At 71.6% G+C, this 56,623-nt stretch carries 49 protein-coding genes and 2 pseudogenes (1 of these 51 running past the window's edge); 20 read left to right on the forward strand and 31 right to left on the reverse strand.

From position 1 onward, the window contains the following. Positions 1 to 185 (forward strand): annotated as a pseudogene (locus ACFULQ_RS10365) (TetR/AcrR family transcriptional regulator); the annotation flags it as partial. A 74-nt stretch (positions 186 to 259) separates the two neighbouring features. Here the strand turns inward: ACFULQ_RS10365 and treY are convergent. Continuing rightward, positions 260 to 2,617: a malto-oligosyltrehalose synthase gene (treY, locus tag ACFULQ_RS10370; RefSeq protein WP_383540899.1), complete on the reverse strand. Its 2,358-nt coding sequence runs from the start codon at positions 2,615 to 2,617 to the stop codon at positions 260 to 262. Positions 2,618 to 2,687: 70 nt separating this feature from the next. Continuing rightward, on the reverse strand, positions 2,688 to 4,814 hold the full coding sequence (gene glgX / locus ACFULQ_RS10375; RefSeq protein ID WP_383540902.1) for a glycogen debranching protein GlgX: 2,127 nt from the start codon (positions 4,812 to 4,814) through the stop codon (positions 2,688 to 2,690). Between the two features lie 196 nt (positions 4,815 to 5,010). On the opposite strand from glgX, the gene ACFULQ_RS10380 reads away from it, so the two are divergent. From ACFULQ_RS10380 to ACFULQ_RS10395, 4 genes are all read left to right on the forward strand, one after another. Next, entirely contained in the window at positions 5,011 to 5,832 is an 822-nt protein-coding gene (locus ACFULQ_RS10380) for a Tat pathway signal sequence domain protein (RefSeq protein WP_383540905.1), read from the forward strand. A 63-nt stretch (positions 5,833 to 5,895) separates the two neighbouring features. After that, on the forward strand, positions 5,896 to 7,215 hold the full coding sequence (locus ACFULQ_RS10385) for a copper amine oxidase (RefSeq protein ID WP_383540907.1): 1,320 nt from the start codon (positions 5,896 to 5,898) through the stop codon (positions 7,213 to 7,215). A gap of 84 nt (positions 7,216 to 7,299) precedes the next feature. Further along, on the forward strand, positions 7,300 to 8,574 hold the full coding sequence (locus ACFULQ_RS10390; RefSeq protein ID WP_383540910.1) for an SAV2148 family HEPN domain-containing protein: 1,275 nt from the start codon (positions 7,300 to 7,302) through the stop codon (positions 8,572 to 8,574). A gap of 111 nt (positions 8,575 to 8,685) precedes the next feature. Continuing rightward, complete coding sequence (locus ACFULQ_RS10395) at positions 8,686 to 9,405, forward strand: 3'-5' exonuclease (RefSeq protein WP_383540912.1); 720 nt, start codon at positions 8,686 to 8,688, stop codon at positions 9,403 to 9,405. A gap of 7 nt (positions 9,406 to 9,412) precedes the next feature. Here the strand turns inward: ACFULQ_RS10395 and ACFULQ_RS10400 are convergent, their stop codons facing one another. Continuing rightward, the gene (locus tag ACFULQ_RS10400) at positions 9,413 to 10,378 is read right to left on the reverse strand and encodes a DMT family transporter (RefSeq protein WP_383540915.1); all 966 of its coding nucleotides are present in this window, start codon (positions 10,376 to 10,378) and stop codon (positions 9,413 to 9,415) included. Between the two features lie 81 nt (positions 10,379 to 10,459). On the opposite strand from ACFULQ_RS10400, the gene ACFULQ_RS10405 reads away from it, so the two are divergent. Then, positions 10,460 to 11,365 (forward strand): LysR family transcriptional regulator, encoded by a 906-nt coding sequence (locus tag ACFULQ_RS10405; RefSeq protein WP_383540918.1) that lies wholly within the window; start codon positions 10,460 to 10,462, stop codon positions 11,363 to 11,365. 75 nt (positions 11,366 to 11,440) lie between these two features. Here the strand turns inward: ACFULQ_RS10405 and ACFULQ_RS10410 are convergent, their stop codons facing one another. Then, complete coding sequence (locus tag ACFULQ_RS10410; protein WP_383540921.1) at positions 11,441 to 12,295, reverse strand: phosphotransferase enzyme family protein; 855 nt, start codon at positions 12,293 to 12,295, stop codon at positions 11,441 to 11,443. Positions 12,296 to 12,496: 201 nt separating this feature from the next. Between ACFULQ_RS10410 and ACFULQ_RS10415 the strand changes: the two genes are divergently transcribed. From ACFULQ_RS10415 to mgt, 5 genes and pseudogenes are all read left to right on the forward strand, one after another. Further along, complete coding sequence (locus ACFULQ_RS10415) at positions 12,497 to 13,429, forward strand: carbohydrate ABC transporter permease (RefSeq protein ID WP_383540924.1); 933 nt, start codon at positions 12,497 to 12,499, stop codon at positions 13,427 to 13,429. Next, positions 13,426 to 14,259: a carbohydrate ABC transporter permease gene (locus ACFULQ_RS10420; RefSeq protein WP_383540927.1), complete on the forward strand. Its 834-nt coding sequence runs from the start codon at positions 13,426 to 13,428 to the stop codon at positions 14,257 to 14,259. The genes ACFULQ_RS10415 and ACFULQ_RS10420 overlap by 4 nt, the downstream gene beginning before the upstream one ends. Continuing rightward, positions 14,259 to 15,530, forward strand: a complete 1,272-nt coding sequence (locus ACFULQ_RS10425; protein WP_383540930.1) for an ABC transporter substrate-binding protein — start codon at positions 14,259 to 14,261, stop codon at positions 15,528 to 15,530. Before ACFULQ_RS10420 ends, ACFULQ_RS10425 begins: the two co-directional genes overlap by 1 nt. Before the next feature lie 263 nt (positions 15,531 to 15,793). Continuing rightward, entirely contained in the window at positions 15,794 to 16,567 is a 774-nt protein-coding gene (erm, locus tag ACFULQ_RS10430; protein ID WP_383540933.1) for an ErmE/ErmH/ErmO/ErmR family 23S rRNA (adenine(2058)-N(6))-methyltransferase, read from the forward strand. A gap of 10 nt (positions 16,568 to 16,577) precedes the next feature. After that, positions 16,578 to 17,817 (forward strand): annotated as a pseudogene (gene mgt, locus ACFULQ_RS10435) (macrolide-inactivating glycosyltransferase). A 72-nt stretch (positions 17,818 to 17,889) separates the two neighbouring features. Here mgt and ACFULQ_RS10440 read toward each other — a convergent pair. Further along, positions 17,890 to 20,154: an MMPL family transporter gene (locus ACFULQ_RS10440; protein WP_383540936.1), complete on the reverse strand. Its 2,265-nt coding sequence runs from the start codon at positions 20,152 to 20,154 to the stop codon at positions 17,890 to 17,892. A gap of 234 nt (positions 20,155 to 20,388) precedes the next feature. Between ACFULQ_RS10440 and ACFULQ_RS10445 the strand changes: the two genes are divergently transcribed. From ACFULQ_RS10445 to ACFULQ_RS10455, 3 genes are all read left to right on the forward strand, one after another. Further along, positions 20,389 to 20,937 carry a DUF1697 domain-containing protein gene (locus tag ACFULQ_RS10445; RefSeq protein ID WP_383540939.1) on the forward strand — a complete coding sequence of 183 codons (549 nt, stop codon included), beginning with the start codon at positions 20,389 to 20,391 and terminating at the stop codon, positions 20,935 to 20,937. Further along, a complete protein-coding gene (locus ACFULQ_RS10450; RefSeq protein WP_383540941.1) occupies positions 20,930 to 21,295 on the forward strand; it encodes a DUF4440 domain-containing protein in 366 nt (121 codons plus the stop codon). The genes ACFULQ_RS10445 and ACFULQ_RS10450 overlap by 8 nt, the downstream gene beginning before the upstream one ends. A gap of 67 nt (positions 21,296 to 21,362) precedes the next feature. Beyond that, complete coding sequence (locus tag ACFULQ_RS10455) at positions 21,363 to 22,382, forward strand: ketopantoate reductase family protein (protein WP_383540944.1); 1,020 nt, start codon at positions 21,363 to 21,365, stop codon at positions 22,380 to 22,382. 7 nt (positions 22,383 to 22,389) lie between these two features. On the opposite strand, the gene ACFULQ_RS10460 is transcribed toward ACFULQ_RS10455, so the two are convergent. From ACFULQ_RS10460 to ACFULQ_RS10560, 21 genes are all read right to left on the reverse strand, one after another. Next, entirely contained in the window at positions 22,390 to 23,127 is a 738-nt protein-coding gene (locus ACFULQ_RS10460) for a sirohydrochlorin chelatase (protein ID WP_383540946.1), read from the reverse strand. A 4-nt stretch (positions 23,128 to 23,131) separates the two neighbouring features. Further along, on the reverse strand, positions 23,132 to 24,010 hold the full coding sequence (locus ACFULQ_RS10465) for an ABC transporter permease (RefSeq protein ID WP_383540949.1): 879 nt from the start codon (positions 24,008 to 24,010) through the stop codon (positions 23,132 to 23,134). Continuing rightward, a complete protein-coding gene (locus tag ACFULQ_RS10470; RefSeq protein WP_383540952.1) occupies positions 23,997 to 24,782 on the reverse strand; it encodes an ABC transporter ATP-binding protein in 786 nt (261 codons plus the stop codon). Before ACFULQ_RS10470 ends, ACFULQ_RS10465 begins: the two co-directional genes overlap by 14 nt. A gap of 36 nt (positions 24,783 to 24,818) precedes the next feature. Then, positions 24,819 to 25,922 carry an aliphatic sulfonate ABC transporter substrate-binding protein gene (locus ACFULQ_RS10475; RefSeq protein WP_383540955.1) on the reverse strand — a complete coding sequence of 368 codons (1,104 nt, stop codon included), beginning with the start codon at positions 25,920 to 25,922 and terminating at the stop codon, positions 24,819 to 24,821. Positions 25,923 to 26,144: 222 nt separating this feature from the next. Beyond that, a complete protein-coding gene (locus ACFULQ_RS10480) occupies positions 26,145 to 27,479 on the reverse strand; it encodes a sulfate adenylyltransferase subunit 1 (RefSeq protein ID WP_383540958.1) in 1,335 nt (444 codons plus the stop codon). Positions 27,480 to 27,481: 2 nt separating this feature from the next. After that, the gene (gene cysD, locus ACFULQ_RS10485) at positions 27,482 to 28,420 is read right to left on the reverse strand and encodes a sulfate adenylyltransferase subunit CysD (protein WP_383540961.1); all 939 of its coding nucleotides are present in this window, start codon (positions 28,418 to 28,420) and stop codon (positions 27,482 to 27,484) included. Beyond that, on the reverse strand, positions 28,417 to 28,953 hold the full coding sequence (gene cysC, locus ACFULQ_RS10490; RefSeq protein WP_383540965.1) for an adenylyl-sulfate kinase: 537 nt from the start codon (positions 28,951 to 28,953) through the stop codon (positions 28,417 to 28,419). The genes cysD and cysC overlap by 4 nt, the downstream gene beginning before the upstream one ends. Positions 28,954 to 28,976: 23 nt before the next feature. Then, positions 28,977 to 29,687: a phosphoadenylyl-sulfate reductase gene (locus ACFULQ_RS10495; protein ID WP_383540968.1), complete on the reverse strand. Its 711-nt coding sequence runs from the start codon at positions 29,685 to 29,687 to the stop codon at positions 28,977 to 28,979. Then, entirely contained in the window at positions 29,684 to 29,863 is a 180-nt protein-coding gene (locus ACFULQ_RS10500; protein ID WP_381336399.1) for a hypothetical protein, read from the reverse strand. The genes ACFULQ_RS10495 and ACFULQ_RS10500 overlap by 4 nt, the downstream gene beginning before the upstream one ends. Next, the gene (locus ACFULQ_RS10505) at positions 29,860 to 31,557 is read right to left on the reverse strand and encodes a nitrite/sulfite reductase (RefSeq protein WP_383540972.1); all 1,698 of its coding nucleotides are present in this window, start codon (positions 31,555 to 31,557) and stop codon (positions 29,860 to 29,862) included. Before ACFULQ_RS10505 ends, ACFULQ_RS10500 begins: the two co-directional genes overlap by 4 nt. Positions 31,558 to 31,683: 126 nt before the next feature. Continuing rightward, positions 31,684 to 31,767 (reverse strand): putative leader peptide, encoded by an 84-nt coding sequence (locus ACFULQ_RS10510; protein WP_349817346.1) that lies wholly within the window; start codon positions 31,765 to 31,767, stop codon positions 31,684 to 31,686. Between the two features lie 127 nt (positions 31,768 to 31,894). Further along, positions 31,895 to 32,467: a GNAT family N-acetyltransferase gene (locus tag ACFULQ_RS10515; RefSeq protein WP_383540974.1), complete on the reverse strand. Its 573-nt coding sequence runs from the start codon at positions 32,465 to 32,467 to the stop codon at positions 31,895 to 31,897. A gap of 17 nt (positions 32,468 to 32,484) precedes the next feature. Beyond that, on the reverse strand, positions 32,485 to 33,780 hold the full coding sequence (locus tag ACFULQ_RS10520) for a hypothetical protein (RefSeq protein WP_383540977.1): 1,296 nt from the start codon (positions 33,778 to 33,780) through the stop codon (positions 32,485 to 32,487). A gap of 153 nt (positions 33,781 to 33,933) precedes the next feature. Then, the gene (locus tag ACFULQ_RS10525) at positions 33,934 to 35,223 is read right to left on the reverse strand and encodes a GAF domain-containing protein (protein ID WP_383540979.1); all 1,290 of its coding nucleotides are present in this window, start codon (positions 35,221 to 35,223) and stop codon (positions 33,934 to 33,936) included. A 363-nt stretch (positions 35,224 to 35,586) separates the two neighbouring features. Next, positions 35,587 to 37,221, reverse strand: a complete 1,635-nt coding sequence (locus ACFULQ_RS10530; protein WP_383540982.1) for an acyl-CoA dehydrogenase family protein — start codon at positions 37,219 to 37,221, stop codon at positions 35,587 to 35,589. Between the two features lie 152 nt (positions 37,222 to 37,373). Continuing rightward, positions 37,374 to 38,357 carry a 2,3-diaminopropionate biosynthesis protein SbnA gene (sbnA, locus tag ACFULQ_RS10535; RefSeq protein ID WP_383540985.1) on the reverse strand — a complete coding sequence of 328 codons (984 nt, stop codon included), beginning with the start codon at positions 38,355 to 38,357 and terminating at the stop codon, positions 37,374 to 37,376. 30 nt (positions 38,358 to 38,387) lie between these two features. Beyond that, the gene (sbnB, locus tag ACFULQ_RS10540; RefSeq protein WP_383540988.1) at positions 38,388 to 39,419 is read right to left on the reverse strand and encodes a 2,3-diaminopropionate biosynthesis protein SbnB; all 1,032 of its coding nucleotides are present in this window, start codon (positions 39,417 to 39,419) and stop codon (positions 38,388 to 38,390) included. Further along, entirely contained in the window at positions 39,416 to 40,402 is a 987-nt protein-coding gene (locus ACFULQ_RS10545) for a TauD/TfdA family dioxygenase (RefSeq protein WP_383540991.1), read from the reverse strand. Before ACFULQ_RS10545 ends, sbnB begins: the two co-directional genes overlap by 4 nt. Before the next feature lie 12 nt (positions 40,403 to 40,414). Further along, on the reverse strand, positions 40,415 to 42,523 hold the full coding sequence (locus ACFULQ_RS10550) for an amino acid adenylation domain-containing protein (protein ID WP_383540992.1): 2,109 nt from the start codon (positions 42,521 to 42,523) through the stop codon (positions 40,415 to 40,417). Between the two features lie 34 nt (positions 42,524 to 42,557). Then, the gene (locus ACFULQ_RS10555; RefSeq protein ID WP_383540995.1) at positions 42,558 to 45,056 is read right to left on the reverse strand and encodes a Pls/PosA family non-ribosomal peptide synthetase; all 2,499 of its coding nucleotides are present in this window, start codon (positions 45,054 to 45,056) and stop codon (positions 42,558 to 42,560) included. 35 nt (positions 45,057 to 45,091) lie between these two features. Beyond that, positions 45,092 to 46,300, reverse strand: coding sequence for a heparan-alpha-glucosaminide N-acetyltransferase domain-containing protein (locus ACFULQ_RS10560; protein ID WP_383540998.1), 1,209 nt, complete (start codon positions 46,298 to 46,300; stop codon positions 45,092 to 45,094). 585 nt (positions 46,301 to 46,885) lie between these two features. On the opposite strand from ACFULQ_RS10560, the gene ACFULQ_RS10565 reads away from it, so the two are divergent. Then, positions 46,886 to 48,031, forward strand: coding sequence for a YihY/virulence factor BrkB family protein (locus tag ACFULQ_RS10565; protein WP_383541001.1), 1,146 nt, complete (start codon positions 46,886 to 46,888; stop codon positions 48,029 to 48,031). 85 nt (positions 48,032 to 48,116) lie between these two features. On the opposite strand, the gene ACFULQ_RS10570 is transcribed toward ACFULQ_RS10565, so the two are convergent. Next, positions 48,117 to 48,953, reverse strand: a complete 837-nt coding sequence (locus ACFULQ_RS10570; RefSeq protein WP_383541004.1) for an NmrA family NAD(P)-binding protein — start codon at positions 48,951 to 48,953, stop codon at positions 48,117 to 48,119. 81 nt (positions 48,954 to 49,034) lie between these two features. Between ACFULQ_RS10570 and ACFULQ_RS10575 the strand changes: the two genes are divergently transcribed. Both ACFULQ_RS10575 and ACFULQ_RS10580 read left to right on the forward strand, forming a co-directional pair. Further along, the gene (locus ACFULQ_RS10575; RefSeq protein WP_383541006.1) at positions 49,035 to 49,973 is read left to right on the forward strand and encodes an AraC family transcriptional regulator; all 939 of its coding nucleotides are present in this window, start codon (positions 49,035 to 49,037) and stop codon (positions 49,971 to 49,973) included. A gap of 17 nt (positions 49,974 to 49,990) precedes the next feature. Further along, positions 49,991 to 50,656, forward strand: a complete 666-nt coding sequence (locus ACFULQ_RS10580; protein WP_383541009.1) for a DUF6597 domain-containing transcriptional factor — start codon at positions 49,991 to 49,993, stop codon at positions 50,654 to 50,656. Here the strand turns inward: ACFULQ_RS10580 and ACFULQ_RS10585 are convergent. Both ACFULQ_RS10585 and ACFULQ_RS10590 read right to left on the reverse strand, forming a co-directional pair. After that, positions 50,639 to 51,040 (reverse strand): VOC family protein, encoded by a 402-nt coding sequence (locus tag ACFULQ_RS10585; RefSeq protein ID WP_383541011.1) that lies wholly within the window; start codon positions 51,038 to 51,040, stop codon positions 50,639 to 50,641. The genes ACFULQ_RS10580 and ACFULQ_RS10585 overlap by 18 nt on opposite strands. A 52-nt stretch (positions 51,041 to 51,092) precedes the next feature. Beyond that, positions 51,093 to 51,725 (reverse strand): VOC family protein, encoded by a 633-nt coding sequence (locus ACFULQ_RS10590; RefSeq protein WP_383541014.1) that lies wholly within the window; start codon positions 51,723 to 51,725, stop codon positions 51,093 to 51,095. Positions 51,726 to 51,877: 152 nt separating this feature from the next. On the opposite strand from ACFULQ_RS10590, the gene ACFULQ_RS10595 reads away from it, so the two are divergent. Both ACFULQ_RS10595 and ACFULQ_RS10600 read left to right on the forward strand, forming a co-directional pair. Further along, positions 51,878 to 52,552, forward strand: coding sequence for a ThuA domain-containing protein (locus ACFULQ_RS10595; protein WP_383541017.1), 675 nt, complete (start codon positions 51,878 to 51,880; stop codon positions 52,550 to 52,552). A 215-nt stretch (positions 52,553 to 52,767) separates the two neighbouring features. After that, the gene (locus ACFULQ_RS10600; protein ID WP_383541019.1) at positions 52,768 to 53,307 is read left to right on the forward strand and encodes a peptidoglycan-binding protein; all 540 of its coding nucleotides are present in this window, start codon (positions 52,768 to 52,770) and stop codon (positions 53,305 to 53,307) included. A 34-nt stretch (positions 53,308 to 53,341) separates the two neighbouring features. On the opposite strand, the gene ACFULQ_RS10605 is transcribed toward ACFULQ_RS10600, so the two are convergent. Both ACFULQ_RS10605 and ACFULQ_RS10610 read right to left on the reverse strand, forming a co-directional pair. Next, positions 53,342 to 53,938, reverse strand: coding sequence for a helix-turn-helix domain-containing protein (locus ACFULQ_RS10605; protein WP_383541022.1), 597 nt, complete (start codon positions 53,936 to 53,938; stop codon positions 53,342 to 53,344). Between the two features lie 188 nt (positions 53,939 to 54,126). After that, positions 54,127 to 55,170 carry a LacI family DNA-binding transcriptional regulator gene (locus ACFULQ_RS10610; RefSeq protein ID WP_383541024.1) on the reverse strand — a complete coding sequence of 348 codons (1,044 nt, stop codon included), beginning with the start codon at positions 55,168 to 55,170 and terminating at the stop codon, positions 54,127 to 54,129. Between the two features lie 844 nt (positions 55,171 to 56,014). Here ACFULQ_RS10610 and ACFULQ_RS10615 point away from each other — a divergent pair. Continuing rightward, a protein-coding gene (locus tag ACFULQ_RS10615; protein WP_383541027.1) for a carboxylesterase/lipase family protein crosses the window boundary here: on the forward strand, positions 56,015 to 56,623 show its 5' end (the start). 1,005 nt of this gene lie beyond the right edge of the window; only the first 609 of its 1,614 coding nucleotides appear in the window; the start codon lies at positions 56,015 to 56,017; the stop codon falls past the right edge of the window.

Raw genomic sequence — 56,623 nt, forward strand, 5'->3', positions numbered from 1 at the left:
CCCTTTTGCTCGTGGCCCAGGGTGACGGTGACTTTGACGAGGTCTTCTCCGTCGGCGACATCTACCTGCTCTTCTCCACAGCTCCCACCGACCAGCCCCCCGCCGCCCGCGCCCGCTGGCTCGACCTGGTCCTGACCGGCCTGACCACGCACACCCGAACGGGAGACACGGGGAGCGCCTCATAGCCGACCGCCTTCCGGTGGGGGCAGGCAACCCATGTCGTACGGCCGTACGAACACCGCCGTCCCCACACCCCCGCTCACCCAGCCGCACCCACCCGCTCCAGCAGCGCCACCGGTGACTCCCCGAGCAGCTCCGCCAGCCGTACCCGGCCCGAGAACTGCCGCTCCGGCGTCAGCGCGTCGCTCCAGACCCCGGGCGGCAGCGGCAGCACCGTCTCCCGCCAGCCGCCCGCCTCCGTCAGCCGCAGCGACAGCCGGGTCACCGCGGTGATCACCTCCCCGGAGCGGACGAAGGCCACGCAGTGCGCCGCGGCGGGCCCCTCGGCGGCCAGCGGCTCATAGGTCGCCGTCTCCCCGAAGACCTCCGGCCGCCGCCGGCGCAGCCGCAGCGCCGCCGCGGTGAGCGCGCCCTTGTCGCCGGCGTCCTCGGGCGGGAACCGCACGGCCCGCCGGTTGTCCGGGTCCACCAGCGCCAGGTACTCGCCCTCGGTGCCCTGGTACACGTCGGGCACCCCGGGCATGGTCAGCTGCACCAGAGCCGCCCCCAGCACGTTGGCCTGGATGTGCGGCCGCAGCCGGCTGCGCAGCTCGGCCACCCGCTCGCCCTGCGGCCCGCACGGCCCGGCCGCGACGAACGCCGCCACCGCCTCCTCGTACGCCGGCTCCTGCTCCGTCCAGCTCGTGTACAGGCCCGCCTCGCGCACATGCTTCAGCAGCGCCTCCCGCACCCGCGCGGGGTCCGCCGGGCCGAGCCCGAACACCGTCTGCCAGGCCGCCCACGCCAGCTGCGCGTCCGGCACCCCCTCTCCGGCGCGCGTCACCTCCGCCAGCGTGTCCGCCCACCACTCGGGGCACTCGGTGAGCACGGCCAGCGCGGCCCGTACGTCGGCGCTGCGCTTGGTGTCGTGCGTGGAGGCGACGGTCCCGGTCAGCGGCCAGTCGCGCTGCACGCGCGCGCAGTACGCGTGGAACTCCTCCGGCGAGACCGCCGGGCGCCCCGGGTTCCCGCCCACCTCGGTCGCCGACAGCAGCGGCACGTACCGGTAGAACGCCGTGTCCTCCACGGACTTGGCCCGCAGCGCCGAGGACGTCTGCGCGAACCGGGTCCGGAACTCCACGTGCTCCGGCCCGTCACCGGCCCGCCCCAGCACCAGATCCCGTACGACGTCCACGGCCTCCGCCTCCTCGGGGACCACGAAGGCGAGCCGGGCCTCGGCCGCGGCCTCCTCGGTGACGACGGAGGCGGCGTCCGTGGAGGCGTAGGGCCGGTAGACCTCCATCCGCACCAGGAGCTCCTGGAGCGCGGTGCGCAGCGCCCAGGGCGCCCGGTCGCGCAGCGCGGGCTCCGGGGACGTGGCGCACACGCGGACCGTCACCCGCGTCAGCCGCTCGGTCTCCGCCGCCAGCTCGTGGGTGATCACCTTGTACGCCGCCCGCCGTACCGTCGCCGCCCAGTCGCCGCCGCGGTCCGTCTGCGGGGCCGCGAACCGCCTGTACCGGCCGAGGAGTTCCCCGAACCCCGCCGGGTCCGTGAAGAGCCCGTCGAGGTGCCTCAGGGCGTCGTAGCCGGTCGTCCCGGCCACCGGCCAGGAGGCGGGCAGCTGTTCGCCGTCCGCGAGGATCTTCTCCACGACCGTCCAGCGGCCGCCGGTCGCCTCGTGGAGCCGCAGCAGATAGCCGTCGGGGTCGGCGAGCCCGTCCGGGTGGTCGATCCGCAGCCCGTCCACCACGCCCTCGTGCAGCAGCTGGAGCACCTTGGCGTGGGTGGCCTCGAACACCTCCGGGTCCTCCACCCGCACCCCGATCAGCTCCGAGATGCTGAAGAAACGCCGGTAGTTGAGTTCGGTGCGGGCCAGCCGCCACCATCCGAGGCGGTACCACTGCGCGTCCAGGAGCTGCGGCAACGGCAGCTCCCCGGTGCCCTCGCGGAGCGGGAACTCGTGGTCGAAGTAGCGCAGCACATCGCCGTCCACCGTGAGGTTCCCCAGCTCGGCGCCGACCGGCCGGCCCAGCACCGGCAGCAGCACCTGGCCGCCCTGTGCCTCCCAGTCGATGTCGAACCAGCGCGCGTACGGCGACTTCGGGCCCTCCCGCAGCACCTCCCACAGGGCGCGGTTGTGCCGCGGGGCCATCGCCATGTGGTTCGGCACGATGTCCAGCACCAGCCCGAGCCCGTGCTCCCGCGCGGTGCGCGACAGCGCCCGCAGCCCGTCCTCGCCGCCGAGTTCCCCGCGCACGCGCGCGGGGTCCACGACGTCGTAGCCGTGCGTCGAACCGGGCACGGCCTCCAGGACGGGGGACAGGTGCAGATGCGAGACCCCGAGCGAGGCCAGGTACGGCACGGCCGCCGCGGCGGCCCCGAACGGGAACTCGGGCTGCAACTGGAGCCGGTACGTGGCCGTCGGCACCGCCGGGGCGGATCGCTCAGGTGTCATGCGAACCTACGTACCCGCCCTGCCGCCCTTCGTGTCATCGCGTGCTCCATGTGCGTCCTCGTGCGCCCTCCTAGACCGGCCGCTGGAGCACCGTCATGCTCCGGTCCACCAGGGTCAGCCGGTCCCCGGCCTGCACCTTCGCCCCGGTGCCCGGCGGCACCCCGTCCGGGCGGCCGGTGTCGACCACGACCTGCCACTGCCGGCCGTGGTTGACGGGCACCACGAAGTCCAGCGTCTTCGGCGAGGCGTTGAACATCAGCAGGAACGAGTCGTCGGTGATCCGCTCCCCGCGCGGGCCCGGCTCCGAGATCGCGTTGCCGTTGAGGAACACCGTCAGCGCCGAGGCCTGCGCCCGGTCCCAGTCCCGCTGGGTCATCTCCTTGCCCTCGGGGGTGAACCAGGCGATGTCCGAGAGCTCGTCGTGGGTGCCCTCCACGGGCCGGCCGTGGAAGAAGCGGCGGCGCCGGAAGACCGGGTGGTCCTTGCGCAGCCACACCATCGCGCGCGTGAAGTCCAGCAGCTCGCTGCCGAGCGACTCCCCGTCCTCGGACTCGGGCCAGGTCACCCAGGCGATCTCGCTGTCCTGGCAGTAGGCGTTGTTGTTGCCGCCCTGGGTGCGGGCCACCTCGTCGCCGTGGCTGATCATCGGCACGCCCTGGGACAGCATCAGCGTGGCGATGAAGTTGCGCATCTGGCGGGCGCGCAGCTCCCGCACCGCCGGGTCGTCGGTCTCGCCCTCCACCCCGCAGTTCCAGGACCGGTTGTGACTCTCGCCGTCGCGGTTGTCCTCGCCGTTGGCCTCGTTGTGCTTGTCGTTGTACGACACGAGGTCACGCAGGGTGAATCCGTCGTGGCAGGTGACGAAGTTGATGGACGCGAGCGGCCGGCGGCCGTCGTCCTGGTACAGGTCGGAGGAGCCCGTCAGCCGGGACGCGAACTCCGCCAGCGCCCGCGGCTCGCCCCGCCACAGGTCCCGTACGGTGTCGCGGTACTTGCCGTTCCACTCGGTCCACAGCGGCGGGAAGTTGCCCACCTGGTAGCCGCCCTCGCCCACGTCCCAGGGCTCGGCGATCAGCTTCACCTGGGAGACCACCGGGTCCTGCTGGACCAGGTCGAAGAACGACGACAGCCGGTCCACCTCGTGGAACTGCCGGGCCAGGGTCGCCGCGAGGTCGAAGCGGAAGCCGTCGACGTGCATGTCGGTGACCCAGTACCGGAGCGAGTCCATGATCAGCTGAAGGACGTGCGGGGACCGCATGAGCAGGGAGTTCCCGGTGCCCGTGGTGTCCATGTAGTACCGCTGGTCCTCGGTCAGGCGGTAGTACTGCGGGTTGTCGAGGCCCTTGAAGGACAGCGTCGGGCCCAGGTGGTTGCCCTCGGCGGTGTGGTTGTAGACGACGTCCAGGATGACCTCGATCCCGGCCTCGTGCAGCGCCCGGACCGCCGACTTGAACTCCAGGACCTGCTGGCCGCGGTCGCCCCAGGAGGCGTACGCGTTGTGCGGGGCGAAGAAGCCGATGGTGTTGTAGCCCCAGTAATTGTTCAGGCCCATGTCGACCAGGCGGTGGTCGTTCACGAACTGGTGGACCGGCATCAGCTCCAGCGTGGTCACGCCGAGCTCCACCAGGTGCTCGATGATCGCCGGGTGCGCGAGGGCCGCGTAGGTGCCGCGCAGCTCCTCGGGCAGCCCCGGGTGCCGCATCGTGAGGCCCTTGACGTGCGCCTCGTAGATCACCGTCTCGTGGTACCCGATCCGGGGCCGCCGGTCGTCGCCCCAGTCGAAGTACGGGTTGACCACGACCGACGTCATGGTGTGCGGCGCCGAGTCGAGGTCGTTGCGCTTGTCGGGCGAGTCGAAGTGGTAGCCGTACACCTCCTCGCCCCAGCGGATCGAACCGCTGACCGCGCGCGCGTACGGGTCGAGCAGCAGCTTCGACGAGTTGCAGCGCAGGCCGCGCTCGGGCGCGTACGGGCCGTGTGCGCGGAAGCCGTAGCGCTGGCCCGGCATCACACCGGGCAGATACGCGTGCCGGACGAACGCGTCGCTCTCGCGCAGTTCCACCGCCGTTTCCGAGCCGTCGTCGTGCAACAGACACAGCTCTACTCGGTCCGCGGCCTCCGTGAAGACCGCGAAGTTGGTACCGGCGCCGTCGTACGTGGCACCGAGTGGATACGCCTCTCCAGGCCAGACCTGCATGGAACGACTCTTTCAGGTGTCCGGCGGCGCGTGTGGCGCCTTGGGCCCGAGTGTCCACGAAAGTGATGGAACCACCTATGACTTACGTCCCTCTTACCGTTCGACCGGCGCACAGGACGATCACAGAACCGTTCCTGGGCCGAACCATTGGGGCAGACACGTACTCCCGGAGTTCGCCGGGGAGTAGGGGGAAGATGTGCGCAAGATAGTGCACCGCCACCTCGGGAAGGTGGTGGCAGGTGCGGCCATCGCGGTGGCCGGGACCGCCGTGATGATCGGGATCACCCTGCCGGGCACGGCGGGGGCGGACGACGATCCGGCGGGGGCCAAGTCGGCCGCGGGGCAGTCCGTGGCGCAGGCCGGACAGGGCCAGGACGGGGCCGTGGCGCCCGGAGTCGTCGAGCAGGCCCCCGCGGCCGAGGGGGAGAAGGGCAAGGGCCGCGACCCGCTCACCGACGACGAGATCGAGCGGGCCGAGCAGCTCGCCGTGAACCGGCAGATGTTCAACGCCAGTGAGGACGTCGAGGGCGAGCGCGGGCCCGAGCGGCTCACCGTCGACCTCGCCGACCCGAAGGCGGACGAACTGGACGACCCGGACGCGCCCCGGCGCGCGGCCGTGACGTTCTACGACTACCGGGACGACACCCTCCTCACCAAGACCGTCGACCTCGACAGCGGCAAGGTCGTCGCGACCGGCACCCAGCACGGCGTGCAGCCGCCGCTGAGCAGCGCCGAGTACGCCGAGGCCGCGAGCCTGCTGATCGCCGACCCGCTGGGCGCGGACCTCAAGGCCGACTACAAGGACGCCACCGACAAGGACCTCACGGACCCGAACCAGCTGCTGCTGACCGGCGCCGTGTACCGGGCGGTCCCGGGCGGCCAGCCGGCCGTCCTCGACAAGTGCGGCGAGCACCGCTGCGTACGGCTGTTCCCGAAGGTCAAGAACGGCCCCTGGATCGACGCCAGGGCCTTCGTGATCGACCTGAGCGCCCGCAAGATCGCCAAGCTCGCCGGCTGAGCCGCGTCTCTCCTTCGTCCACTTTTCCCACCTGCTCTCCTTCCGCAAGGGAGTCATCTCTTCATGCGTGTCAACAGAATCAGCCGCGCGCGCAGGCACGCGGCCCTCGGCGTTTCCGTGGCCGCGCTGGCCGCCGGTGTCACCACCGGAGCGGGACCCGCCGCCGCCCAGCCGAAGGCCGCCGCCGCGGCCGCCGCGGAGTGCAGCTCCGCCTACAAGATCGAGCAGAAGCTGTCCAGCGGCACGACCTGGAGCATGTGCTGGCGCTACGACAGCAAGGCCGGGCTCGTCCTGGAGGACATCTCCTACCAGCCCAAGGGCGAGACCAAGGCCATCAAGGTCCTCAACAGCGCCCGGCTCGGCCAGATCCACGTCCCCTACGACGACGGCAGCGTCGAGTACGACGACCTGACCGGCTTCGGCTTCGCGCAGGGCCTGATGAACCTGGACCCGGGCGAATGTCCCGGCGGCACCATCAAGAAGGTCAAGGTCCCCGACTCCTGGGACCCGGACCAGGCCGACGTCAGCGGCCTGTGCACCACCACCCGCTCCCGCGGCCACGCCTACCGCATGCAGGGCGACAGCGCCAACAAGGTCTACCAGGCGCAGGGCAAGGACCTGCTCGTCTACTCGGTCAACCAGGTCGGCTGGTACGAGTACATGACCGAGTGGCGCTTCCAGGACGACGGCACCATCACCATGAACCTGGGCGCGACCGGCAGCCTCTCCTACTACGACTACGACGCCGGCGACGGCCGCGGCTGGCCCATCGGCAAGGGCCCCCGCGCCCAGGCCACCAGCCACAGCCACAACGCCTTCTGGCGCCTGGACTTCGCCCTCGACGGCTCCTCCAAGAACCGCGTCGAGCAGTACGACTCGACGGTCACCGCGGCCGCCCCGGGCCAGCAGGCGCCCAGCACCAAGACCACCCGCACCCCGGTCACCAAGGAGCTCGCCGGCGACGCCAAGAGCTACCGCTGGTGGCGCGTGGTCAGCGCGGTCGGCAAGAACAAGGACTGGCACCCGCGGTCGTACGAGATCGTCCCCGGCCCGAGCACCAAGTACCCGGGGCGCAGCTTCACCAAGCACGACGTGTACGTCACCGAGTACAACGAGTGCGAGCAGTTCGCCAGCAACAACACCGGCAACTGCGGTGCCGGGGCGGGCAAGTCCGTCGACAAGTGGGTCAACGGCCAGACCCTCACGCACCCCGTCGTCTGGATGAACGTGGGCTTCCACCACATCGCCCGGGACGAGGACCAGCAGCCCATGCCGGTGCACTGGCAGGGATTCTCCATCGCCCCGAGGGACGTCACCGCTATGAATCCGCTCACTCCGGCCGAGCTCGCCGGGCAGAACGGGCAGTGGACCCCCGGTAGTTGAGATTGACCCTGTCCATCCGGCTGCACCGCCGACCGCTCCCGGAGTACCCTTCCTTGATCGTTGGGTGGGGAGACCCCTCGGGTGATGCCCGGGGGAGCGGAAGGCGGTGCGCGGGTGGGCTCGGGAGGGCTGGAGTTGCCCCCTGGTGACGAGGGTCACGAGGGGAACTCCCAAGACGCCCCGCCCGGCACGGTGTCCCTGGCCCGGCCGATGGACGCGGGAGCGACCATCGGGCCGGAGCTGGACTGGGACGCCGACGCCTGGCGCGAGGTGCGTACGCGCGCGCAGCGGGCAGGACGGGCCTACATCTGGCTGAACCTCGTCGAACAGCGGCTGCGGGCCGTCGTGGCCGCCGTCCTGCGCCCCATCTACGAACCCGTCCACGGCCACGACGACTGGGTGGTGGCCGCCGCCGGTCCTGCCGGACAGGAGTGGGTCCAGCGGGCGGTCGCCGTCCGCGAGGTCAGCCGCCGCAAGGGCTACCTCCTCGACCCCGCCGACGACAATGTGCTCAGCTTCCTCACCCTGCCCCAGCTGCGCGAGCTGATGGTGCAGCACTGGCCGTGCTTCGAGCCCTACTTCGACGAGCGCCGGGACGTCGAACTGGCCCTGGACGAGCTGGAGGTGACGCGCAACGTCGTCTCCCGCAACCGGGCCCTGTCCGAGGCCGTCCTCGGCCAGGCCGAGCGCGCCTCCGCCAAGCTGCTGGAGATACTCGGCGCCGGCGGTGACGTGCCCTCCGCCCGGCGGCTGCCCGTGGACGCGGTCGAGGACCTGGTCGGCGACCGGTACGCCGACGTGGTCGCCGTCCACCCCGACCGGGTGCGGCTGCTGCGGCAGTTCCCCGCCGAGGACATCTTCGGCGGCGCCCGCCGCCTCGACGCCGTCGGCATCGGTCTCAACCTCCTCGTGCAGAACTTCTCCGGCCGCCGCCTGGTGCGGCTCGCCGAGGCCGGCTGCCGGGTGCGGCTGCTGTTCCTGAACCCCGCCTCCAGCGCCGTCAAGCGGCGCGAGCGGGAACTGGGCATGAAGCGGGGCGAGTTGAGCCGCTCCGTCGAGATGAACATCCTCCACATGCGCCGGGTGCGCTCGCGACTGCGCGACCCGGGCGCCTTCGAGATCCAGGTCTACGACGAGACACCGCGCTTCTCCGCCTACCTCGTGGACGCCGACGGCGCGGACGGCATCGCGGTCGTGCAGTCCTATCTGCGCCGGTCCAGGGGCATGGAGGCACCGGTTCTCGTGCTGCGCAACGGCAACCGGGTGGTGAAGGCGGGCGATGTGGACGACAGTGGCCTCTTCCCGACCTACCGCGAGGAGTTCGAGACGAACTGGGTGGATTCCCGCCCGGTGTCCTGAACTGTCCGGAACCGCAAGGGCGGTAAGCGGAACGCGGTCCTCTGATTGTCAGTGGCGCATGGGAAGGTGGAGACCACTGGGGGAAAGCACCACCAAGAAGGGGGACCGCCCATGGGCTGGCACCAAGAGCTGCTGATCGGCTTCGACCTGGAGACCACCGGCACCGATCCGCGCGAGGCGCGCATCGTCACGGCAGCCGTGATCGAGGTCAGGGGCGGGCAGCCCGCGGGACGCCGGGAGTGGCTGGCGGACCCGGGCGTGGAGATCCCTGCGGACGCGGTGGCGGTCCATGGCATCAGCAATGAGCGGGCGGCCGCCGAGGGCCGCCCCGCCGACCAGGTCGCCGACGCCGTCGCGGACGTCCTGACCACCTACTGGAAGACCGGCGTCCCGGTCGTCGCGTACAACGCCGCGTTCGACCTGAGCCTGCTCTCCGCCGAACTGCGCCGCCACGGCCTGCCGTCCCTGCGGGAGCGCCTGGGCCTCGACCCCGCCCCGGTCATCGACCCGTACACCATCGACCGCTGGGTGGACCGCTACCGCCGCGGCAAGCGCAACCTCGAAGCGGTCTGCACCGAGTACGGCGTCGCCCTCGACGCGGCCCACGACGCCTCCGCCGACGCCCTCGCCGCGGCCCGGCTGGCCTGTGCGATAGCCGTCCGCCACCCCAAGGTCGGGGCCCTCGGCCCGGCGGACCTGCACCGCCGCCAGATCGAGTGGTACGCGCAGTGGGCGGCGGACTTCCAGGACTTCCTGCGCCGCAAGGGCGACGCGACCGCGGTGGTCGACGGCACCTGGCCGCTGCGCGAGCCGGCCGACGAGACGGTGTGAGAGCCCGTCAGTCGCGCGGCCCGCTCGCGACGGGCTCCCCCCGGGGCCCGGCCGACCGCTCGGGGACCCGCACCTCGGTGCCGGGCAGGGCGGTCGCGCGGTGGGCCCGTTCCACCGACTGCCCCCAGTAGGTGCCGGTGACCATCAGGGCCGCTCCCAGCCCGGTCAGTACGGTGAAGTGCTCGCCGCCCAGGGCGACACCGACCGCGGCGGCCCAGATCGGCTCGGTGCCCAGCAGCAGACTGGCCCGGCTGGCCGAGGTGCGCTGCACGGCCCAGGTCTGGGCGAGAAAGGCGAACACACTGCAGAACAGGGCGAGATAGACCAGCTGGGCCCAGGTGGCGGCATCCGCGCGGGCCAGGGTCGGCAGATCCCGTGCGGCCGGGACCAGGAACAGGGCGGTGCCCACCAGGGTCTGCACGGTCGTGAGGTGCAGCGGCCGTATCGCCCGCCCCGCGGTGAGCCGGCCGACCAGTGCCACATGGCCCGCCCGCACCACCGCGGCGCCGAGCATCAGCAGGTCGCCGAGCCGGGGCGCGTGGAAGCCGTTGCCCGCCATGAGGAGCCCGACGGCCAGGACGCACAGACCGGCGGCGGCGTAGAAGACCGGCGGCAGCCCGCCCCGGTGACCGCCGCGGTCGAGAAGGGGGGTGAGGACGATCGTCAGGCTGATGATGAGGCCCGCGTTGGCGGCGCTGGTGTGGGCGACGCCGTAGGTCTCGACGACCAGGACGGCGGCCTGGGTGAGGCCGAGGGGAAGGCCCGCCCGCAGCTCCTCGCGGGTCCACCGGCGCGACCCCCGGCCGGGAGAGGCGACGGCCCCCAGGCAGGCGAGCGCGGACAGGGCGTAGCGGGCGAAGAGCACCAGAAGGACGGGGAGAGCGGAGGTCGCGGTCTGGGCGGACAGATAGCTGGAACCCCAGACGAGCGCGACCAGCAGGAGTACCGCGTCGGTACGGCGTGCGTCGGACATGGGACCCACCCTGCACCGAGCCGTCCCTGAAGCCCAGAACCACTTCCTTCAACGATCTTTTAGCTCTCCTACACTGTGGTGATGGACGAACGTCAGCTGCGGATCCTGCGGGAGCTGGGCGAACTGGGCAGCGTCACCGCGGTCGCCGAGGCGCTGCTGGTGACCCCGTCGGCGATCTCACAGCAGCTGCGGCTGTTGCAGCGCTCGGTGAAGGTGCCGCTGACCGAGCGCGACGGACGCCGGCTGGTGCTCACCGACGCCGGGCAGGCCCTGGCGGGCGCGGCCATCGAGGTGGAGTCGGCCCTGGCACGCGCCCGGCACACGGTCGAGGAGTTCGTGGACCGCCCCGACGGCGAGGTGTCGGTGGCGGCGTTCCACAGCGCGGGTGCGGCCTTCTTCCCGCCGCTGTTGCGCGCCCTGGCCGGGACGGACGGCCCGGTGCCGAGGCTGGCCGACGAGGACGTTCCGCAGGAGGACTTCCCCCGTCTCACCCGCGAGTACGACATCGTCCTGGCCCACCGCCTGGAGCACGCCCCCGCCTGGCCGCGCACGGTGACCGCCACCACCCTGCTGCGTGAGCCCCTGGACGTGGCCATGCCCGCCGACCACCCCTTGGCGGCCAAGCGCCGGGTGACCCCGAAGGACGTGGCCGACCAGCCCTGGATCACGGTCCACGACGGCTTCCCGGTCATGGCCACCATCGAGGCGATCGCGGCGGCAGCGGGCCACCGACTCCACCTGGCCCACCGCATCAACGACTTCGCGGTGGCGGCGGAGACGGTGGCGGCGGGCGCCGGCCTGGCCCTGATGCCCCGCTGGACGACCCGCCCCCACCCGGCACTGACCCTGAGACCCCTGACCGGCGTCCGCGCCAGACGCCATATCGACGCCCTGTACCGCCCGGAGAGAACAGCGAGGAGGGCGGTGAGGACGGTCTTGGCGGAACTGAATTCAGCAGCACAATCGATCAGGGGCGCGGATGACTGACCAGGGGCGCGGGGCTGTATCGATGTGCGGCTCCGCCGCGTGGGCGCGACCAGCCACAACGGACCCGCACCCGCCCTAGAACGGATACCACCGCACAGTCGAATCCCCGTCCCGCAAAGACCCCACCCTCCGCTGGAACTCCACCAAAGCCTTCGGATTCGACGCCGCATGCTGCGCAACCCACGCACAACTGGCCGTCTCCCGAGCCCCCCGCAACACCGCACACCCCTCCCACTCCCGCACGTCCCACCCATAGGCCTCCGTGAACGAGTCGTACGCCTCGGCAGGAAGGCCATACCGATCCCGGGACAGCGCCATCACCACCAGATCGTGCTCACGCAGGTCCGCGGAGAACGTCTCCAGATCGACCAGGACCGCCCCGGACGGCCCCACATGCACATTCCGCGGCAACGCGTCCCCATGAATCGCCCCCGGCACCAGATGAGGCGTCACCCCCGCCACCGCCCCCGCGAACCCGTCCCGCCGCTGCCGCAGGAACTCCGCGTCGGCGGCGGAGATCGCGTCCCCCGCGAGCCGCAGCCACCGCTCCACACCCCCCAGCAAGTCCCGGGGAGGCAACGTGAACGGCGGGGCCGGCAGCGCGTGCACCACCCGCAGCAGTTCGGCCAGATCCCGCGGCTCGGCGGGCCGTACCGCATCCGGCAGCCGGTGCCACACCGTCACCGGATGCCCCTGGACCAACAGCGCCTTCGGCTCGGCCGCCCGTACCGCCGGCACCCCCGCCTCCGCGAGCCACACCGCGATGTCCAGTTCCCGGCGGGCCCGGTCGAGGAGCTCGGCGTCGCGGCCCACCTTGACGACCAGGTCACCGGCGGCGAACACGGCGTTCTCGCCGAGCGCGAGCAGCGGTGCCGACGCCGGCAGCACCCCCGCCGCGTCCAGTACGTCCCGCGCCCGTGCCTCGTCCATCGTCCGGCCTCCAGTCGCCGTAGGTCCGCGTGCTCGTGTACGCCACCCGGGAACGGCGTCATCGAGCCAATCATCGGCCAGTCTCGCATCAGCACAGGTCGGGCCGTGTGCGCGCGGTCTTGACGGGGCATGGCGCGTTCACGACCATGACGGGGCCCACCGGACCCGGACCGTCACGAGCCGCGCGAAGGAGCCGATCACGTGACTGTGGTGACCGCGACGAAGCGGCCGGCGCGGGACACCCCGCGCGTCAGGAGCAGGCGGACGTCCGACCGTGGGGCCTGGTTCCTGGTGCTGCCCGCGCTGATCCCGATCCTGGTGCTGAGCGTGGGGCCCCTGCTCTACGGGATCCTGCTGGCCTTCACCGACGCGCAGTCGGGCCGGACCCGGGCCACGCAGTGGATCGGCGGCCTGAACTTCCAGGATCTGCTGCACGACACGCTGTTCTGGGAGTCGTTCCGGATCGGTCTGGTGTGGGCGGTCGGCGTGACGGTCCCGCAGTTCCTGCTGGCACTCGGTCTGGCCCTGCTCCTCGACCAGGACCTCAAACTGCGCTGGCTCGCCCGGGCCCTCGCGATCATCCCGTGGGCCATGCCCGAGGTGGTCGTCGGTGTGATGTGGCGGCTCGTCTACAACCCGGACGCCGGTGTCCTCAACGAGACCCTGCGCACCCTCGGCCTCGGCGACGGCCGGGACTGGCTCAGTGGCTTGTCCACTGCCCTGCCCGCGGTGATCGTGGTGGGTGTCTGGGCCGGGATGCCCCAGACGACGGTCACCCTGCTCGCCGGCCTCCAGAACACCCCGCGCGAACTCCACGAGGCCGCCGCGATGGACGGCGCGGGCGCCTGGCGCCGCTTCCGCACGGTCACCTGGCCCGCCCTGAGACCGGTCGCCTTCGCGATCACCGCGCTCAATTTTATTTGGAACTTCAACTCGTTCGCCCTGGTGTACGTCCTGACCAGCGGCGGACCCGGCGGGCGGACCCGCCTCCCGATGCTCTTCGCCTACGAAGAGGCCTTCCGCTACGGCCAGTTCGGCTACGCGGCCGCGATGGGACTCGTGATGGTCGCCGTGATCTCCCTCCTCCTCGCACTCTTCCTGGTGGGCCGGCTGACGGCAGGTGACGAGGCATGAGGACCGGCACCACCGGCCGCGTCGGCCAGTACGCCGCCCTTCTCGCCTATCTCCTCTTCCTCGCCTTCCCCTTCCTCTGGCTGGTCTCCACCGCCTTCAAGTCCCCGCGGGAGCTGGGCAGTCCGCACCCCACCTGGATCCCGCGCGACCCCACCCTCGACAACTTCCGCCAGGCCTTCGACGAACAGCCCCTGCTGCGTGCCGCGGGCAACTCCCTGCTCGCCGCGCTCGCCGCCGCCGTGATCGCCGTACTGATCGCGACCCCGCTCGCCTACGTCATGGCCCGGCACCGCACCCGGCTCGCGAAGGCCGCCACCGGCTGGGTGGTGGTCAGCCAGGCCTTCCCGCTGGTGCTGGTGATCATCCCGCTGTTCCTGGTGCTCAAGGAGCTGCGGCTGATCAACTCCCTCGCGGGGCTGGTGATGGTGTACGTCGTGTGGGCGCTGCCGTTCGCGCTGTGGATGCTCGTCGGATACGTCCGTGCCGTGCCGACCGAGCTGGAGGAGGCGGCCGCCGTCGACGGGGCCGGACGCCTGAGGACCCTGGTGTCGGTGACGGCACCGCTGCTCGCGCCGGGGATCGTGGCGACGGCGCTGTTCGCCTTCATCACCGCGTGGAACGAGTTCTTCTTCGCCCTGGTCCTGCTGAAGACACCGGAGAAGCAGACCCTGCCTGTGGTCCTCACCCACTTCATCGGCGCGGAGGGCGTCGCCGACCTTGGCCCGCTCGCGGCGGCCGCCTTCCTTGCCACCCTGCCCTCGCTGATCATCTTCGCGATCATCCAACGGCGTATCACCGGAGGCATGCTGGCCGGGGCGGTGAAGAGCTGATGCGCGCACGATGGATCGTCGTCCTCGTCCTGCTCCTCGCGGGATGCACCGGCACGCCCGACTCCGCCGGCGGCCCCGTCACCCTCCGCTTCCAGTCCCTCGCCTGGCAGGAGGAGTCCGTCGAAGCGAACAAGGCACTCGTGAAGGAGTGGAACGCGACCCACCCGGACGTGAGGGTCGAGTACGTGCAGGGGAGTTGGGACAGTGTCCACGACCAGCTGCTCACCTCCTTCGAGGGCGGCGAGGCGCCCGACATCATCCACGACGCCTCCGACGACCTCGCGGACTTCGCCTACGGCGGCTACCTCGCCGACCTGAGCGACCTGCTGCCCGAGCGGCTCAAGTCCGACATCCCGCAGCGGAGTTGGGACACGGCCACCTTCGGCGACGGTGTCTACGGCGTGCCCTTCCTCCAGGAACCCCGGGTGCTGATCGCCAACGCGAAGTGGCTGAAGGAGTCCGGCGTACGCGTGCCGACCCCCGAACACCCCTGGACCTGGGCGGAGTTCCGGCGCATCACGGACGAGCTCAGCGGCGCCGGGAAGTACGGTGTGGCCTGGCCGCTCAAGGAGCCCGTCTCCGCGACCCTCAACCTCTCCCTGTCGGCGGGCGGACAGCTCTTCCACCGGGGCGCCGACGGCAAGGTGACCATCCGCTTCGAGAAGGCCGACGAGACGGTGCCGCGCACGGTCCACGACCAGGCGAACACCGACCACAGCGCCTCGCCGACCACCCTCGGCAGCGGTGGCTCCGACACCCTGCCCGGCTTCTTCGGCGGCAAGTACGCGATGGTCCCGCTCGGCTTCTCCTACCGTCAGCAGATCGCCCAGCAGGCACCCAAGGGCTTCCGGTGGCAGGTGCTGCCCGCCCCGGCCGGCGCCGCCGGACTCACCCAGGGCGTCAGCCCGCAGACCCTGTCCGTCGCCGAGGACAGCCCGCACAAGAAGGAGGCCGCCGCGTTCATCGACTTCCTCCTCCAGCCGGAGAACATGGTCCGGCTGGCGCTCGGCGACTGGATGCTGCCCACCGGCACTGCGGCCCTCCAGGACCCCGCCCTGCGCACCGCGAAGGACGGCTGGGCGACGGGGACCGCCCTCGCCTCGCACCTCAGGTCGGCGCCCGCACAGTCCGTGCGCGGCTACCCCGAGTGGAAGGACAAGGTCGCCACCCCCGCCTTCCAGGAGTACTACAGCGGGGCCATCGGCCTCGGTGAGCTGCGGAAACGGCTGGAGGACGACGGAAACCTGGTACTGGCCCGCTACCAGCGCTGAAAACGGGTTGCCCCGGCCGGCGGGCCCCACCTAGCGTTCCGTCCGTGGCAGCGAACAACGCGATCATCTCGACCGGTCTCGGCCGGGGCAGTGCGCATTCCCAGCGGAAGCGCCGTGGCCCCGGAGCCCTGACCGGTCCGGGGAGCCACGCCCGCCGCCGCTGATCACACGCGGCCTGGTTCGTTCCTCACCCACTCTCCTTTCTTCCGGTCAGGGCCTTCGTCTGCCCTTCTCCCTCTTCCGGAAGACAAGGACCGCAGGCCATGGCCCGCCCCACGCGCGTTGCTCGCGCGCTCTCACAGAACTTCCTCGCCGACGCACGCGCCGCCGCGCGGCTCGCCGACCTCGCCGTGTCCGACCGGGAGGCGTTGCTTCTCGAAGTCGGCGCCGGAAAAGGCGCGTTGACCGAGCATCTCGCTCCGCGCTGCCGTCGGTTGCTCGCGTACGAGATCGACGAAAGGCTCGTGCCGACGCTCACCGACCGCTTCTCCGACCTGCCCCAAGTCGAAGTCGTGGCAGGGGACTTCCTCCGGGCGCGGCCTCCCCGCACGCCGTTCTCCGTCGTCGGCAACGTGCCGTTCTCCCGTACGTCGGCCATCGTCGACTGGTGTCTGCGGGCCCCGGCCCTCACCGACGCGACTCTCCTCACCCAGCTCGAATACGCCCGCAAACGCACCGGGGACTACGGGAGTTGGACCCTGCTGACGGTGCTGAGCTGGCCCCGGCACGAGTGGCGGCTGGTGGGGCGGGTCGGGCGGTACAGCTTTCGTCCCGTGCCGCGGGTGGACGCCGGGATCATCCGGATCGAGCGCCGCCGTACACCGCTGCTCGCCCCGGGGGACCTGCACGGCTGGCGCCGGCTGGTGGAACTCGGGTTCTCGGGGGTCGGCGGTTCGCTGCACGCGTCTTTGCGCCGGGAGCATCGACGGCACCGGGTCGACGAGGCGTTCCGTCGTGCCGGGCTCGACCGGGGCGTGCTGGTGGGGCAGGTCCCGCCCGAGTCGTGGCTGCGGATGCACGAGGTGCTCGCCTCATGAATCCCATCGGATGGACGAGACGTCTCGTCTCGCCTATGCTCTCCGTCATGACCAGCCGCTCGCACATCGCCATGTTCTCCACCGCCAACCACGGCCACGTGAACCCCAGTCTGGAAGTGATCCGGGAACTCGTCGCGCGCGGGCACCGGGTCACCTACGCCATCCCGCCCCTGTTCGCCGAGAAGGTCGCCGAGACCGGGGCGGAGCCGAAACTCTGGAACTCCGCGCTGCCCGGACCTGACGACGACCCGTCGGCCTGGGGCTCCGAGCTCCTCGACCACGTGGAGCTCTTCCTCGCCGACGCGATGCAGGCCCTGCCCCAGCTCGTCGAGGCCTACGACGGCGACGAACCGGATCTCGTCCTGCACGACATCACCGCCTACCCGGCCCGCGTCCTCGCCCACCGCTGGGGCGTCCCGGCGATCTCCCTCTCGCCGAACCTCGTCGCCTGGGAGGGGTACGAGGAGGAGGTCGCCGAGCCCATGTGGGCCGGGCCCAGGAGCACCGAACGGGGGCAGACCTACTACGCCCGTTTCGAGGGGTGGTTGGAGGAGAACGGCGTCGCACTGCACCCGGACGCCTTCGTCGGCCGACCCGACCGCTCCCTCGTCCTGATCCCCAAGGCCCTCCAGCCCCACGCCGACCGGGTCGACGAGCGGGTGTACACCTTCGTCGGCGCCTGCCAGGGCGACCGCGCCGCGCAGGGGGAGTGGCGGCGGCCGGCCACGGCCGAGAAGGTGGTCCTGGTCTCCCTGGGCTCCTCCTTCACCAAGCGGCCGGACTTCTACCGGGAGTGCCTGCGGGCCTTCGGCGACCTTCCCGGCTGGCACCTCGTGCTCCAGATCGGCACGCACGTGGATCCGGCCGAGCTGGGGACCGTACCGGCCAACGTCGAAGTACGGTCCTGGGTGCCGCAGTTGGCGATCCTCAGGCAGGCCGACCTGTTCGTGACCCACGCCGGGGCGGGCGGCAGCCAGGAGGGACTCGCGACCGCCACGCCGATGATCGCCGTACCGCAGGCCGTGGACCAGTTCGGCAACGCCGACATGCTCAGCGGGCTCGGGGTCGCCCGGCGCATCGACACGGAGGACGAGACCGCCGAGGCGCTGCGGGAGGCCGCCCTCGCGCTCGTCGACGATCCCGAAGTCGCCCGGCGACTCAAGGAGGTTCAGGCGGAGATGGCCCAGGAGGGCGGCACCCGCCGGGCCGCCGACCTGATCGAGGCCGAACTGGCCGCGCGCCGCGCATGAGTGAGGGCCCGTTGGCACCCCGGTCGCCAACGGGCCCTCGGTATCAGGGGGTTCAGTCCCGTGGGGGAGGGCTCAGACCCGCACCCGCTCACCCTCGTCGTCCCGGGCCGCGGGGGCCGCCACGGCGTCCGCGGTCTCGTCGTGGGTGAGGTCCGGCAGCCAGTGCAGCCACTTCGGCAGGTACCAGTTGCGCTCACCGAGCAGCGCCATGACCGCCGGGAGCAGCACACCCCGGATGATGGTCGCGTCGATGAGCACCGCGGCCGCCAGGCCCACGCCCATCTGCTTCATGGACTGCATGGACAGCGTCCCGAAGATCGCGAACACGGCGACCATGATGACGGCGGCGCTGGTGACGACACCGGCCGTGGTGACCACCCCGTGCTGGATCGCGTCCTTCGTCGTACGGCCCCGCAGGCGCGCCTCGCGGATCCGCGAGACCACGAACACGTGGTAGTCCATCGACAGGCCGAACAGGATCACGAAGAGGAACAGCGGCAGCCAGGTGATGATGGCACCGACGCCCTCCGCGCCCACCAGGGACGCGCCCCAGCCGTGCTGGAAGACCGCGACGAGGATGCCGTAGGCGGCGCCCACCGACAGCAGGTTGAGCACGATCGAGGTGATCGCGACGGTCAGCGAGCGGAACGACAGCAGCATCAGCACGAAGGCGAAGACCACGACGAACGCGAACACCGGCACGACCGCTCCGGTCAGCTGGTCGTTGAAGTCCTTGGACCCGGCGACCTGACCGGTGATAGGTGCCTCGAGACCGTCGACCTTGCCGAGGGTGGCCGGACGCACCTCGTCGCGCAGCTTGTCCAGGCTCTGACCGGCCTTGTCGAAGTCGGAACCGCCCACCAGCGGGACGTACACGAAGGCGAGGTTCTGCGCGTCGTGCAGCTTGATCTCGACCGGGCCGCGCGAGGCGCCCGAGGAGATCGCCCGCGCCTTGAAGTCGGCCAGCGCGGCGGTGACCTCGGGGGCGTTGATGTCGTCGGCCTTGACGACCACCTCGGCCGGCTCGGAGCCGCCGGGGAAGGAGTCGTTGACCCGGTTGTACGTCTGCACGATCGGCAGCGAGTCGCCGAACTCCTGGTCCAGGGTGAGGTTCTGGGTCTTCATGCCGAGCGCGGGCGCGGCGATCGCGAGCAGGGCACCGGCCGCGACCACGACCGAGACGACCGGCTTGGCGAGGACGCCCTTCAGCACGGCGGTCCAGAACCGGCTCTCCCGGTTCCCGGCCCGCTTGCGGCGCAGCCGGCTCTCCGGGTGCAGCCAGGGGATCTTGCCCTTCTCGACGCGCTCGCCGAGCAGCGAGAGCAGCGCGGGCAGCACGGTCACGGAACCGACCATGGCGACCGCCACCACCATCAGCGAGGCCAGGCCCATCGCCTCGAACTCGGCGAGCCCGGTGAACAGCATCCCGGCCATCGCCACGCACACCGTGACACCCGAGACGATGATCGCGCGGCCACTGGTGGCGGCGGCGATCCTCAGGGCCGTCTGCGAGTCCCGCCCGGCCTGCCGCTCCTCGCGCTCGCGGCGCAGATAGAACAGGCAGTAGTCGACGCCCACGGCCAGACCGACCAGCAGCATCACCGAGTTGGCGGTGTCGCTCATCGGCATCACATGGCTGACGATGCCCATCAGGCCCATCGTCGCCATGATCGCGCTGACCGCCAGCAGCACCGGCAGCAGCGCCGCGACCAGCGCGCCGAAGGCGATGAGCAGGATGCCGAGGGCCACCGGCACCGCGGAGAGCTCGGCCTTCTCGAAGTCGTCGCCGAACGCGTCGTCGAACGTCTTCATCATGCTCGCGCCGCCGATCTCCTCGATCCGCAGCGACTCGTGCTCCTTCTGCACCCCCTCGACGGCCTTCAGCACCGGCTCGACCCGCTCGCCCGCGGTGTCCGCCTCGCCGCGCATGTCGAACTGCACGAGGGCGCTGCGGCCGTCCTTCGAGATCGTCCCGGTGTCGTACGGCGAGGTCACGTCCGTGACCTTGCCGGTGCCCTCGACCGCCTTCATCACCGCGGCGACGGCGGTCCTGAAGTCGGCGTCGGTCGCCTTGCCGCCGGCGTCCCTGGCCTGGATGAGAACCGTCTCACTGGCCGGCTCGTCGATCCCGGCGTCCTCGATGATCTTCGCGGCGGTGTGGGTCTCGCCCTTCAGCTGGTCGCTGTCCTTGACGTCGACCCGGCCTGCCGCCGAGCCGAGTCCCATCGCCAGGACGACGAACAGCACCCAGATCCCGACGGCAGCCCATCGGTGCCGTGCGCTCCAGCCGCCGGCCCGGGCGGCCAGGCCCCGCACCTTCGTGTCTCCGTTCTCCATGACGGGCTTGCCCCCTAGGAAGCGGTGGCAGCCCCCTGCCGCCACCTTTCGCTTCGAAGGTATGAGCTGGATAAACCCTTCTCGTCGTGCTCTCCGGTGAAGTGCGGGGACCGCCGGCTCCTCCCAAGGGACCGCGCAGCCTCCGTACTGGGGAGGATCGTGACCCTTACATCTAACGGGCCTTGTGCGGGGCGGTGATCGGGGTCGGCGCGAGGCCCGTCCTAGGGTGTGCGCATGACGACCACGTATGCGGCGCTGCTGCGCGGAATCAACGTCGGGGGCAGCAGGAAGGTCCCCATGGCCGACCTGCGCACGCTGATGGAAGGCCTCGGCCACGTCGGGGTGCGCAGTCATCTCCAGAGCGGCCAGGCCGTGTTCACCGCCGACCACGGTGACGAGGAGTCCCTGGCCGCGGAGCTCGCGGGCGCGATCGAGGAACGGTTCGGCTTCGCGGTGGACGTGATCGTCCGCGACCACACCTATCTGAGGGCCGTCGCCGAGAACTGCCCCTTCCCGGCCGCCGAGCTGGAGGCCAAGCAGCTTCACGTCACGTACTTCTCCGCACCGGTCGACGAGGACCGCTACGCCGAGATCGACCGCGCCGCGTACCTCCCCGAGGAGTTCCGCCTGGGCGACCGTGCCCTGTACCTCTACGTCCCGGACGGCCTCGGCCGCTCCAAGCTCGCCGAACACCTTTCCAAGCCACGCCTGAACAAGGGCGTGATCGCCACCAGCCGGAACTGGAACACGGTCGTGAAGCTGGTGGAGATGACCGGTGCGTGACGCCGGCTCCGCCGTGGAGGCGGCTGTCGCGGGGGAGTCACGGCTCCTCGACCCCGAGGTGCGGGCCTCGCCGGAGCTGGTGGGAGCGCTGCTGCACCCCGAGTTCCACGAGTTCGGGGCGTCCGGGCGACACTGGGACCGGGCATCGATCATCGCCGCCCTCGCCGGGATCACGGACCAGGAGGCGGGACCGATCGTGCCGTCCGGCATGAAGGGCGTCGAACTCGCGCCCGGCCTCGTCCACCTCACCTTCGACACGGAGCACAACGGCAGCCGGGCCCACCGCAGTTCCCTGTGGCGGCTCACAGCCAACGGCTGGCTGCTGTACTTCCACCAGGCGACGCCGTACGGGGGGTGACCGGTCGGACGGTGGAGAAAGGCCACCGCGCCGACATGCGCCCAGGCCGCTGTGCGAGGCTCCTCTTATGCGCTACATCATCATCGGGGCAGGGGCGGTCGGTGGGGCCGTCGGCGGGCGGCTCGCTCAGGCCGGGTTCGAGGTCGTGCTGGTCGCGCGCGGGGCGCAGTACGCGGCGCTCAAAGACGGGGGACTGCGGTTGCGGGTGCCGGACGGGGAGTTCACGTACCGGCTGCCGGTCGTGGACGGGCCGGCCGAACTCGGCACCCTACGCGCCGACGACGTGCTCGTCCTCGCCGTGAAGACCCAGGACACCGAGGCCGCCCTGGCCGCCTGGGGCCCGGCCCCGGTGGAGGGCGGCGGCACGGCGGCCGGCCGGCTGCCGCTGCTGTGCGCGCAGAACGGCGTGGAGGGCCAGCGGATCGCCCTGCGCCGGTTCCGGCACGTGTACGGCGTCTGCGTGTGGCTGCCCGCCACCTACGTGGTGCCCGGGGTCGTCTCCGCCGCGGGCAGTCCGCTCACCGGCATCCTGCACCTGGGCGGGTATCCGCGGGGCACGGACGAGACCCTCCGGCTGATCGCCGCCGACCTGGAGAAGGCCAGGTTCGAGGCGCCGGTCGTGCCGGACCTGGCCCGCTGGCAGTACGCCAAACTGCTGGCCAACCTCGCCAACGCGGTCGAGGCCGTCACCGGTCCCGTCGAGGGCGAGGCGGCCCTTCAGTTCGTGAAGCGGGTCCGGGCGGAGGGCGTGGCCGTCCTCGACGCCGCCGGGATCGCGCACACGAGTGCCGAGGAACAGCACGCGCGACGCGGCGACAAGGTCACCCTGCTGCCCCTGGACGACGCCCCACGCGGCGGCGGCTCCTCCTGGCAGTCCCTGACCCGCGGCACCGGCACCGTCGAGGCCGACTACCTCAACGGCGAGATCACCCTCCTCGGCCGCCTCCACGGCGTCCCGACCCCCCTGAACGAACTCCTCCAGCACCTCGCCAACACCTTCGCCCGCGAACACCGGGAGGCAGGATCGATGCCCCTGGCCGAGCTGGTCCGGCTGGCCGACGAGGCCGAGGCCGCCGTAGCGGCGTAAGAACCCCTCACGCACTCACGGACAGCCGCAGCGCCCTCGCCGACGCGGCGTCGTACCGCCTGAGCAGCACCCGCGCCACCTCCGGCGCGGGGCCCAGCACCTCGGCCAGCACGTCCGCGTCCGCCGCGCCCCGCGCGATGCGGTCCGGGAGGAAGCCGGGAGCCAGGACGTACGGCGCCACGGCCACCCGCGCGCAGCCCAGCGCCCGCAGTTCCCGCACCGCGTCCTCGGTGCGGGGCAGGGCCGCGGAGGCGAACGCAGGCCGCACGGCGCACCAACCGGTGTGCCGCCACTCCCGCGCGATGTCAGCGATCACTGCGATCGCCTCCGGGTCGGTGGACCCCGCCGAGGCCAGCACGACCCCGGTCGAGGACTTGTCGGCGGGCGTCAACCCCGCCTCGTACAACCGGCGTTCGAGCGCCGACAGGAGCAGCGGGGACGGACCCAGGACCTCCGCCTGCCGGATCCGCAGCTGCGGCGGCGCCTCCCGCAGCACGGCCGGGATGTCCGCCTTCGCGTGGAACGCCCGCGTGAGCAGCAGGGGCAGCGCTACGACGTCCCGGACGCCCTCCGCCGCCAGCGACTCCAACACCCCCTGCACGGAAGGGATGTTGAAGTCGAGGAAGCCGGTCTCCACCCGCACGCCGGGGCGCAGCGAGCGCACCCGGCGGACGAGGGCGTGCACCGTCGCGGCGTGCCGCGGATCACGGCTGCCGTGGGCGATGACGAGGAGAACCGGCTTCATGGGATCAGCTCTTCACCAGCAGACCGCGGCTGCGCAGCACCCACCGCTCCAGCGGACTGAAGATCAGCAGGTCGATCGCGATACCGACGAACAGGATGAGCAGGATCGCCTCGAACACCATGGCCATGTCGCTGTTGGTGCGGCCGTTCTCCAGCAACTGGCCCAGGCCCACGCCCAGATCGGGGAACTGGGCGATGATCTCCGCGGCCATCAGCGAGCGCCAGGAGAACGCCCAGCCCTGCTTCAGACCCGCCACATAGCCGGGCAGCGCGGCCGGCAGGGTGACGTGCCAGATGCCCTTGACGCCGGTGGCCCCCATCGTGCGGCCGGCCCTGAGGAACAGCGGCGGCACCTGGTCGACGCCGGACACCAGGCCGTTGGCGATGGAGGGGACGGCGCCGAGCAGGATCACCGCGTACATCATGGAGTTGTTCAGCCCCAGCCAGATCACGGCCGGCGGCACCCACGCCACCGACGGCAGCGACTGGAGGCCGGACAGGATCGGGCCGATGGCCGCCCGGACGAACTTCACCCGGGCCACGATCAGGCCCAGCGGGGTGCCGATGAGCAGGGCGAAGAAGAAGCCCAGCAGACCGCGCGAGACGCTGGTCCAGATGTAGCCGAGCAGGTCGCCCGCGAGCCAGGCGTCCTTGAAGGTGGCACCCACGGCCGACGGCGAGGGCAGCTTGGAGGGGTCGTCGACCACCGGGTAGAGCAGGGTCCACACGACCAGGACCAGCGCGAGCGCGATGACCGGCGGCAGGACCTTGCCGACGAGGGTCTGACGCAGGGTGGGTCGGCCGGTGGCCTGGGTCTCCAGCGCGTCGAGGCCCGCTTCTACGCTCCCGGCCTCCTGGGCCGGTGTCGTGTCAGTGCTGGCCATGACGGCGGATCTCCCCACGCAGTTCTTCGGTGATCTCACGGGCCAGTTCGGCCACGGGCGCGTCCTCGATGCGACGCGGCTGCGGAATGTCGACCGTCCACTCTCGGGCGATCCGGCCCGGGCGGGAGGACAGCAGGATCACCCGCTGGGCGAGCCGTACCGCCTCGCGCACGTTGTGCGTGACGAACAGGACGGACACGCCGGTCTCCGCCCAGATCCGGGTGATCTCGTCGTGCAGCACGTCCCGGGTGATGGCGTCGAGGGCCGCGAACGGCTCGTCCATCAGCAGCAGGTTGCTCTCCTGCGCGAGCGCGCGGGCCAGGGCGACCCGCTGGCGCATACCGCCGGACAGCTCGTGCACGCGCTTGCCGTACGCGCCCTTCAGACGGACCAGTTCGAGCAGTTCCTCGGCCTTGGTACGCCGGTCGGGCTTGGCGACTCCCCTGAGTTTCAGGGCGAGTTCGATGTTCTTGCCCGCGGTCAGCCACGGGAAGAGGGCGTGCTCCTGGAACATCAGGGCGGGGCGGCCGTCCGTCGTGATGGACCCGGCGGTCGGGCCGTCGAGCCCGGCCACCAGGTTCAGCAGCGTGGACTTGCCGCAGCCCGAGGCCCCCAGGAGGGTGACGAACTCACCCGGCGCGACATCGATGCTGATGTCGTCCAGGACGAGCTGCTGTCCACCCGGTCCCGCGAAGGACTTCGAGACGTGATCCAGGCGTGCCGCGTACTCGACGGACTCGTCGGCCTTGGCGAGCGTGGTGGTCGTGGCCATGGTCGTCACCTCCTGGGAACTCTTCGGGGACCTGGGTCAGCTGGTGCCGAGACCGGCGGCGTCGACCGTGGGCTCACCGTCGGCCTTGAGGACCTTGTTGAGGATCGTGAGGTCGTAGATCCCGCTCAGGTTCGGCTTCTTCAGCAGACCGGCCTTGACCGCGTGCTCCGCCTCGGTGTTGAGGGTGGCGGCCAGCGGGTCGTTGGTGAACTGGATCGACTTCCAGGCCGGGTCCAGGACCTCGGGCTTGAGCGCCTTGCCGGAGTCCGCCTCCAACTGCTTGTTGGCCGCCGCCTTCGCCGCGTCCGGGTTGGCGTTGATCCACTTGTTGGCCTCGACGGACGCCTTCAGGACGGCCTCGACCGCCTTCGGGTGCTCCTTGAGGAAGTCCTGGCGCACGATGATGTTCGTGATCACGAACTTCTTGTCCGGCCACAGCGACGCCTCGTCGAGCAGCACCTTGCCGCCCTCGGCGACCAGCTTGGACGCGGTCGGCTCCGGCACCCACGCGCCGTCGATGGAACCGGCCTTGTAGGCGTCCGGCGTGATCTTGTTGTCGGTGCGGACGACGGTGACGTCACCCTTGCCGCTCTGCGCGTCCACCTTCCAGCCCTGGTCGGCGATCCAGTTGAGGAACGCCACGTCCTGCGTGTTGCCGAGCTGCGGCGTCGCGATCTTCTTGCCCTTGACGTCCTTCAGGGACTTGATCTTGTCGGGGTTGACGACCAGCTTCACACCGCCGGACGCGGAACCGCCGATGATCTTCAGGCTCTTGCCGCCCGACTTGACGTAGCCGTTGATCGACGGGGACGGGCCGATCCAGCCGATGTCGATCGACTTGGCGTTGAGGGCCTCGATCTCGGACGGGCCGGCGTTGAAGGTCGCGTACGACGCCTTGGTGGCGCCCAGCTCCTTCTGGAAGAAGCCCTTGTTCACACCGACGAGCGCGGTGCCGTGGGTGAGGTTGCCGAAGTAGCCGATCTTGACGGAGTCGAGCCCGTCGATCTTCTTGGCGCCGGCGGCGACCTTGGCGGTGTCGGTGTCCTTGGAGTCGGAGCCGTAGCCGCAAGCGGCGAGGGTGAGCAGCGGGAGCGCGGCGATGACCGCGAAGGAGCGGCGAAGAGCGGATGAAGCAGGCACGGGAGGTGTTCCTCTCGGAGGCCCGGCGGTCACGGTCTCTCAGGTCGTGGCCGGGAGGTCGGCAGGTTTGCGTCTACGGCTGTGGGGGGACGGGGCGCGCAAGCGGTGCGCGTACGTCAACGCACACATCGCGCCACCCCGCCCTGCCCGCTGCCGAGCGCGCCGCTGCCTACGCGGCCGCCCTCCTTCGCGAACGTGGAGTAGTAGTCGGTGGAGGTCATGTCAGAAGTCCCACCCGTCGTCCTCGGCCTCGTCCTTGACGGGCTCCGGGGACGCGAACGACTCGCCGACCATGCCCGCGGTGAGCGTGGTGCCGTCGTGCGGGTCGATGAGGATGAACGAACCGGTGCGCCGCGAGTCGGAGTAGGAGTCGACGGGCAGCGGCTCGGCGGTACGGATCTTCACCCGGCCGATGTCGTTGGCGACGAGCTGTCCCGGGTGCGGGTGCAGGGACAGATCGTCGAGCGTGAGCCGGGACGGGATGTCCTTCACGATCGCCTTGACCGTGCGGGTGCCGTGCTTGAGCAGCACCCGGTGTCCGACCGTCAGCGGGGCGTCGGCCACATGGCAGACGGTCGCCTCGATGTCCTGGGTGGTCGGCGGGGCGTCCTTGCTGGGCACCAGCAGGTCGCCGCGCGAGATGTCGATGTCGTCCTCCAGGAGGATCGTCACCGACTGGGTCGTCCAGGCCACGTCGACCGGCTCGCCCAGCAGGTCGATCCCGGCGATCTTCGTGGACCGGCCCGAGGGCAGCACGGTGACCTGCTCACCGACCCGGAAGGAACCGGCGGCGATCTGACCGGCATAGCCCCGGTAGTCGGGGTGCTCGGCGGTCTGCGGCCGGATCACGTACTGCACGGGAAGACGGGCGTGGCAGTGGCTCAGGTCGTGGGTGACCGGGACCGTCTCCAGGTGCTCCAGGACGGTCGGGCCGCCGTACCAGTCCATGTTCGCGGACGGCTCCACCACGTTGTCCCCGGCCAGCGCCGAGATGGGGATCGCGGTGATCTCCGGGACGCCCAGCTCGGTCGCGTACGCCGTGAACTCCTCGGCGATGGCGGCGAAGACGGACTCCTGGTAGTCGACCAGGTCCATCTTGTTGACGGCGAGGACGACGTGCGGCACCCGCAGCAGCGCCGCGAGGGCCGCGTGGCGGCGGGTCTGCTCCACGACGCCGTTGCGGGCGTCGATCAGGATCACCGTCAGCTCGGCCGTGGAGGCACCCGTCACCATGTTGCGGGTGTACTGCACATGGCCGGGGGTGTCGGCGAGGATGAACCGGCGCCGGGGGGTGGCGAAGTAGCGGTAGGCCACGTCGATGGTGATCCCCTGCTCGCGCTCGGCGCGCAGCCCGTCCGTCAGCAGCGCCAGGTCGGGCGCTTCCTGACCCCGGCTCAAAGAAGCCCGCTCCACGGCCTCCAGCTGGTCCGTGAGAACCGACTTGGAGTCGTGCAGCAGCCGTCCGACCAGGGTGGACTTGCCGTCGTCGACGGAGCCCGCGGTCGCGAACCGCAGCAGGGTCGTCTCCGAGAGCACCTCGGAAGTGGTCGTGCTCATCTCTAGAAGTACCCCTCGCGCTTACGGTCTTCCATCGCGGCCTCGGACATCTTGTCGTCGGCGCGGGTGGCACCCCGCTCGGTCAGCCGGGACGCGGCGATCTCGGTGATGACCTGCTCCAGCGTCACCGCGTCCGAGTCGACCGCGCCCGTGCAGGACATGTCCCCGACGGTCCGGTAGCGCACGAGCCGCTTCTCGACGGTCTCGCCGTCCTTGGGGCCGCCCCACTCACCGGCGGTCAGCCACATACCGCTGCGCGAGAAGACCTCGCGCTCGTGGGCGAAGTAGATCTCCGGCAGTTCGATCTCCTCGCGGGCGATGTACTGCCACACGTCCAGCTCGGTCCAGTTGGACAGCGGGAAGACACGGACGTGCTCGCCGGGCGCGTGCCGGCCGTTGTACAGGTTCCACAGCTCGGGGCGCTGACGGCGCGGGTCCCACTGGGAGAACTCGTCCCGCAGCGAGAACACCCGCTCCTTGGCGCGGGCCTTCTCCTCGTCCCGGCGGCCGCCGCCGAAGACGGCGTCGAACTTCTCCGCCTGGATCTTCTCCGTGAGCGGCAGCGTCTGGAGCGGGTTGCGGGTCCCGTCCGGACGCTCCTTCAGCACACCGCGGTCGATGTAGTCCTGGACGGAGGCCACATGGAGGCGCAGCCCATGGGCGGCCACCACACGGTCGCGGTACTCAAGGACCTCGGGGAAGTTGTGTCCCGTGTCCACATGCAGCAGCGAGAAGGGGATCGCCGCGGGGGCGAACGCCTTCAGCGCCAGGTGCAGCATGACGATGGAGTCCTTGCCGCCGGAGAACAGGATCACCGGCCGCTCGAACTCGCCCGCCACCTCACGGAAGATGTGCACCGCCTCGGACTCCAGCGCGTCCAGGTGGGAGAGGGCGTACGGGGCGTCCGTACCGTCCTGCACCGTCGCAACGGTCGTCGTCATGCCAGTCCCCTCTCGGTGAGCAGCGCGTGGACCGCGGCGGCGGACTCCTGGACGGTCTGGTCCTGCGACTCGATCCGCAGATCGGGCGACTCGGGCTCCTCGTAGGGGTCGTCGACCCCGGTCAGCCCGGACAGCTCACCCGCCGCCTGCTTGGCGTACAGACCCTTCACATCGCGTACGGAGCACACCTCGACCGGGGTCGCCACGTGCACCTCGATGTAGGCGGCGCCGCTCTCCTGGTGCCGCTTGCGGACCGCCTCACGGCTGTCGGCGTAGGGCGCGATGACCGGGACCAGCGCCTTGACGCCGTTGCGGGCGAGCAGTTCGGCGACGAAGCCGATGCGCTGCACGTTGGTGTGCCGGTCCTCGCGGCTGAAGCCGAGGCCCGCGGAGATGAACTCGCGGATCTCGTCGCCGTCGAGCACCTCGACGAGGTGGCCCTCCTCGCGCAGCCGGCCGGCCAGCTCGTACGCGATGGTGGTCTTGCCGGCACTCGGCAGACCCGTGAGCCAGACGGTGGCTCCGGTCGTCACGTGCAACTCCTTGTCGGTGGCGGTCATCCGTGCAGCCCGCACTCGGTCTTGGCGCGCCCGGCCCAGCGGCCGGCGCGCGCGTCCTCGCCCTCCAGGACACGGCGGGTGCAGGGGGCGCAGCCGACGGACGCGTAGCCGTCCATCAGCAGGGGGTTGGTGAGCACACCGTGCTCCTGGACGTACGCGTCCACGTCGTCCTGGGTCCAGCGGGCGATGGGGGAGACCTTGACCTTCTGCCGCTTCTCGTCCCAGCCGACGACCGGGGTGTTCGCCCGGGTCGGGGACTCGTCGCGGCGCAGTCCGGTCGCCCAGGCCACGTAGTCCTTCAGGCCCCGCTCCAGCGGCTCGACCTTGCGCAGCTTGCAGCACAGGTCGGGGTCGCGGTCGTGCAGCTTGGGGCCGTACTCGGCGTCCTGCTCGGCGACGGTCTGGCGCGGGGTGAGGGTGATGACGTTGACGTCCATCACGGCCTCGACCGCGTCCCGGGTGCCGATGGTCTCCTCGAAGTGGTAGCCGGTGTCGAGGAAGACGACGTCCACGCCCTTCCTCGCGCGGGACGCGAGATGGGCGACCACCGCGTCCTCCATGGAGGAGGTCACGCAGAAGCGCTCGCCGAAGGTGTCGACCGCCCACTGGAGGATCTCCAGCGCGGAGGCGTCCTCCAGGTCGCGGCCCGCCTGCTCGGCGAGGGCCTTGAGGTCGTCGGTCGTGCGCTCTTCCCGAAGCGCGGTCATATCTGGTCTCCCCCTGCGTCGTTGGGCTGGAGGCCCCGGGCGAGCAGCCCGAGGAACTTCAGCTGGAATGCGCGGTTGCAGGCCGCGCATTCCCAGGCGCCGTGGCCCTGCTCGCTCGGACGCAGGTCCTCGTCGCCGCAGTAGGGGCAGTAGAAGGGGGCGGCCCGCTCGCTCACGACAGGGCCTCCTCGGAGGCGCGGGAGGCCCAGGCGGCGAACCGCTCGCCGTCCTCGCGCTCGGCCTGGAACCGCTTCAGGACCCGCTCGACGTAGTCGGGCAGCTCCTCGGCGGTGACCTTCAGGCCACGCACCTTGCGGCCGAACCCGGCCTCCAGACCCAACGCGCCACCGAGGTGCACCTGGTAGCCCTCGACCTGCTCGCCCCTGTCGTTGAGGACCAGCTGCCCCTTGAGACCGATGTCCGCGACCTGGATACGGGCGCAGGCGTTCGGGCAGCCGTTGAGGTTGATGGTGAGCGGCTCGTCGAACTCCGGGATCCGGCGCTCCAGTTCGTCGATCAGCGAGGCGCCGCGCGCCTTGGTCTCGACGATGGCGAGCTTGCAGTACTCGATGCCGGTGCAGGCCATGGTGCCGCGCCGGAAGGACGAGGGCTTCGCCGTGAGGTCGAGCGCCTCCAGGGCCTCGACCAGCGGCTGGACCTGGGCCTCCTCGACATCGAGGACGATCATCTTCTGCTCGACGGTGGTCCGGACCCGGCCCGAGCCGTGGGCCTCGGCGGCCTCGGCGATCTTTGTCAGCGTGGTGCCGTCGATCCGGCCGACGCGCGGGGCGAAACCGACGTAGTAGCGGCCGTCCTTCTGCTTGTGCACACCGACGTGGTCGCGCCAGCGGCCCGAGGGCTCGGCGGGCGCGGGACCGTCGACCAGCTTGCGCTTCAGGTAGTCGTCCTCCAGGACCTGGCGGAACTTCTCCGGGCCCCAGTCGGCGACGAGGAACTTCAGCCGGGCGCGGGTGCGCAGCCGCCGGTAGCCCCAGTCGCGGAAGATGCCGACCACGCCGGCCCACACCTCGGGCACTTCCGCCAACGGCACCCAGGCGCCGAGCCGGACGCCGAGCTTGGGGTTGGTGGACAGGCCGCCGCCGACCCACAGGTCGAAGCCGGGGCCGTGCTCGGGGTGCTCGACCCCGACGAAGGCGATGTCGTTGATCTCGTGGACCACGTCAAGAAGGGGGGAGCCGGAGATCGCCGTCTTGAACTTGCGCGGCAGGTTGGAGAACTCCTTGCTGCCGATGTACCGCTCGTGGATCTCGTCGATGGCGGACGTGCCGTCGATGATCTCGTCCTCGGCGATGCCCGCGACCGGCGAACCGATGATCACGCGCGGGGTGTCACCGCAGGCCTCGGTCGTGGACAGACCGACCGCCTCCAGGCGGTTCCAGATCTCCGGGACGTCCTCGATGCGGATCCAGTGCAGCTGGATGTTCTGCCGGTCGGTGACGTCCGCGCTGCCGCGCGCGAACTCCTCGGAGATCTCGCCGATCACGCGCAGCTGCTGGGTGGTGAGGCGTCCGCCGTCGATCCGCACCCGCAGCATGAAGTACTTGTCGTCCAGCTCCTCCGGCTCCAGGATCGCGGTCTTGCCGCCGTCGATCCCGGGCCTGCGCTGGGTGTACAGCCCCCACCAGCGCATACGCCCGCGCAGGTCGTTGGGGTCGATCGAGTCGAAGCCGCGCTTCGAGTAGATCGTCTCAATGCGTGTCCGCACATTGAGACCGTCGTCGTCCTTCTTGAACTGCTCGTTGCCGTTGAGCGGGGTGTGGTGCCCCGCGGCCCACTGACCCTCACCGCGGTGACGGCTCACCTTGCGGCGGGGCGCTGCGGCGGCAGGGTTCTGCGGGGTGGCGGCCATGGTTGTTACGTCCTTCGGGACAGGCGGAAAGCGGCTCTTACCTGCGCGTACGGGCGCATGGGTATATCTGCGCGGCGTTGCGCGGGGAGGAGAACGAGGGGGGGTACCGGGTGACGCTGCGGCTCGTCAGCGCACCGGACAGATGGCGCTGGACATGCGGCCGAGGTCGACGTGCCGCCGACTCACCAAGGCAATTCCAGTTCCAGACATGACGGAAGCGTGTCACGGCGATCTGGACACAGTCCAGCTTTATCCGCCATGTGGACACCCTTGTCTCGTCAGGTGAGACAAGGGTGTCGTTGGTCACAAAGATCGCGGGACCTCTTGTTCCCGCAGGTCAGGCCGGATACGCCCCGGGCCAGGGACCCGGTGCGGGCACCTCCGCCTCCTCCTCGACCTTGGTGTCGAAGAGCTTGAAGCCACGGCGCTGGTAGTTGTCCATCGCGTGCTCGCCGTCCTTGCTGCACGTGTGCAGCCACACCCGCTTGGTGTCCGTCAGCCCCGGCCAGCGGTCCGCGAGGTCCCAGGCGCGGGCGGTGCCGTAGGACAGGAGGTGGCCGCCGATCCGCCGGCCGCGGAAGGCCGGGATCAGGCCGAAGTAGACGATCTCCACGACCCCGTCGTCCTGGGGCTCCAGCTCGACGTATCCGGCGGGGGTGCCGCGGTCGTAGGCCACCCAGGTCTCCACACCCGGCCGCTCCAGGTGCTCACGCCAGCGCGCGTACGTCCAGGAGAGCCGGTCGGTCCAGCGGATGTCCCCGCCCACCGAGGCGTACAGATAGCGGCTGAACTCGGGGGAGGGGAGCTCGGCGCGCCGGACGCGCACGTCGCCGTCCGGGACGGCGGCCGGGAGGAGGTCGGTCGGGGCGGTCTGTTCCAGGGACCAGGTGGTCACGGGGATGTTCGGCATGGAGGCCAGGGAATCATCTACCCGAGAGATCTGTCGATCGAGGCCAGCGGTAGCGCGAACAGCACCCGGCCCGACTGCGACCACACCTCGCCGGTCTCCTCCCAGTACGACAGGGACTCCGACTCCCCGCTCCAGCAGTTGCGGGACTCGTCCGTGCCGCAGCGGGTCGCCCTGGCGGTGGAGGAGGTGGTGGTCTGGCGCCACAGGGTGCCGTGGTCGCCCTCGGTGTCGGCCGCCCGGCCCAGGTACCACCGGGAGTCGTACGACAGCACCGGGCCCGACCCGGCGGCCTTGGTGACGTAGGCGTCGTGCACGCGCGCGTAGCCCGCGGCATCGGTGGCGAGGAGCCCCGCGCGGTCGGTGGCGCCGCTGAAGTCGTAGCGCCACAGCCGCGTGCCCCCCTCGTCGCCCGGGGACACCCACTCGCTCGCGACCAGGGAGTCGGGGGTGGTGGTGCGGTCCAGCGCGAGGTAGTCGGGGCGGGCGGCGCCCGCGTCGCCGGTCAGGCGGTAGGAGCCGACCGCGGGCAGCACCCACTGGGCGCCGTGCGCCGACCAGCCGCCGCGGACCTTGCCGACCGCGGCGCTGTCGACGCTGGCCCGCTGGACGCGGTTCATGTCATAGACGTAGAGCGCGTCGCCGTCGTCGCCGCTCGCGGTGACCAGCAGTTTGTTCTGGTACCAGACCATGCCGGAGACCTGGGAGAACAGGCCGCGGAAGTCGCGCCCGCCGTCGACCGGGACGGCCAGCAGGGCCCAGGAGTAGGTGGGGCGGTCGAGGTCGTCGGCGTTGACGAAGGCGACCCGGGCCAGGCCCCCGTCCTGCGCCGCGGGGCCGGTGCGGCTCCACGCCGAGAGGATCACGCGGTGGGTGCCCCACATGCCGTCGTCGTCGGCGTCGCCGGAGGTGGTGACCGCTCCGGCCCGCCAGGACCGGGTGTCGGCCGCGTCCCAGCAGTACGCGGCGGTGGCCGTGGGTGCAACAGGCAGCGCCCGGCGCTCCCCGGCGGTGCAGTCGATCGCGTCGCGCAGGCTCCGGTCGGCGGAGTCGAGGACCGCGGAGACGCCGACGGGGCGTCCCATCGCGGACGAGAGCCGGTCGAGCGTCCGCTCGGGGACCAGGGACTCCTTCAGCCGCAGCGGGGTGGTCTCGGCGGCGGCGAGGGGCTTCAACTCCCCGGGATTGGCGGCCACGGTGGCCTGGGAGGCGCTGATCATGGTGGCGGCGGCGGTCAGCGCGAGCGCGGTCCCGGCCAGGAAGGCGCGCAGGGCTTGGCCGCGCTTTTGCCTGCGGTGTCTGCCACGTTGCTTCATACGTCCTCCCGAGGCGGGCCAACTGCGCCTGATGATCCGTACGTTGACCGAGGAGCAGGTGGGGTGGCCCGTAGAGGCACACTACGGCAGTCAGGCACCGCTGGGGACGAAGACCCTGCAATTATGCGGAAGATGCGCCCAGATCGAGGGTTTTCACTCGGTCTCGGTGGTCCTGCGGGCCCCGAGCACCGCCGGGGCCGTCGAATGCGGCAGCACATCGCCCGGGTTGTCCGGAAGCAGCACCTCCACCTCGGCGTCCTCGCAGAAACGATACGGCCGATGCTCCAGGAACGCCCCGAGATACCGCCGTACCCGGGACATCTCCGCCCGGACCGTGACCGTACGGCCCGGATCGCCGAACATGTCCTCGGCCAGGCCCGCCGCACTGCGGCCCGAGCGGTGCAGGGCGAGCAGATAGAGCAACTCGGCGTGCCGGGGGCTCAGTTCGTGACACCAGGTGCCCGCACCGCCCCACACCGTCACCGTCCAGCGGCGTGGGTGCGCGAGGTCGAGGACGATCCGGGTCACGCCGGGCGGTTCCGGCTGGTCGGCGACGCGGATCAACCAGCCGCCCGCCAGCGGCTCCAGCGTGCACAGACCGAGCGCGGGCAGCCACCGGCGGCCCGCCGACGGCGACTTGGGCAGCGCGATCCGGTTCGCGTACGGCATTCCCGTGACCGCCGCCGTCCAGCCCTCCCGGTCCACCACCAGGGCTCGGCCGGCCAGCCGGGCCAGCACCGGTGCTGCCACCGCCCGCAGCTGCTCCAGCGAGGTCAGATGCAGCTCGCGCAGCCGGGACTCGGCGAGCTTGGCCACCGAGTCGACCCAGGCGAGCGTGGCCGGATGCATGGTGTCCAGCGGTCCGCTCACGTCGACCACACCGATCAGCCGGCCGTCCCGCGGGTCCTTGATGGGGGCGCCGGTGCAGGTCCAGGAGGTCTGCGAGCGCACGAAGTGCTCGGAGGCGAACACCTGCACGGGTCGGCGCACCACCACCGGGGTGCCGATGCCGTTCGTGCCGACGACGTTCTCCCGCCAGTCCGCGCCCAGTTCGAAGCCGATGCTGTCGGCCTTGCGCAGCACCGGGGAGCAGCCCTCCCGCCACAGCACCCGGCCGTCCTCGTCGGCGACGACCATGATGTGGTGGGCGACGTCCGCCACCGCCAGCAGGCCGTCCCTGAGCACCGGCAGGACGTGCCGCAGCCGGGTGGCCTCCCGGCGCCGCTGCACCTCCTCCGGGGGCAGCAGCCCTGACCGGAAATCGTGGTCGGGGTCGACACCGCCGCGCAGCATGCGGCTCCAGGACTCCTCGATCACGGGACGCGGGGCGAGGGGGGCGCGCCGGCCCGACAGGGTGGCGGAGCGGACCTCGCTGAGGACCCGGGCCGCGCGTGCCGAGTCCACGGCGGCCAGCTGGGTCACGTGTGTCGGCGAGAGCGGCACGGGTCCGTCCTTCCGGTCCGTCGTGGGTGTCCGTCTTGACTGTCCGTCCAATAGTGCCGCTCGTGTTCTGGGAAGGTACACAGTCCGGCCACAGTCGCCAGGAAGTTGCAACCCCCTGCAACCCTGGTGGTGTGCTCCGGCTTGTTTGAAACTTGACCCAACGTCGTCTCGCAGCGGCGTTTTTCGGCCTCTGGGCCAACTCGGGGGTGGTGCCGTGTCGGCGCAGCACCACCCCCGTCTCCGACGGTTCGGCCGGGGGCCTACGGGGGTGCCTCGTGGGGTGCGTTTGCGGCTGCGGCCCGGTGGGGGCTTGTCGCGCCCCGCGGCGGAGCCGCACATCGACACAGCCCCGCGCCCCTTCGGTCAGGCCTGCGGCCTTGACCGATCCACTACCTTCGCCAGGTCGAGAGTCGTGGGCAGGGTGCCGAAGGACGATCCCGCGTCTCCTCCCAGGCGGGAGGCGCAGAAGGCGTCGGCCACCTCCGGGGGTGCGTGGCGGACCAGGAGGGAGCCCTGGAGGACCAGGGCCAGGCGTTCGGTGAGGTGTCGTGCGCGGCCCTCGATGTTCTCCAGGTCGGCCAGTTCCGTGAAGAGGCTCTTGGTGGCCGCGTCCAGGCGGTGGTCGGCGCCTCGGGTGCGGCCGATCTCCAGGAGGTAGGCGTTCAGGGCCTGGGGCTCTTTCCGGAGGACCCGCAGGACGTCCAGGGCCTGGATGTTGCCGGCGCCCTCCCAGATCGAGTTGAGGGGGGACTCCCGGACCAGGCGGGGCAGGCCCGACTCCTCCACGTAGCCGTTGCCGCCCAGGCACTCCGCGGCCTCCGTGACGAGGGGCGTGCAGCGCTTGGTGATCCAGTACTTGGCCGCCGGCACCGCGATCCTGAGGAAGGCGCGCTCCTGCTCGTCGCCCCGGTCGTGGGCGGCCGCCAGGCGCAGCGCGAGGGTGGTGGCGGCCTCGGACTCCAGGGCCAGGTCGGCCAGGACGTTGCGCATCAGGGGCTTGTCGACGAGCTTGCCGCCGAAGGCCTCGCGGTAGGTGCAGTGGTGGATCGCCTGCGCCACCGCCTGGCGCATCAGGCCCGCCGAGCCGAGGGCGCAGTCCAGCCGGGTCGCCGAGACCATCTCGATGATGGTGCGGACCCCACGGCCCTCGTCCCCCACCCGGCGGGCCCAGGTCCCGTCGAACTCGACCTCGGCGGAGGCGTTGGAGCGGTTGCCGAGCTTGTCCTTGAGGCGCTGGAGGAGGAACGGGTTGCGGGTGCCGTCCTCCAGGACCCGGGGGACGAGGAAGCAGGTGAGTCCGCCGGGGGCCTGGGCGAGGACCAGGAAGCCGTCCGACATGGGGGCCGAGCAGAACCACTTGTGGCCGGTGAGTTCGTAGGTCTCGCCGTCGGGGAGGGGGCGGGCGGACGTGGTGCAGGACCGGACGTCGCTGCCGCCCTGCTTCTCCGTCATGCCCATCCCGAACAGCGCCCCCGCCTTGAGGTGGGCGGGCCGCAGCTCGCGGTCGTAGACCGTGGACGTGAGGCGGGGTTCCCACTCGGCGGCGAGGTCCGGGTCGGTGCGCAGGGCGGGTACGGCCGCGTGGGTCATCGACAGGGGGCAGCAGTTGCCCGCGTCGACCTGGGTCCACAGCAGGAAGGCCGCCGCCCGCCGTACGTGTCCGCCGGGGCGGACCCAGGCGGCGGTCAGGCCCGCGGCGACGCCCTTGCCGAGCACGCGGTGCCAGGCAGGATGGAACTCGACCTCGTCGACACGGTGGCCGTGGCGGTCGTGGGTGCGCAGCCGGGGCGGGTTCTCGTTGGCCTGGGCACCCCACTCCTGCACCTGCGCGGAGCCGCAGGCCCGGCCGAGCGCCGACAGCTCGCCGTGCACCTCGTCGAGCAGGGCCGGGTCGAGGTGGCGTTCGACGGCCTCCTTCAGAGCGAGGTCGGCGCCGTAGACGTCGTAGCCGATCAGGGGTGGGGGCTGGTTGGTCACGGTGTGCGTGGTGCCTGCCATGCCTGCGAAAGTACCCCGGGGTGCGGGGCAGGTCACATGACGGACACGGGGCAGGTCGCAGGGGGTGTTCCGGTCGAGCCGGTTCCCCTGTGACCCGGCGGGGCGTGGGGGGCTCCCCGCCGGGCCGTGCCGAGCGCACCCGTGGGCGGCCGTCAGGCCAGGTGGGCCATCGCCTCCGCCGGTTCGTGCAGCGGGTCCGCCTCGGGGGTGCCGTGGGGCCAGTCCGCGCGGTACACCGTGTCCAGGTAGCGCTCGCCGAGGTCCGGGGCGATCGCGACCGCCGTGAGGCCGCGGCGGCCGTGTGCGGACAGCCACTGGTGGGCGCCGCTGACGACCGTGCCCGTCGAGCCGCCGAACAGGAACCCCCGGGCGGCCAGCCGGCGGCAGGCCTGGAGGGTGTCCGGTTCCTCGACGAGGACCACGTCGTCGATGTACGACCTGTCGAGCAGCTGCGGCGGCACGCTCGTGCCGAGACCCGGGATCAGACGTACTCCGGGCGGCCCCCCGAAGGTGACCGAGCCGACGCTGTCGACGGCCACGATCCGCACCGGACGTCGCCACTGCCAGAACCAGCGGGCGCACCCCATCAGGGTCCCGGTGGTGCCGGCCCCGACGAACAGCACGTCCAGGTCCGGGAAGCGCCGCGCGATCTCCGGCGCCGTGGTGCGGTAGTGCGAGCGCCAGTTGCCCTGGTTGCTGTACTGGTTGAGCCACACGTACCGCTCGTCCGAGGCGCACAGCGCGCGCACGTAGGCGAGCCGGGCGCCCAGGTACCCGTCGTGCAGGTTCGGCTCCCTGACCACGTGCACCCGGGTGCCGAGCGACTCCATCAGCCGGATCGTCGTCAGGTTGCACCGCGAGTCCGTCACGCACAGGAACCGGTAGCCCCGGCTCGCGGCGATCATGCTCAGGGCCACCCCCAGGTTCCCCGACGACGACTCGACCAGGATCGACCCCGGCCGCAGGGTGCCGTCGCGCTCGGCGGCGTTCACCATCTCGCGGGCCGCCTTCAGCTTGATCGACCCGGCGAAGTTGAAGCCCTCGCACTTCAGGTACAGCGGAAGCTCCAGCGCCGCCCGCAGGTCGACGTAGAGGTCCGACTCGTTGAACTCCGAAGGATCGGATATGACGGGCATGACGCCCCCCTCCTCATGCGCGCAGCTCGTTCAGCCGTACCGGCGCAGCTCGTTGAAGAACCCGTCGACGACGTGCAGTTCGCCGCGCCGGGCCAGTTCGTCGTGGACGTACCGGCCGACGGCGAGGTCGAGCACCCCCAGCCCGAAGGGGGAGAACACCACCGTCCGGTCCGTCGGGACGGTCACCCGTCCGGTCAGCACGTCGTCCAGCGTGCCGTCGATGAAGTCCCTGCTCCCCGTGCGCTGTTCGGCCAGATGCGGGGAGGTCTCGGCCTTGAGGCAGTGCTCCACGTCGTCGACGAAGTTGGCGGACGCGAGCAGGATCTCCGGGTCGAGATCGCGCAGGGACACATGCAGGACCAGGGGGTGATGGCCGAACCACGACGGATCGTGGACGTGCGGCTTGCCGGCGACCGTGGCGAAGACGACCAGGTCGCTGGAGCGGATCAGGGATTCGGCCGACTCGTGCACGACCGCCTTCCCCGGCGCCCCGGACCGCTCCAGATAGCCGCGGAACCCGGCGGCGCTCTCGGCGGACAGGTCGTGCACGCCCGTCTCCTCGAACTCCCAGCCGGTGGCGGTGAGATGGGTGTGGATGTAGCGGGCGATCAGCCCGGTGCCGATGAACCCGACCCGGGTCGGGCGGACCCGGCCCGCGCTGAGCCTCCCGGCCGCCAGCGCCGCCGACGAGGCGGTGCGCGTGGCGCTGATGACCGAACTCTCCAGACAGGCGAACGGGTAGCCGGTGTCGGGGTCGTTGAGGATCAGTACCGCGGAGGCCCGCGGCAGCCCGGACCTGGTGTTCTCCGGGAAACTGGAGATCCACTTCAGCCCGTCGACCCTGAGCGGTCCGCCCAGCGAGGCGGGCAGCGCGATGATCCTCGACGTCGGGCGGTCCGGGAACCTCAGGAAGTACGACGGCGGGTTCACCGAGTCGCCCGCGCCGTGCAGCCGGTACACGGCCTCGACGAGGTCCGCGATCTCCGGTTCCCGTCCGGCGAGGGCCTGTTGGACCTGGGCGCCGGTGACGAGCGCGAAGGAAGGAGCGCCGACGGTGCTCATACGCCGCTCACCTCGCCGTCGGCGCGCAGCACCGGGTCGCCGAGCGCGGCCAGCACCTCGCGCGGTCCCTCGAAGGGCTCGCGGCCGTGTGCCGTACGGATGTTGTCGACGAGCAGGAGGTCGCCGTCCTGCCAGGGCTCGCGCACGGTGTGGGCGTCGTAGACCTCGTTGATCGTGCGGACGACCTCGGAGGAGATCGGACTCCCGTCGCCGAAGCGGGTGTTGAAGGGCAGTCCGTCCGCGCCGTACATCTCCACCAGGTACTCGTGCACTTCGGGCTCCATGGTCCACTCGTTGAGGAACGCGATCTGGTTGAACCAGCACGGCAGGCCGCCGGCCGGGTGCCGGAGCACCGCTCCCCGCCGCTGCCGGGTGTGCAGGGAGCCGTCGTCCTGCCAGGCGAACTCGATGGCGCGCCGACGGCAGTAGTGCTCGACGGCCGCGCGGTCGTCCGTGCCGAACGCCTCCTCCACGGACGCGCCGATCTCGTCGTGGTAGGCCCGGGTCAGCAGCCAGCCCTCCCGCTCGAAGCGGGAGACCAGCTCGCGGGGCAGGTCCCGCAGCACCGCCGACGCGTCGGCGAGCGCGGTCGCGCCCCCGCTGCCGGGTGCCTCCAGACAGGCGAACAGCAGCAGGCCGGGGAACTCCAGGCCGTAGCTGACCTCGTGGTGCATGCACATCTGCTGGTTCGGCGGCCACTTGGTCGACGAGTACATGCCGTCCGCGTAGCGGCGCCGGGGCGCGAAGGGCTCACGGTCGGGCATGAGGCCCTCGGTCAGCCGCCGGAAGACCGCCTCGGCGCTCCCGGGGTCGGCCAGCCCCAGCCCGCGGACCAGGACACAGCCGTGCTCCTGGACCAGGGCCCGGAGCGGGTCATGGTGCTCGGCGGCCCAACTCGCCGCGTCACCGCCGGACTTGGCGTGCAGGACCGGAGGAGTGCCCGGCGCCAGGTCCAGGTACGGAAGCAGACTCGTGGATGACATCTCGGGTTCCTTTCAGCCGCGCCGGTCGAGCAGGTCCGCCAGGTCCGCGAGGACCGGATGGCGGACGACGTCCTTGAGGGTGATCGCCCGGTCCAGGGCGATCGCGAGACGCACGGCGGACAGCGAGCTGCCACCGCGGTCGAAGAAGTGGTCGCGGCGGCCGATCCGGTCGGCGGGCACGCCCAGCACCTCGGCCCAGGCCTGGGCCAGCCGCCGCTCACCGGCCGTCAGCGGCCCCGCGGCCGCGGACCCCTCGCCCGCCGTCCCGGGCCCGCCGGCCGCACCGGCCTCCAGGTCCTCGGCGAGTGCGGTGAGAGTACGGCGGTCGGTCTTGCCGTTGGCGGTCAGCGGCAGCCGCTTTCGCCAGTGCACGACGGCGGGCAGCATGTACGACGGCAGCGACGCGGCCAGCCGCTCCCGTACCGTGTCCGCGCCGACCGGCTCGGGCCCGGTGCAGAACGCGGCGAGCCGGCTGCCCCGGACGACCACGACGGCACCGTCGCGCACCCCGTCCACCCGCAGCAGCGCGTTCTCGATCTCGCCGATCTCCACGCGGAACCCGCGGATCTTGACCTGGGTGTCCCTGCGACCGAGGAACTCCAGCCGGCCGTCCGCCCGCCAGCGCCCCACGTCACCGCTGCGGTAGAGCCGCTCCCCGGGCCGGTACGGATCCGCCATGAAGGCGGCCGCGGTGCGCTCCGGGTCGTTGACGTACCCGCGCCCCACGCACACCCCGGAGAAGACGATCTCGCCCGGCGCGCCGAACGGAACCGGGACCAGGTCCTCGTCGACCACGTACACCCGCACATTGCGCACCGGCCGCCCGAGCGGCACCCGGTCGCCGTCCGGCACCCGGTCCATGACCTCGTGGTTGGTGTCGTCCGACGTCTCCGTCAGGCCGTAGGCGTTGGCCAGCCGGATGCCGGGGGCGACGGCGAACCAGCGCTGCACCAGCTCCCGCTTCACCGCCTCGCCGGTCACCGACACACAGCGCAGACCGGTCAGTTCACGCGGCCGCTGCCCCAACTCGGCGAGCACGGCCTCCAGATACGACGGCACGATCTGGAGCACGTTGACCCCGCCCCGCACGACCGTGTCCACGAACCGCGGCACGTCGAGAACAGTCTCCTGGTCGACGATCAGGGTCCGCCCGCCGACGACCGGCCCGGCGAGCAGCTGCCACAGGGAGATGTCGAAGCACTGCGGCGCGGTCTGCGCGACCACGTCGTCCTCGCCGATTCCCAGGTCCTCGACCTTGGCGAGCACATGGTTGAGGAACCCGGCGTGCTCGCACATCGCGCCCTTGGGTTCACCGGTGGAGCCGGACGTGAAGTAGATGTAGGCGAGTTGCCCCGCCCCGACCGGGATCCCGAGGTCGCCGCCCGCGTGGCCGTCGGCGTACAGGGCGTCCACGAACAGCGTCTCGGCCGCCGTACCGGAGAGCGAGCCAGTGCTGCCCTCCTCGGTGACGACGAGTTCACAGCCCGCCCGGGACAGCGTCCTCGCGACCCGCTCGGCCGGGAAGTGCGGCTCGACCGGCAGATACACCCCGCCCGCCTTGAGCACGCCCAGCACGGCCGCCATCCAGTCCAGGTTCCGTTCCATGACGACGGCGACGACGTCCTCGGCCTTCAGGCCCCGGCTCAGCAGCGCCCGACCGATCCGGTTGGCACGGGAGTTGAGCTCGGCGTACGACCACTGCCGCTCGCCCTGTACGGCTGCCACCGCGTCCGGGTGTTTCTCGACCCGCTCCTCGAACAGCTCGTGCACCCGCCGGTCCGGGAGTTCACGGACCGGACCCGCCAACTCCTCCAGCTGGAAGCGGAGTTCCTCCTCGGACAGCAGGCTCGTGCGCTCCGGGTGGGCGAGCGCGGTGAGGTGGTAGCCGGCGATGCGCGCGGCGGCCTCGGCGTCCAGGGCGCCGGTGCGGTGGTGCAGCCGCAGGGTGCCGTCGGTGACGGTGACCCGCAGCTCGTCACCGGCGGCGGAGAGCGCGGCCAGCACCCTGGTGTGGGCCGCGAGCAGTGCGGCGGGATCGGTCGGTGTGCCCTCGGGCAGCGCGACCGCGTACTCGGTGACGTCCGGTATCGGACCGGGCGTCGGCTGCGGAACTGTGTGCATGACTTTCTTCCCCCTGTTTTCCCGTTCAGGCAGTTCAGGCGGTGCGGGCGCGTCGCGGCGCCACCGCCGGATTCCCGCCCCAGTGCGCCCCCGACGGCATCTCCTCGCCCTTCATCAGGAAGGAGTCGGCCGCGAGCACGGCGCCGTCGCCCATCCGGACGCCGTAGTGGACCAGCGCGCCCGCCCCGAGGGTGCAGCCGTCGCCGATGACGATGTGGTCGGACTTGAAGGTGCCGTCCTCCTGGGAGTGGGCCTGCACCTTGGAGTGGTGGCCGAGCGTGGTGTCGCCGCCGATCGCCACCAGGGTCCGCTCGGTGATGTAGCAGCCGTCGTCGAAGACCCGGGGGCCCACCCGGACGCCCATCAGCCGCCATACGACGTTCTTGAACGGCGTCCCGTTGAACACCGCGAGGTGGTGGTCGGGCACCTTCCACAGCCGCTCGTGCCACCAGAAGTACGGGTCGTAGATCGAGCACAGCCGGGGCTCCAGCGGCCGGAACCGGGTGATCACCCGCTCGACCAGCACCCAGTAGCCCGTGGTCAGCGCCAGCCCCGCCATCAGGTAGCCGCCGATGAGCAGCCCGCCGAGGGCGCCCCGGCCGCCGTGGAGATCGACGGCGGCGAAGCCGAGCAGCGTCAGCAGGAAGAAGTGCAGCCAGCGCAGGAACAGGAACAGGGCCATCGTCCGGGCGTTGTGGCCGTTCTTGGCGGAGAGCCGGCGGCGCAGTTCGTCGCCCTCGCGCAGGTGGTCGAAGCGGGTGTCGCGCTCCACCGTGCGCGGGATCTCGAAGGGCGGCGAGCCCAGCAGGCCCACCCCTTCGCGGAGTTCGCCGTCGAGCGGGACCAGCACCTTCGTGGCGAGCAGGCAGTTGTCGCCGGTGCGGCCGCCGACCGGGTAGGCGATGTGGTTGCCGAGGAAGTTGTGCCCGCCGATCCTGACCCGCGAGACGCGGAACGACGTGCTGGAGTACTCGGCGTTGAGGATCGCCAGCCCGTCCGCGACCATCGTGCCGCTGCCGACGGTGGCCAGGTAGGGCGTCTCGTGCGACACCTCGGTCCCGAAGTTCGAGCCGGTCTGCACGACGCGGGAGAGGTCGTACCCGACGGACCGCAGGTAGGGGACGATGTACGAGCTGTCGCCGCACAGCCACTTGAAGAACCTGATGTTGGTCATGCGGGCGATGGCGCGCTGCACCGAGTAGTGGAAGCCGTACAGCGGATAGACCCGGTCGGCCTTCAGGGTGAGGTTCAGCAGCCGTGGCAGGACGGTCACGGTGATCAGGCCCAGGACCACGAAGCCGGCGAAGAGGGCGAGGGACAGCACGAGTGCCTGGCCGTAGAAGGCCGCCGACTCCAGTTCCCTCGCGTTCGGCTCCAGCAGCGGGGCCAGTGCCGGGACCAGGCCCATCACCAGGTAGACGCCGCCGATGCCGAGCGGGACGTAGACCAGCAGGGTCTGGAGCAGGGCCGCGAGGGCGTAGCCGGCCCGGCGCGGGGTGGTGCAGCGGGTCGCGGGGACGCGGATGTGGTCGACGTCGGTGGGGCGGGCCGGGGAGCCGTGCCAGCGCTCGCCCGCCGGGACCGCGGCGCCGTCGTACAGGGCGGAGGAGTGGCCCAGTTGGCCGCCGTCGCCGATCGAGGTGCCGATGTCGAGGACCGTCTTCTCGCCGACGAAGACGTCCCGGCCGAGGGTGACGGGGCCGGTGCGGATCCGGCCCGCGTGGGCCCGGTAGCCGAGGAACAGGGCGTCCTTGCGGATCACGGTGCCCGCGCCGACGGTCAGCAGGTCGGTGGCGACCGGCACCGAGTGGGACAGGACCGTCACGCCCGGGCCGATGCGGGCGCCGAGGGCCCGCAGGTAGAGGACGTACAGCGGGTTGCCCGTGAACAGGATCATCGGGCTGGTGTGCAGCAGCGCCCTGACGAGCCAGAAGCGGACGTAGGCGAGGCTCCACACCGGGAACTCCGTCTCCTTCCACCGGCCGACCAGCACCCACTTCGCCACCACGGGCAGGGTGCACAGGGCGAGGAAGAGGGCACCGCCGAAGACCAGCGAGCGCAGATAGACGGAGAGCGTGCCGTCGTCGGCGGATATCCAGGCGTACCCCTCGGCGGTGGCGGTCCCCGCGGCGAGGCAGTACAGGGCGAACGCGAGGAACTGGAGGAACCCGCACAGCACATAGCGGGCGGTGCTGCCCGGTGGCGGGGGCGGCTCGGGCGGTCGTACGGGAGCCGGTGCGGCGGCCGGGGCCGCCTCGGCGAGGGCCGCCGCAAGACCGCGGATCGTCGGGTGGCCGTAGACGTCCCGCATCGACACCGACGGCAGGTCGTCGCGCTTGCGGACCCGGGCGCAGAACTGGGCCATGACCAGGGAGTTGGCGCCCAGGTCGTCGAAGAAGTGGCTGTCGAGGGGGACTTGATCCGCTTTCACGACCCCGGCCAGCACCTCGGCGAGGACCTGCGCGGTGCCGTCCACCCGCGCGGTGCCGTTCACCGGGGCGACTGTCGTGATCTCGCCGGGATTTACCACCACTTGAGCTCCTAGATCATCACTTTTGCTCTTATGGACTATTCGATGTGCTTGCTAAGTCGAGCCGGGTCCGCCACCGGTTGCGGGGGCCGGGGTGGTGTTACGGCCTCGCGACACCGCCGGGCCGCGCCTGCGACGACCGTTTCCAGCGGGCCACGTCCGACGTGCCGCCACGAGAGGGCGAAGAGGAGCGCTCCGGTGGTCATGACGGCGTAGAGGAGCTCGGGGGAGCCGGAGAGCGCGCCGGTGGCGAGCAGCAGCACATGGGCGACATAGAGGGTGAGCGGCATGCTTCCCGCCGCGGCGAGCGGCGTGAGCGCCCGCGTGAGCAGGGTGTTCCTGGTCAGCAGCAGGGCGCCGCCGAGGATCGCCGCGGCCGAGCCGAGGGTGAGGAACATGTCGAAGGGTGTGGTCGAGTGCGGCGCGCGGGAGACGAGGGCCCACCAGGTCGCGCCGTCCGGGGTGTCCCACAGGGCCTCGGCGCGGGAGGCTCCCGGGAACTCCATGCGCCACAGCTGCCGCAGTCCGTCGTACCGGAACAGGACCAGGGACGACACCAGCCAGACGCCCGCCACCAGGGCGAGGCCGCCGCCGAGGAGGCGGGGCGCGATCCTGCGCGAGGTCAGGTCCAGCCGGCCGAGGGCGAGTCCCGCGCACAGGTAGGCGGTCCAGGCGAGCACCGGGTAGTCACCGTGCACGAGCAGGTCCGAGACCAGACCGAGCGGATCGGCGACGACGTCCTGGAGGGTCGGGTCGCCGTCGAAGACGGGCTCCGGCAGCACGCCCCGCAGCGCGTGGACGGCGAACGGCGCCCCCACGGCCAAGGTCAGCGACAGCGCTGCGAGGGCCCGGGGGCCGAGGCCCAGCAGGGGGATCGCGATCACGAACAACAGGGCGTAGAACGCGAGGATCACGTCCACGTCCAGGTCCGCCGCGCGTGAGGCGTAGCCGAGCAGCAGCCCGATCAGGGCGATGACCGCGGCCCGGGCCGCCACCGCGGCCGCCGCGGGCCGGCCGGTCGCGGGCCGGTGCCCGCCGGTGGTGAAGGCCAGTCCGATCCCGGCCGTCACGGCGAACGTCGCCGAGGAACGGCCGCCCGCGAACATCCAGGCGGGCGTGGCCGACCCGGACTCGTCAAAAGCACCGAACACGTGGACGGAGAACATACCGAGCAGAGCGAGGCCGCGTGCCACATCGACCCCGACGATGCGTGGCACGGCAGGCTTCGGCGCGTACGGAACAGGCATGGATTTTCTCCAGAGAGGGATACGGCGGAATAGCGCCCGCTGTTCACCGGGCAGCGGAAAATCATGGTGCAGAACCCCCGTGGTTCCGGTGTGCCGGAAGAAAAGGAAGTGCCGTGCGGCACGGAATGGGATATGAGAAGGAGCGGTTCGGTATGCGCCGGGAGTGACCACGCGGCGGGGATGTGGTGGCTGGTTCGAGCCGAGGTCAGGGCCCTGAGAATGCAATCCGAATTGTTTCGAGGTGCTCATGAACGGGTCAAGCGCGTTTCAGTCAATGGCGCTTTCTTGCGGGTCTGCCGGTCATCGGCGGTATGACCGTTTCGTGCCCTTGGCGGGTGTCACCGGGGAACTCACTTCGCGGGTGGTGTATATGCCACCGTGCATTCCGCTTCGCGAGACCCAGAAATCCGGCCATCGAGTTCATGACAGAAAAGGGGTTCGATTTCCTTGACGATTTCCGCGGAGTTGCCACGCGTTTTCCGGGCCATGAAGGGGTCGGCCGCGAGCGGGCGTTCCTCGCACGGGTGTGCCCCACGCCGGGACCGGGGGATGAGTGCACGCTCCCGTGGCGGATACCTTTAGGTCGTGCAGGCAGCAAGCGAATCCCCTCGAGAACCCTCCGGCCGGCTCCACCGGGCCCGCGCCCTCTACCGGAACGTCTCCAAGCGCAGGACCGCCTGGCTGCTGCTCAAGGACACCGTCAACTCGTGCATCGAGTACCGCATCCTGGGCCTCGCCGCCGAGGCCGCGTTCTTCTCGCTGCTGTCCGTGCCACCGCTGCTGCTCAGCCTCATCGGACTCCTCGGCTACGTCGACGACTGGACCGGCACCGACAGCATCAGCAGCCTGGAGGCCAACCTCCTCGACGCCGCGCGCACGGTCCTGTCCGACAAGGGGGTACGGCAGATCGCGCAGCCCATCCTCGACGACGTGATGAAGGGCGGCCGTCCCGACGTCATCTCCGTCGGCTTCCTGTTCGCCCTGTGGTCCGGGTCGCGCGCGGTCAACGTCTTCATCGACACCATCACCGTCATGTACGGCCTCGACGGCGTCCGGGGCATCGTCAAGACCCGCCTCGTCGCGTTCGCGCTGTTCATCGCGGCGCTGCTGATCGGCTCGGTGGCGTTGCCGCTGATGGTGGCCGGGCCGGACGCGGTGGTGCGGATCGTGCCGTGGTCGGCGACGGTCGTCCAGGTCCTGTACTGGCCCGTGGTGATCATCCTGTCCGTCGCCTTCCTGACGACGCTCTACCACGTGTCCGTACCGGTGCGTTCACCGTGGATCGAGGACGTCCCCGGCGCCCTGGTGGCCCTCGCCATGTGGGTCCTGGGCAGCTTCCTGCTCCGCATCTACCTCCAGAGCACCATCGAGGGCGCCACGATCTACGGCTCGCTCGCCGCGGCGGTGGCGGTGCTGCTGTGGATCGGCGTCTCGGCCTTCGCGGTCCTGGTGGGCGCTGCGGTCAACGCGGCGATCGACCGGGTCTGGCCGGCCGCGGCGACGGCGGCGGCGCGCGCCGCGAACGAGCGGGTGCGGGAGGCGCAGGTCGCGGAGTACGTGGCCCGCGCGGCGGCGGCGGTCCGGGACACCGACGTCGATCCCGAGGACCCCGACATGCCCTCGGAGTTCCCGGAAAGGTGGTCGCGCTTCCTGCCGCCGGAGGATGTGACGTCCCGCCTGCGGACGCATGTGAGGTCGACGCATCCTCCTCACAAACCGGAGGGGTCCTGACGGGGGTGCGTTCGTTGTCGGCTGCGGGCCGGTGGGGCTTCTCGCGCAGTTCCCCGCGCCCCCAGGGAGATTCACTGCACCTGTGTCAGACCTTCCAAGTTCCCGCAGCCGCTGCCTCCGCCGCGAAGTCCGTGAAGTCCCGGGGCTCACGGCCCAGAACCTGCTGGACGCCGTCCGAGAGATAGGCGTTACGGCCGTCCAGGAGCTGGGTGAATGCCTCGACCAGCGCCTGGACCTCCGCCGCCGGCACCCCGAACCCGAGCAGGTTCTCCCCGTACTGCTCCGGTGACACCGCCCTGTACGTCAGTTCCCTGCCCGTCGCCTTCGCGATCTCCGCGACCGCCTCGCCGAAGGTCAGCAACCTCGGTCCCGAGACGGTGATCGTGTCCCCGACGTACCGGTCGCCCGACGCCAGCGCGGTCGCCACCACGTCCCCGATGTCCCGTACGTCCACGAACGGCTCGCGCACCTCACCCGCCGGGAACACCAGCTCCCCGCTCAGCCGCAGCTCCTCCACCAGCGGACCCTCGCTGAAGTTCTGCGCGAACCACGCGGCCCGTACGACCGTCCAGTCGGCCCCCGACGCGTGCAGCGCCTCCTCCGCGTCCGCCGCCCGGTCCTGCCCCCGGGACGACAGCAGCACCAGCCGCCGTACGCCGGCCCCCACCGCCTCCCGCGAAAGCGCCCCGACCGCCTCCGCGGCCCCCGGGGCGCCGATGTCCGAGGGATACACCAGATAGGCCGCGTCCGCGCCCCGCAGCACCTCGGCCCACGAGGAGCGGTCCGCCCAGTCGAACCCCTGCGCGCGGGACGCCGCCCGTACCGTCAGCCCCGCCGCCTCGGCCGACCGCGCCACCCGGCTGCCCGTACGGCCCGAGGCACCGGTCACCACCACTGTCGTGTTCCGCGTGTTCTCCGTCATGCGACCGAGTCAACTCCCGGGCCCCGCAAGGGACCATCGCTGAACCGCTCATTCCCATGCGCGCGCGTCTACGCTGGCCGCATGGACGCTCTGGCAGGCCTGCTGGAAGGACCGCGGGCGCGTGGCGCCTTCATGATCCGTGCGTGTTTCGACCCGCCCTGGGCGGTCCGGGTGGAGGACCGGGCCCCGCTGACAGTGATGCTGATGGTCCGCGGAGAGGCGGTCGTCCTGTCCGACACGGGGCAGCGCCTCCGGCTGCGCCCCGGCGACCTCGCCATCGCCCGCGGCCCCGACCCCTACACCTGCGCCGACGCCCCCGACACCGCCCCGCAGGCGCTGATCCTGCCCGGCGCCGAGTGCCGCTACCCCGACGGACGGGCCCTCAACGGCTCCATGGACCTCGGCGTCCGCAGCTGGGGCGACCGGCTCGACGGCGAGACCGTGGTCCTCATCGGGACCTATCTGATGGACGGCGAGATCAGCAACCGGCTCCTGGACGCCCTGCCGCCGCTGCTGTCCCTGACCACCGACGTGTGGGAGTGCCCGCTGACCCCGCTCCTCATGGAGGAGATCGTGCGCGACGAGCCCGGTCAGGAGGTGGTCCTGGACCGGATGCTCGACCTCCTGGTCATCGCCGCGCTCCGGGCCTGGTTCTCCCGGCCCGAGGCGGAGGCGCCCGCGTGGTACGCGGCGCTGGCGGACCCCGTGGTCGGGCGGGTGCTGCGGCTGATGCAGGACGATCCCGCCCATCCGTGGACCGTGGCGTCCCTCGCGGCCAAGGCGGGGGTGTCACGGGCGGCGCTCGCCCGGCGGTTCACGGAGCTCGTGGGAGAGCCGGTGATGGCGTATCTGACGGGGTGGCGGCTGGCGCTCGCGGCGGATCGGCTGCGGGGGAGCGGCGCGACCCTCGACGCCATTGCCCGGCAGGTGGGGTACGGGAGTGCGTTCGCCCTGTCCAGTGCGTTCAAGAGGGGGTACGGGGTCAGTCCGCAGGAGTTTCGGGCGCGGGCGGCAGGCTGACGTCCTAACCTGGGTGGGTGTACACGGAACGGGCGTCCAGGCTCGCCGGGGCCGTCCTCTGGACCGGTGACGGTGCCGGACGGGTCCTGCCCGACGGGTGCATGGATCTGCTCTGGCACGACGGGCGGCTGCTCGTCGCCGGGCCCGACACCCGCGCGTACGTCACCGAAGGCGCCCCCGGCACCTGGGTCGGCCTGCGCTTCCACCCCGGTTCCGCGCCCGCCTTCCTCGGTGTGCCCGCGCATGAACTGCGGGACCGCCGCGTCGAGTTGGCCGATCTCTGGCCCGCCTCCGAGGTACGGCGGCTGCGGAGCCGTATCGCCAGGGCGCCCGACCCGGCCGGCGCGCTCGAAGACATCGCCCTGGAGCGCGCCGCCCCTCCCGATCCCGTCCTGCACGCCCTCGTGAACGCCCTCGACGCGGGCCTGCCGGTGGGCGCGACGGCCGATGAACTCGGGCTCGGTGCACGGCAGTTGCACCGCAGGTCCCTCGTCGCGTTCGGGTACGGACCCAAGACGCTGGCCCGGATCCTGCGGCTGCGGCGGGCGCTCGTGCTCGCGCGGGCCGGAGTGCCGTACGCGGAGACGGCGGCGCGGAGCGGGTTCGCCGATCAGGCCCATCTCGCGCGGGATGTACGGGAGTTGGCGGGCGTCCCGCTCGGGCGGCTACTCGGCGCCGGATAGCGGGGCGTACAGGTCCACGCCGTTGCCGTCGGGGTCGTGCAGGGACGCGTACCGCTGTCCCCACTCGGCGTTCCAGGGCTTGAGCTCGCCGTGGGCGCCCTCGCCCACCAGCCGCTCGTACACCGCGTCGACCTCGGCGGGGCTGTCGCAGCGCAGCGCGAGGGCGGTGCGGCTGCCGCCCGCGGGTGCCTGCCAGCCGGGGTGGAAGGAGCGCACGGTCTCCTCGGTGTCGAGCATCAGCCGTACCCCGCCCGGGAGTTCGGCCTCGGCGTGCGGCTGTGACTCGGCCCCTTCGGGGAACGGGAAACCGAGCCGCCGGTAGAAGGCGACGGAGGCGGCCAGGTCGGAGGCCACCAGACCGATGGCGTCGAATCGTGGAGTCATACCGACACGGTAGGCGGGGCCGCGACCGCCGGTCTTGAAGGAATCGGACACGTCAGCCGAAGGTCACCGGGCCGCGCGGGCTGTCCACCGTGAAGGAGAGCCCCACCGGGCCCTCGGTCAGGCGCAGCTCGGTGTCGAGAGCGGCCAGGAGGGGGCGGATCTCGTCCGGGGCCGGGGCGGTCGCGGTGAGGGAGAGCAGGGGAGTGCTGGGCAGGTCCGAGGCCGTCGGATGCGGGGAGGTGCCCCAGTCGATGAGGAAGGGGACCAGGCCGGAGGGGTGCTGGGTGTCGCCGTCCGTGAGGCGCCAGCGCAGCAGGGTGCCGTCGGGCCGGCGCCGGCTCATCGGGCGGATGTCCCCGGGGTCGTAGCCGCGCGAACGGGCGGTCGCCACCGCCGCGTCCAGGTCGGGCGGGCCGATCGCCCACGTGACCGTACGCGCCGCGGCCAGGGTGTCCAGGGCGAAGGGGCGCGGGCCCGTCGGCTCCCGCTGCTCGGGGTCCGGGCCGATGATCTCCAGATAGGAGGTGCCGCCCAGCGCCACGAGGTGGTTGCGGGTGCCGCGACCGACATGCACACCGCCGGGGGCGGGCGCGACGCCGGTGCGCCGGGTGAAGTCGGCGACCGTCGCCGCCAGGTCGGGGGTGGCGAGGACCAGATGGTCGAGGCGTGCGGGAATCGCGTTCACCGCGCCGAGGCTACGCACCGGGAGCCGCGGGACGGAACACCCGTACGGCTACGGGTCGATGGGGCTCACCGGGAAGCGGCGCTCTCGGCGGGAGCGTGAGGAGGCGCCCCTGGCGTGGGCGTGAGGAGGTGTCCGCGCCCTAGGCTCGGGCCATGGCTTCCCGACCCTCCGCACCCCGGCTCCTCGTCTACACCCGCACCACCGCCTACCGCCACGACTCCATCCCGGCCGCCGTCGACGCCCTCCGCACCCTCGGTGACTTCCAGGTGGACGCGAGCGAGGACCCGGCGGATCTGGAGCGGCCCCTCGACGGGTACGCCGCCGTCGTCTTCCTCTCCACCAGCGGTGAGGTGCTCACCCCGGCCGGGCGCGAGCGGCTCGCCGCCCACGTGGAGTCGGGCGGCGGCTTCGTCGGGGTGCACGCGGCGGCCTGCACCGAGTACGAATGGCCGTACTACGGCGAGCTGTTGGGCGCCCGCTTCGACAAGCACCCCGCGTACCAGCCCGGCAAGGCCCTCGTGGAGGACCGCGACCATCCGGCCACCCGGCACCTGCCCGCCGTATGGGAGTTCACCGACGAGTGGTACGACTTCCGCACCAACCCCCGTGGATCCGTAAGGGTGTTGGCCTGCGCCGACGAGTCGTCCTACGACGGCGGCGGCATGGGCGCGGACCATCCGCTGGTGTGGTGCCGGGAGCAGGGCGCCGGCCGGGTCTTCTACACCGCACTCGGACACGCGGCCGAGGCCTGGGCGGACCCGGAGTTCCGATCCCATTTGCTGGGCGGGATCACCTGGGCGGCACGGCTGGGGTCGACCCCGGACTGAACCCGTCCCATCCCGTCCCAGCGGGTCCCCGTACGTCCCGCTCTCCCGGCCCACAGCGCCGTTCACCGGCCGGACCGTCCCCGGCCGGACCGGGGACGCGGCCGGCTCTCGCCGTGCGCACCTCAGGCCTGTGAGGCTGTGCCGTGCCAAGCGAAGCGAGCCGCCGCAGGGGGAACCACGGGGGGAACCACGGCGGTTCGGAAAGGGAGACTTCCATGAGCATGCGCAAGCGGGCCGTCGCGACGGTGACGGCCGCGTTGCTGGGCGCCGGGGCCATCGGCCTCGCCATGGCGCCGGCGGCCGACGCGGCCCCGTACCACGGCATCGACGGCGGCGGCGTCGTCAGCGACGACTTCCAGGACGAGGAGAACCTGGGCGTCGACGACCACGCCAACGGCAACGCCACCGCGCTGTGGCAGTCCGTCCTGTACGCGGACGGCGCCCAGTGGCAGGACGACGACGGGGACTGGCACAACTTCGCCAAGAGCCAGATCGACGGCTCCTTCGGCCCGCAGACCGAGTCGGCCACCCAGTGGTGGCAGGAGCGCTACGGCCTCACCGACAACGACGGCGTGGTCACCGACCAGAGCTGGGAGTTCGCCCAGCAGTGGCTGCACGGCCCCTTCTCGGGCGGCACCGTCCGCTACGACGGCGACAAGCGGGACGTCGACTTCAAGCGGGTCGGCGGCAAGTACCGGGTGAAGCTCAAGGGCACGGGACCCTGGCGGAACGCGTACTACGACCAGCTCGGCTGACCCCGGCGACGGGGGAGCGGGGGCGGCCCGACCGTCACCCGCTCCCCGACGGCCACGCCCACAGCACCCCCGCCACCAGCAGCACGATCACGGCGAACGCCACCAGCGCCGCCGCACGCCACCGCCGGTGCTCGACACCGGGCCCGACGGTCGCGACGGCCTCGGGCCCGACCGCCGTCACAGCGTGGGGCCCGACCGCCGCGACGGCTTCGGGGCTCACCACCGCGGGTGCCCCCGGCACCGCATCCGGCACCGCGCCCGGCACCCCGTTCGGCCCCGACCCCGGTGGCGGCCCATGTCCCGGCCCCGGCCCCTGTCCCGGCCCCGGCGCCGTCCCCGGCGGCCCGGAGGGGGCCATCGGGCCGTACGGCCAGACCGGGTCGGCCAGTTCCCACAGCGCAAGGAGCCGGGCCTGGTCGGCGCCCGCCACCCGGCACAGCGCCCGCACCGCGCCCCGCGGCGGCTGCTTGGCCCCGCTCAGATACCGCTGCCAGGACGACTTGCTGTACGCGGTGCGCCGGGCGAGCTCCGCGAGGCTCAGATCCGTGCGGTCCTTGAGCTGCCGCAGCTGCTCGACGAGGAGCCGCGCCTCCCTCGGCAGTGCGTCCGGCAGCGGCCGCCAGCGCGTCATGGTCGTCCCCCAAGTGCTCGCCGCCGCCCTGGCCGGGGCAGCGGCCCCCCTCCCCGCCGCATCGTTCGACGCCCGTCCGCCCCGGCCAGTTCCCCTCGCCCACGGATGACCGAAGCTGAACGAATCCGACGCACGCCGGCACACACCAGGCACCCGTACGGGACCCGTACGGGACCCGTACGGACAGCTCAGCCGCGCGGCGCCCCCGTGCTCGCCCGTTCCACCAGCCGCGTCGACAGCTCCGTCCGCGTGCTCTCCGGACGGTCGCCCTCCATCATGCGGACCAGCAGGCGCAGGGCCGTCGCCGCCATCTCCGAGAGGGGCTGGCGGACCGTGGTGAGGGCCGGGCTGGTCCAGCGGGCCTCGGGGAGGTCGTCGAAACCCACCACGCTCATGTCGTCCGGCACCCGCAGGCCGCGCTCGGCCAGGGCCTCGTACACGCCGAGTGCCATGCGGTCGGAGCAGACGAAGACCGCGGTGGGCGGCTCGGGCAGGTCGAGGAGTTCCAGCGTGCGGCGGCGGGCCGCGCTCTCGTCGAAGCCGGCGGGCCGGACGTATTCGGGCCGCTGCCGGATGCCGGCCGCCGCGAGCGCGGAGCGGTAGCCGGCCACGCGGGCGCTGCTGCACATCTTGCGCTGGTGACCGGCGACGACGGCGATCCGTTCATGGCCCAGCGCGAGCAGGTGCTCGGTCGCCGTCACCCCGCCCTGCCAGTTCGCCGCGCCCACCGAGACCACGCCCGGCGGCGGCTCCAGGACCGGGTCGATCAGGACGTACGGGATCCGGTGCTGGTCCAGCCAGCCGTACTGCGCCGGCGACAGCTCGGCCAGGTTGAAGAGCACGCCCGAGGAGCCGCGTCCGGTGAGCTTGTCCAGCCAGCCGCGCTCGGGGCGGCCGGCCCGGGTCCGGGTCAGCCCGGCCGAGACGACCACCTCCAGACCGGCGTCGTGGGCGGCCGCCTCCACGCCGTGCAGTACCGCCCCCGACCAGGAGGTCTCCAGCGAGTGCACGACCAGGTCGACGAGCCCGGACGACTTCGCCGCGTCGAACCTCGGTCTGCGGACGTAGCCGAGCCGGTCCAGTGCCTCGGTGACCCGGCGGCGGGTCTCGGGGGCCACGTCCTCGCGGCCGTTGACCACCTTGGAGGCGGTCGGCACGGACACGCCCGCCTCCCGGGCCACGACCGCCAGTGTCGGACCGGCCGCCACGCTCGCACTCCCCGTGCGGACCATCGGGAACCACCTCTCCGGCCCGCCCGAGGGCCATGAAAGTTTCGACCAGCGCGACCTGGCAAGCGCGAAACAGTAAGCGCTTCCTACCCTAGGTTCGCCCGGTGGAGTCGGGAAGAGGTCGGGCTTCGTGGGTCTTTACGGCGCCTTGGCTTTCGAAACACGATCGCGTGCATTTTGGCCATCGCACGCGTGCAGCGGAGCTCGGGTGTGTGGTCGTCGGAGAGCCGGGTGAAGTCCAGGTCCGGGCCGACGGGGCGCCCGCGCGCCGCGGTCGCCGAGACGCCGGAAACGAGCCATCCCGTCCGCCAGGCTCACGCCGGGAGTGCAGGCGCTTCCCCGCCTCCTCGACGTCCACCACCGCGACCTGCCGCGTGCTGCCCTCATCCCGCGCGACCAGGCTGAGCACCCGCCGCCCACCGCGGCTCCGCCCAGGTCAGGCCGAGCGCCGGACCGGACTCGGTGGTGTACCGGAGCACCAGCCCGGCCACCTGGGTGAACGCACTCGGTCGCGCCCCCAGGGTGACCTGCGCCTCCGCCCGTTGCTCGCTGATCCCCTGCGCGAGCAAGCAGACAGTGCGCCCACCAGGACTCCGGCCCGTGCCACCCCCCAGCCCCGGTTCGCCCGCGCCTCCCGCGGCCAGGTCCGCCCCGTCCGGGCGATGCTCCACTGCCACTCCAACCGGTGCTTGGCGACACCGTCGGCGGCGGCTTCGACCAGCTGAGCCTCGGCACCCTGATGTACCCCAAGTAGCCGCCGAACCGGGCTCTGCACCGGAATACCGGGCCGAAATGTGGTGCTCTGTTGTTCACGGTGCAGCAGCGCGGTGAGGAGGCTGGTGGACACATGACAGCAGTCCGGACAGACCCCGTGGTCAGCACGCCGTACGGAGCCGTGCGCGGCCGGTACGAGGACAGGGTCGCGGTCTTCCGGGGCATCCCCTACGCGGCCCCGCCCGTCGGCCCCCACCGCTTTCGACCACCCGTCCCGCCGGAGCCCTGGGACGGCGTGCGCGACACCGTCGACTTCGGCCCGACGGCGCCGAAACCGCCGTACTCCGAGGCCTTCGCGCACTACCTCTCCGACCCGTCCGTCCCCGGCGACGACTGCCTCAACCTCAACGTGTGGACGCCCGAGCCCGGCCCCGGCGCCCGCCTGCCGGTCCTGGTCTGGCTGCACGGCGGCGCCCTGACCAGGGGATCCTCCGCGGTGCCCGTGTACGACGGACACGCCTTCGCCCGGGACGGCGTGGTGTTCGTCTCGGTCAACTACCGGCTCGGCGTCGAGGGCTACGGCCTCTTCCCGGACGCCCCCGCCAACCCCGGCCTGCGCGACCAGCTCGCCGCCCTGCGCTGGGTCCACGAGACGATCGAGGCCTTCGGCGGCGACCCCGGCCGCGTCACCGTGGCCGGACAGTCGGCCGGCGCCATCAGCATCGGCGCCCTGCTCGCCGCC

The sequence above is a fragment of the Streptomyces sp. NPDC057253 genome (assembly GCF_042669125.1).
Lineage (GTDB): Bacteria > Actinomycetota > Actinomycetes > Streptomycetales > Streptomycetaceae > Streptomyces.

Bases quoted from the DNA above. Each gene is read 5' to 3' on its own strand.
- treY (WP_383540899.1), bottom strand. From the start codon at position 2,617: ATGACACCTGAGCGATCCGCCCCGGCGGTGCCGACGGCCACGTACCGG.
- glgX (WP_383540902.1), bottom strand. From the start codon at position 4,814: ATGCAGGTCTGGCCTGGAGAGGCGTATCCACTCGGTGCCACGTACGAC.
- ACFULQ_RS10385 (WP_383540907.1), top strand. From the start codon at position 5,896: ATGCGTGTCAACAGAATCAGCCGCGCGCGCAGGCACGCGGCCCTCGGC.
- ACFULQ_RS10390 (WP_383540910.1), top strand. From the start codon at position 7,300: ATGCCCGGGGGAGCGGAAGGCGGTGCGCGGGTGGGCTCGGGAGGGCTG.
- ACFULQ_RS10395 (WP_383540912.1), top strand. From the start codon at position 8,686: ATGGGCTGGCACCAAGAGCTGCTGATCGGCTTCGACCTGGAGACCACC.
- ACFULQ_RS10400 (WP_383540915.1), bottom strand. From the start codon at position 10,378: ATGTCCGACGCACGCCGTACCGACGCGGTACTCCTGCTGGTCGCGCTC.
- ACFULQ_RS10405 (WP_383540918.1), top strand. From the start codon at position 10,460: ATGGACGAACGTCAGCTGCGGATCCTGCGGGAGCTGGGCGAACTGGGC.
- ACFULQ_RS10410 (WP_383540921.1), bottom strand. From the start codon at position 12,295: ATGGACGAGGCACGGGCGCGGGACGTACTGGACGCGGCGGGGGTGCTG.
- ACFULQ_RS10420 (WP_383540927.1), top strand. From the start codon at position 13,426: ATGAGGACCGGCACCACCGGCCGCGTCGGCCAGTACGCCGCCCTTCTC.
- ACFULQ_RS10425 (WP_383540930.1), top strand. From the start codon at position 14,259: ATGCGCGCACGATGGATCGTCGTCCTCGTCCTGCTCCTCGCGGGATGC.
- erm (WP_383540933.1), top strand. From the start codon at position 15,794: ATGGCCCGCCCCACGCGCGTTGCTCGCGCGCTCTCACAGAACTTCCTC.
- ACFULQ_RS10440 (WP_383540936.1), bottom strand. From the start codon at position 20,154: ATGGAGAACGGAGACACGAAGGTGCGGGGCCTGGCCGCCCGGGCCGGC.
- ACFULQ_RS10445 (WP_383540939.1), top strand. From the start codon at position 20,389: ATGACGACCACGTATGCGGCGCTGCTGCGCGGAATCAACGTCGGGGGC.
- ACFULQ_RS10455 (WP_383540944.1), top strand. From the start codon at position 21,363: ATGCGCTACATCATCATCGGGGCAGGGGCGGTCGGTGGGGCCGTCGGC.
- ACFULQ_RS10460 (WP_383540946.1), bottom strand. From the start codon at position 23,127: ATGAAGCCGGTTCTCCTCGTCATCGCCCACGGCAGCCGTGATCCGCGG.
- ACFULQ_RS10465 (WP_383540949.1), bottom strand. From the start codon at position 24,010: ATGGCCAGCACTGACACGACACCGGCCCAGGAGGCCGGGAGCGTAGAA.
- ACFULQ_RS10470 (WP_383540952.1), bottom strand. From the start codon at position 24,782: ATGGCCACGACCACCACGCTCGCCAAGGCCGACGAGTCCGTCGAGTAC.
- ACFULQ_RS10480 (WP_383540958.1), bottom strand. From the start codon at position 27,479: ATGAGCACGACCACTTCCGAGGTGCTCTCGGAGACGACCCTGCTGCGG.
- cysD (WP_383540961.1), bottom strand. From the start codon at position 28,420: ATGACGACGACCGTTGCGACGGTGCAGGACGGTACGGACGCCCCGTAC.
- ACFULQ_RS10495 (WP_383540968.1), bottom strand. From the start codon at position 29,687: ATGACCGCGCTTCGGGAAGAGCGCACGACCGACGACCTCAAGGCCCTC.
- ACFULQ_RS10505 (WP_383540972.1), bottom strand. From the start codon at position 31,557: ATGGCCGCCACCCCGCAGAACCCTGCCGCCGCAGCGCCCCGCCGCAAG.
- ACFULQ_RS10510 (WP_349817346.1), bottom strand. From the start codon at position 31,767: ATGTCTGGAACTGGAATTGCCTTGGTGAGTCGGCGGCACGTCGACCTC.
- ACFULQ_RS10515 (WP_383540974.1), bottom strand. From the start codon at position 32,467: ATGCCGAACATCCCCGTGACCACCTGGTCCCTGGAACAGACCGCCCCG.
- ACFULQ_RS10520 (WP_383540977.1), bottom strand. From the start codon at position 33,780: ATGAAGCAACGTGGCAGACACCGCAGGCAAAAGCGCGGCCAAGCCCTG.
- ACFULQ_RS10530 (WP_383540982.1), bottom strand. From the start codon at position 37,221: ATGGCAGGCACCACGCACACCGTGACCAACCAGCCCCCACCCCTGATC.
- sbnA (WP_383540985.1), bottom strand. From the start codon at position 38,357: ATGCCCGTCATATCCGATCCTTCGGAGTTCAACGAGTCGGACCTCTAC.
- sbnB (WP_383540988.1), bottom strand. From the start codon at position 39,419: ATGAGCACCGTCGGCGCTCCTTCCTTCGCGCTCGTCACCGGCGCCCAG.
- ACFULQ_RS10545 (WP_383540991.1), bottom strand. From the start codon at position 40,402: ATGTCATCCACGAGTCTGCTTCCGTACCTGGACCTGGCGCCGGGCACT.
- ACFULQ_RS10550 (WP_383540992.1), bottom strand. From the start codon at position 42,523: ATGCACACAGTTCCGCAGCCGACGCCCGGTCCGATACCGGACGTCACC.
- ACFULQ_RS10560 (WP_383540998.1), bottom strand. From the start codon at position 46,300: ATGCCTGTTCCGTACGCGCCGAAGCCTGCCGTGCCACGCATCGTCGGG.
- ACFULQ_RS10570 (WP_383541004.1), bottom strand. From the start codon at position 48,953: ATGACGGAGAACACGCGGAACACGACAGTGGTGGTGACCGGTGCCTCG.
- ACFULQ_RS10575 (WP_383541006.1), top strand. From the start codon at position 49,035: ATGGACGCTCTGGCAGGCCTGCTGGAAGGACCGCGGGCGCGTGGCGCC.
- ACFULQ_RS10585 (WP_383541011.1), bottom strand. From the start codon at position 51,040: ATGACTCCACGATTCGACGCCATCGGTCTGGTGGCCTCCGACCTGGCC.
- ACFULQ_RS10595 (WP_383541017.1), top strand. From the start codon at position 51,878: ATGGCTTCCCGACCCTCCGCACCCCGGCTCCTCGTCTACACCCGCACC.
- ACFULQ_RS10600 (WP_383541019.1), top strand. From the start codon at position 52,768: ATGAGCATGCGCAAGCGGGCCGTCGCGACGGTGACGGCCGCGTTGCTG.
- ACFULQ_RS10605 (WP_383541022.1), bottom strand. From the start codon at position 53,938: ATGACGCGCTGGCGGCCGCTGCCGGACGCACTGCCGAGGGAGGCGCGG.
- ACFULQ_RS10610 (WP_383541024.1), bottom strand. From the start codon at position 55,170: ATGGTCCGCACGGGGAGTGCGAGCGTGGCGGCCGGTCCGACACTGGCG.